This window comes from Methanobrevibacter sp. UBA188 (assembly GCF_905234905.1).
Lineage (GTDB): Archaea > Methanobacteriota > Methanobacteria > Methanobacteriales > Methanobacteriaceae > Methanocatella.
This window is the reverse complement of record NZ_CAJOJM010000010.1, coordinates 4,667-62,337: the sequence shown is the minus strand read 5'-3', so window position 1 is coordinate 62,337 and position 57,671 is coordinate 4,667. Positions and strand designations below refer to the sequence as shown.

Below are 57,671 nucleotides of genomic sequence, written 5' to 3'. Positions count from 1 at the left end.
GGTGTTGAAATGAATGATACGCCTGGAGGACTTACAGATGTTTTAAAAGTTATTAAAGACAATGACATTGATTTGGAATATCTTTATGCATTTTCTCATGAAGATGGTGAGAAAGCTATTTTATTGCTCCATGCAGAAGATATTGACAATTTAATTTCAATCTTAAATGACAATGATATTGTTGTTGTACCATCCGAAGAAGTTTATAATTTATAAAAAACTTCTTTAATTCCAACCACACCACACATTCTATTTTTAAAAAAAAATGAGTTAAATTCGAAAAAAGATAAAATAAGAAAAGGATGGTGTTATTTTTCAATAACAAATCCATGATTTTGAGCTTTAGTTACAAAAACAGTACCGTTTTCGCCAATGATTTCTTTGGTTTTTTCAACTATGTCTTCATTTGATTCATCGAAAACAGTATATAAAACCGGTCCAAATGAAGAGATACCTACACCATATGCGCCGGCTTCTTCAATGGCTTTCATTGTTGGTAAATATGAATCATCAAGTGAATGTTCAAGCTTATTAAAACCAACTTTTTGAAGTTCGCTTACAGCCCATCCAAAGTTTTTAATATCTTTTTCAAGCATAAATGGCACTAAATTCATTAAAATTAAATGAGATACTTTTTCCACTTCATCTCTTGGAATAGGACAGCAGTCCTGGAAAACATTTACCTCATCCTGACCGTTCATATGTTTTTCTATTTTAGGAATGGCTATTAGAATTTTCCATTCTTCCGGAAAGTCATACCTTGCAATTAATGTTGCAGGTTTTGCCTTTGAAGCACCTGAAGGTAAAAATCCAGGTTTTTCTTCAACGCTATGACCTCCATCTAAAATAAATCCACCCAAATCATGAGTATATGTTCCGATTCCAGAGGTTCCTCCTCTTCCAACAATACTGCTTAATTCTCTACTTTCCACTTCAATACCCATTGTTTCTGTTATTAAATGAGCAGTAGAAACAGCAATTTGAGTTCCACTTCCAAATCCAGAATGTGGAGGATATGTTTGATGAACAATAAAATTAAAACCGTCTTCAATATTGAAATGTTGTCTTGTTTTTTCAGCAGCTGTTGGAATTTTCTCACTGCATTCCAAAATCGCTTCATCATCATCAATATTGTCTGAAAATTCAAGAGTGACTAAATTATCATCTCTTTTTTGAATTTCTAATATAAATTGAGGCTCAGCCAATGCCAAACCAATTCCACCATCGATTCTCCTATATGACCCATTCAAATCAATGAGAGACATATGTATTCTTGAAGGTGCTTTAATAATCATTCCTATTCACTTCCATAAAAATATTAATTCCTTTTAAATATTTGTTATCGAAGTTTTATAAAGTTTTTCATTTATTTAGCAATATTTAATCTAAAAAATCAAATTGTCTATGGAACTGATTAATTTTAAAGCTAAATCATAGGTAACTTCCATCGGTTCATAAGAATAGCATTCATATACAATAGTTGGTATTCCCGCTTTGGAAGTTGGTTCTGTTATAAAAGGAGGGCTTGTCCTATGCTCTGGAGCATAATATTCAACCCCATCAATTTCCCCAATAAGTATATTCATATATTCGGATGACTTTTCATCAAATCCCGGTGCAAAAATAAAATTAGTTATCTGATAATCGCCAGGGCCGTGACATCCCCTATTCGAGTGAACATCAATGAAAAGATCATATTTTTCATCAATTATTTTAGGCATTATAAATTCCTGAGCAATCAATTGGCCTTCCTTACGCCCTTCAGTTTCACTATCCAATTCATTGACATTGATATTGTAGATATAATAACAATATTTCAAGTCATCTTTAGCTGTTAGCTTGTCAAACAATGCCCTATGAGATTTACTTTCAAGAGGATGCATTCCAATCAGATAAGCAATTTTTACATTGGAATTTACATCACCAAAAGGACCATGAACATATGCACTTCCCAAATCATTTTCGCCAATTAGTTTAGAATCATATTTTGTAGAGTCAACTTTAGCGCTGTCAGTTGGACCGTCAGGATACCTCATCATAACACCAAAAAAAATAAGAAAGGACTAGATAAACTAGTCTTCAGAAGGTGATCTTTCACCTAATTCTTTGTTTAATTCATAGATTAATCTGTTATCGCCATCAGCTAATTTAGCTTTAGCGAGTAATTCCATTGCATTTTCTTCTTCTTCAACTTGCTCTTCGACAAACCATTGCAAGAAGTTGTTGGTAGCATGGTCTTTTTCTTCAATTGCTAAGTTAACTAAGTCATTAATAAGACCGGTTACCATTTTTTCATGTTCAAGTACATGTTCAAATGCAGCCAATGGAGAATCCCATTCTGTTTGAGGTCCATCGATTGCAGTTAAAGTTACAGAAGCTCCTCTTCTTATGATGTAATCATAAAATTTCATTCCATGTTCTAATTCTTCTTCTGCTTGTACTCTCATCCAGTTAGCAAATCCTGCTAAATCTTCATCTTCAAAGTAAGCTGCCATGGATAAATACAAATATCCTGAGTAAACTTCAGCATTTAATTGTCCATTTAAAGCTTTTTCCATTTTTTCAGATACCATTTAATATCACCAATATAATTATTAGTTTTTAATTAATATAAAACCTACTAAAATTATATAACTTAAAACTAAATTTAATTATATGATTGAAAAATCCCTTTATGAAAATTATCAAATCGCTTTTAGCGATAATCTTAAACCGGACTTCGAAGATTACCTGTTTGTTTTTAATGATAACAGAGAATTATTTTTAACTCCAAAAAAAGAATTGCCAAAAACGCTTGATGAATTTGACATTGAATTCTGTTTGTTTATTGGAAAATATAACTCCAAAAATTGTTTTGTAGTTAATGCAGATTTTAAAAATGGTTATGATTTAAGGGAAGTCTATGAATTCAATCCAGACCTATATCATATTGCGGGAAAAGCTGTACTGGTCAGAGATTGGTATATATCACACAGGTTTTGTGGAAGATGCGGAACCAAAACACAATTAGATGAAAAGGACATGATGTTAAAATGCCCAAGTTGTGGTCAAGTGCACTATCCTCGCATCGCTCCTGCAATTATTGTAGCCATCAGAAAGGATGATGAATTGCTGATGGCCAAACACAGCTACCATGACAATATCCGATATGCCTTGATAGCAGGCTTTGTAGAACCCGGCGAAAGCATTGAAGAAGCAGTTCACAGAGAAGTTCTAGAGGAAGTAGGCATCAAAATCAAAAACCTGAAGTATCAGCGCAGCCAATCATGGCCATTTCCAAATTCATTGATGCTAGCATTTACCGCAGAATACGAATCCGGAGACATCAAGGTAGACGGCGATGAAATACTTAAGGCCAACTGGTTTAAAAAAGATGAAATAATCAGATACAACTCAGACATCAGCATTTCAGACTGGTTGATTCAAGATTTCATAGACAAAAAATATTAAGTTAAATACTTGAATCCCCTTACCATCCTTTAATTGTATTCAATGCAATAATGCCCATCTTCAGCCTTCTCAAACCATCTTCCAATAATTCCTGAGGGCATGCTATATTCATCCTCAAGAAATTGTCACCATTCACACCAAAGTCTATTCCTGCAGATAAAAATAGCCCCTGGTTTGTTCTTAAAAATCCAGACAATACCTTAGAAGGAACATTCAATGCAGAACAATCCAGCCACAACAGGTATGTCGCATCACAGTCAACCAATTTGACAATCGGCAGTTCCTCTGCCAAATAATCCTTGACAATCTGTTTATTCTTATATAATTCCTCCCTTAGCTCTTCAAGCCAACCCTCAGAATTGCCATATGCTGAAATTACTGCAGTTGCTGCAAATACATTGCATGAATCAGAATTGTCAATATGCATTTGGGTTTTTATTTTTTCCAGAAGTTCAGAATTTGTTGTTTGAACAATGGAACTTTGAAAACCCGCAATATTAAATGATTTTGAAGGTGATAAACATCTTATAACATTATCAGATGATTTAAACGGATTGTATTTAACATGAGGATCTGTCAAATCACAATGAATTTCATCAGAAATTAAAACAACATCATGCTTTTTGCACAATTTTTCAATCTTATCCAATTCCTCAGATGACCATATCTTACCAATAGGATTATGAGGATTGCACAAAATCATTAATTTAACTTTGGATAATTTTTCATCCAAATCATCAAAATCGATTATGTATTCACCATTTTCATATATCAACTGATTTTCAAGAACCCTGCGATTATTATCTTCAATGACATAGAAAAATACATGGTAAACCGGGGTCTGAATTAAAATTTCATCACCAACATCAGTTAAGCACCTAATCATTGAAGATATGGAAGGCATTACTCCTATTGAGTAAAGCATGTCATTTTTTGACATTTTTAAATCATATCTTTTATCCCACCAATTAATATATGCCTCAAACAATTCATCCGGAACTATAGTGTAGCCATATATCGGATGGCTTGCCCTTTTTTGGATTGCATTTTGGATAGCTGGGGCTACTTTAAAGTCCATGTCAGCTACCCACATAGGCAAATCATCATCAAAATAATCCCATTTTAGGGAATTTGTGCCATGTCTGTCAATGATGCTTTTAAAATCATTTTCAGTATTTTTCATAATGAATTCTCTCTTCATCGAATTTATCCATGAATTTGTTTTCCCATCCTTCAGCAGGATATCCCAATGTTATTATACAATAAGGTTTGGTTTCGCTAATGTCATCAATTCCAATAATTTCACCAATTTTTGCCATCCTTTCTTCTTCAGGTGCAACTCCATTCCAAAGACCACCTAAACCCAAGTTAACTGCTTCAAGCAACATATTTTCAGCAGCAGCACCCATATCCTGTTGCCATACGGTTTTATAAAACGCCCTTTCAATATTTGCAACAAGAACAATAGCTACTGGCGCATTTGTTACGCGAGGTTTGATTTCACCTAACCTTGCCAAAGTCTCTTTGTCTTTAACAATGACAAATTCCCATGGTTCGGCACCCAATCTTGATCCTGGTGCCTGCATTCCAGCCTTGATGATTTTTAAAATATCTTCATCACTTACTTCCTTGTCCTGATATTCGCGAATGCTTCTTCTTGTATTAATGATTTCTTCAAATTCTACCATATAATCACTACATTAATTTAATTCATTTAAATATTAAAAAATTACGGTAAAAAAAAGAATTAAAAAAAAAGTGGAAAGATTAGAAATTTGAATTTTCAAATGACCTGAATCCAATATCATTTTCCCCACAATACTCTTTAACATGTTCTATTATCTCGGAAATATCCCCATCCGAACATTCATTTTTAAAATAGTACACAACTGGTTGAGCATTTGTATATACAGTTAAAACCAAATAATCTTTACCATAGACACTTACATCAAGAGTATTGTAAATCTGAATACTTTTTATAATTTCTGATTGGATTTTTCCAACTGATGCCTCATTTCCGAATGATTTGATTTCACTATTTTCATACATTTCCTGTAATTTAATAAGTTTATCCTCATCATTCAAAACATCATTTTCAGGTTCAATTTCACTTAATTTATCTTTGAAAAGTTTAGCATTGTGCAATTTTTCCTGAACTTCCAGTAATTCCTTTTCCAGTTCTTTTTCCTCTTCCAAAAGAGAATTTATGAATGCTTCACTGCTATTGTTGAAGTTTTCATACATTTCCAAAACATCTCTTGGAGACAATATTGAATTATTTTTAAAAAATTCTTTAGTATGAGGTTTTACACGAATACTTAAAGTTTTTAATTTTTCTTTTCTTGATTTTGATGAGTTTTCAAAGAATTCTTCAGCAAATTCATTTCCTCTTTTTTGAAAAGCTTTCATTCTTGAAGTGAATATTTTTTCAAATTCTTCACGGGACATATCTTCAGGGAAATTGAATTCGAATTCACCCGGAGTGTATGATCCACCGAATCTTTCATTTCCAAAGACAAATTTTTTTGAATACCACAAACACGTATACATAATCTATTTTTGTATACAATTAAATATTGTGATGACATACTATTTAAATGTATGCATTTTAAAAAAAAGTATACTTAGTATTAATCCAAATAATCAGCTATTTGTCGACCGGTTGGAGTCAATCGATAAACTCTATTTCTCTTGTCTTCTTCATTAAGACAAACAACAACACCCAACTCTTTTAATTCCTTAAGAATACCAGAAATATGGTTAATACGAATATTTGCATCTTTAGCAATTTGTGAAGGAATCTTATCCCCATCTTTTAATGACTTTACAGTTTTTAATCTATAGGAAGAAATATTAATCCGAGCCATTAATTTTAGCATTTCATCATCCATACCTCAACACCATTCCATAATAAAATAACTCAGAACTAATATAAACATTTAGCCACACATCTAAAACAAGATTAACTACACAATTCAACACCCATGTTAAAAGCTTTTTCCAAATCCAATAAAAATTGATTTTCTTTTAATTTCAGTTTATTTTTCAATTCTTCATTTTCTAATGATTGTTTATATTCCCAATTAGTAATAATTCTAGAAGAGGAAAACATTACTTTTCCGTTGAACATTTCAAGCAAACCTTCCGATTGCTTAAGATGAGGACGTACAGACTCTTCAAAATATTTCACCGAATATTCCATAGAATATATTAGGCCAACATTGATTTTGCCCTTAAATGTATTGCCTGTTTTAAATGAAACAATGCAATAAATCAATCTCTCGATTAAAGCCCTATAATGACTGGTTGGCTCTGTGAAAAATATTGGAGTTGCAATGATAAGACAATCAGAATCCAAAATTCTTTCAATCAATGGAGAAACCTCATCTTTCCAATAGCATTTGCCGACCTTATCCTCATTCTTACAAATTGAACAATTTCTGCACCCGCTCAAATCAAGTTTATATAAATCAACATATTCAACATCAGCACCAGCAGATTCAGCACCTTTCATTGCGGATTTAGCAAGCTGTGCATTAGAGTCTCTTCTTTTAGGCCCTGCGTTAATAACAATTGCTTTCATGCAATCACCCCTTACTCAAATTAGCAGCTATTTCAAAAGCCTTTTCCAAATCATTTGGAAACTGTAAAATAAGCTGTTTTTCTTTTGCTTCCTGTGAAAAACCTGCCATATTGTATTCCGAATATTTGTGAACCTGAAGAGTATCACATACAGGATATGATATGACTTCACCATTTAAAAATGAAAATAAAAATTCAGTGCTTGACAGACTATCCTTCATAGACTGTTCATAAAACTCCAACGGAGCGTTCATCGTGTAAAAAATCCCCACATTTACCTTTCCAGCATAATAGCTTGAACCGTCATCATATGACATTATACAAAATATCAATCTTTCAACCAACGCCCTGAATTCACTGGTAGGCTGGCCGAAATAGATTGGAGAACCAATAATCAATGCATCTGAATCAAATATCTTTTCGATCAAAGGTGTTAAGTCATCTTTCCAATAGCATTTGCCTTTAGTTTTATCTTTTCTTTTACATATAAGGCAGCTTCTGCAACCCTTAAACACCAAATCATATAAATTCACATATTCAACTTCAGAACCAACAGATTCAGCACCTTTACGTGCTGCATCCAAAACTTCAGCAGTATTCCACTTTTTTCTTGGACTTGCATTAATTATAACAGTTTTCAAAAAACCACCTATTTACTTAATTCAGCGCCAATTTTAAAAGCAGATTTCAAATCAACTGGGAATTGTTTTTCATGATTTAATTTTTTATCTTCCTCATCAAATGCAGACATTGCATATTTGGAATAATCTTTAACCTGCAATGTGTTAAATACCGGGTAAATTTTAACTTCCCCGTTTAACATTTTAAATACTTCTGATGAACTTTCGAGATATTGCTCCATCATAGTTTCATAATAATCTTCAGGAGCATTCATTGTGAAAAATAAACCTACATTAACCTTACCTTCATAATAAGAACCGAAACCATCATATGACAATATACAAAAGATTAATCTTTCCATCAAAGCACGATAATGACTTGTTGGCTCATTGAAATATATCGGAGACCCAATGAGTAATGTATCGGCATCTAAAATTTTTTCAATTAATGGAGATACTTCATCCTTCCAGTAACATTTACAACGGTCCTTACCTTCTCTTTTACAAACAAGGCAACTCATACATCCATGTAACTCCAATTTATATAAATCAATGTATTCAACTTCAGCACCAGCAGATTCAGCTCCTTTTGCAGCTTCCATCATTACCTGAGCAGTATTCCATTTTCTTCTTGGACTTGCATTAATAACTATAGTTTTCATTAAACCCCTCCATAACTAGTTAATAATTAATATATAGTTAATGTTTAAAAAAAGTATTTAAAGAAATATAAGATTATTCAAGAAAAAAAAAAATTAAAAGTAGTTAATAAAGGTGTGAATAACACCTTCTTCAAAAATTGGTTATCTTTTTGCTTCGATAACAGTTTTTCCATTCATGTAAGGGACTAACACTTCAGGAACTTTAACGCTACCGTCAGCCTGTTGATAGTTTTCCAAAATACAGCACATTGTTCTTTCTGTTGCAATAGCAGTACTGTTTAATGTGTGCAATGTTTGAGCATCACCTGAACCTGCTCTTCCGAAACGGGTTTTGGTTTTACGTGCCTGATAATCTTTACAGTTTGTACATGAAACCAATTCCCTGAATGCACCGGAACCTGGGAACCAAGCTTCCAAATCATATTTGATTGCCGCATTGTCATTTAATGCTGATGATACAATAGCTATAATCTGATATGGAAGACCTAATTTCTGATAAATTCTTTCTGTTACTTCCATCAAGTGATCATGCTGATTTCTTGAGTCTTCAGGTGTTGAATATATGAACTGTTCAATCTTTTCAAATTGATGGACTCTGAATATTCCTAAGGTATCCTTACCGTGTGAACCTGCCTCTTTTCTAAAACAGGTTGAAAGTGCACAATATCTTAATGGTAAATCTTCTGGAGAAATAATTTCATCCCTGTGAAGAGCAGCCAATGTCTGTTCTGCAGTTGCAATAAGATACATGTCCTCATTTTCCACTTTATATAATGTCTCTTCGAATTCGCCCAATTCAGAAGTTTCTGCTGCAACTTCACCTTTAACAAAGAATGGTGTTTGCATTGGAATATAACCTTCACTTTCAAGTTCTGATAAAGCAAATTGAATCAATGCCAAGTTTAAATGTAAGATATCTCTCTTCAAGTAGTAAAAACGAGCCCCTGCAATGCTTGCTGCAGTCTCAAGGTCTGCACCATCAATTTTATTAATCAAGTCCACATGATTTAACAGTTCAAAATCATGTTGCGGGATTTCACCAAATGTCCTAACCACCACATTATCGTCTTCAGTATCGGACACAGGCACATCTTCATCAATTATGTTTCCCACTTTATATCTATAATCATCTCTGAGTTTTAGGTATTCCGCATTTTTAGCAGTCAATTCTTTAATTTCTGCTGCTACCTCTTTAGACCTTTTGATTACCTCTTCTAAATTGCCTTCTTCCTTTGCTTTCTTGAATGATTTGGACAATTTATTTTTCTCAGACCTTAAAGAGTTAAGTTTCCTTTCACCTTCTCTCCACAATGTATCATATTCAATTACTTTTTCAACATTATCTGTGTCTCTAAATCTTTTCTTTTCAGAGTCTATAATGATTTCAGGATTTTCTCTGAATAATTTTATATCTAACAATATTTTGTCCCCTAAAATATTTAATCACTATAAATTATGATTTTTCTATTTTTTAAAGTTAATGTTTGAATTATATACTAAACAGTATTTTTTAAAGAAATTTAAAAAAAAGTAGTAAAAAATATGGCACCGCCCACCATATTCAATTAATTATTTTAGAGCAATGTTTCTCTAAATGTTTCTTTTACATCATTTTTAATTTTATCAGAATAAGTTTCACCATCAACACCAATCATTGCTATTTCATACAATACCTTGTTTAATGATTTTCCTTTTTCTGTTAAAATGTACTTTACGTTTTTCCTATCGCATTTATCAACAATACGATGGATTAAACCATTTTTCTCCATATCTTTTAAGCAGTTGCTTAAAACTTTATTTGAAAGATCTGGTTTATCTTCTTTAAATTCATGAAAACGGGATTTACCAAAGAATAAATCACGTATGATCTGAATTACCCATTTTTTATTTATTAATTTAACAACTAATTCTATAGGACATGATTTAATATGCTTTAAGGTTTCCATGAGCATTACCTCCTAAAAAATAGATAGGTTATTATGACTTGTTATTCATCATATATAAACTTTACGGTATTGAAGTGACCAAAAGGTTACAAAAAGCTTTTATATACTATAAGTCTAAGTTGGAAGTAGAAGTTGCACGAATGTAACTTCTAAACTTTTGGAGATGGCAAAAAATAATAGAATAAACGAATGGAATGAAAATGAAATGTTTTCCCTCATCAAAATAGCACAAGAAGTACTGAATGCTAGTTCAATTAAAACACAAATATAAAAACAAGTTGCTGTTCGATACAACAAAAATTACTGCAAGCCCACGCAGTAGCTATTCCAAACCAGATGTCGTATCGATACAGAAATAGTAAGATCAATCAAATCTTATTCAAATATTTGAAAACACCAGTATAAACAAGTTGTGATTTGATTAAATCAAGTGCCAAAGAATAGTTAATCCCCATTTGGATTTCATTGGATTTCCCAATAAGGAATTTTTTGAGGTGACATTATGTCTCCCCCATTTTCCGAACCTCATATCCCAAGTTCAAATTCCTCCAAAATAAGGGTAAAATCAAAAAATTCCGCTATCTCTTTTATAGCAATTTTTCCTCCCATTCTTTGACTTTAAAACCAACTAAAACAAAATCATCCCCAACAAGTATTGGTCTTTTTACAAGCATGCCGTCGGTTGCCAACAAATCAAATTGTTCCTCTTCAGACATGTCTGGAAGTTTATCTTTTAGTTTTAATTCCCTATATTTCATGCCACTAGTGTTGAAAAATCTTTTGAGTGGCAAATCTGATTTTTCCCACCATTCCTTGATTTCATCGGCTTGAGGATTATCATCAACGATATGCCTTGACTCGTATTCAATGGCATTTTCATCTAACCAGTTTTTAGCTTTTCTACATGTTGAACATTTCGGATAGTTTACGAATAACATAATAATAGATTTGATTTACAGTTTAAAAAAGGTATCATATATATCTTATATAATTTAAAAAAAATAATATAATATTAACACTGAAAATAAGGAAATCCAATTGTAAAAAAAAACATACATTTATAATAGATAACCAATTAACTTATAATGTAATGGAGGTAATATTATTAAAAAATTATTAATCACTATTTCAGTAATAATATTTATTTGCCTATCCACTTCATGTGTTTTTGCAAATGAAAATGTTACAGATAATGATTATGTTGGAACTTATAGTGAATTGAAACAGGAAATTTCAAGTTCAAATGACTATATAAACCTAACAAAAGATTATGTCTACAACGATTCAGAAGACAATTTAGAATTTTCCAAATCATACTATTGATAATGTTAACTCAACATTCGACATAAATACTGAGAATAATGAATTAGATTTAACTATTAAAAATGTTAACTTTAAAAATTTAATAATTACTGAAAAAAGCATTAAACATCCATACAACATTACATTAATTAACTGTAATTTAATTCCAAAAGAATATAATCATTTTATTATGGCAGAATGTTACTATTCAAATGTTACACGCTCTGGAAACATATCCCCATTTGTAAAAGAAGTTGCTGAATTAATTGTCGGGGAATCAACTGGAATCGATGCCATTAAAAAAATTGCAATATGGATTAGTAAAAATACAAAGCATGAAAAAAAAGCTGGTTTTTACCAAACCCCTGAAACAACACTATTGAGATTGACCGGGAATTGCTGCAGTTTAACTGATTTGTTTTTCCACATGTGCGATGCAATGAATCTTATGGAGGACCATACCTTTTATTATGTTCATGTTGGGACTTTAAAATTTAGGGAAAGACACTTCTTTGCAATTATAGATAATTTCCTTGTTGATGTCGGTTTGAAATATCCTTGGAAAAATGCGGCTTTTTATAATAGAACTATACTTAATATAACACCATATCCAATCTTACCAATTCCAAGAGAATATTAATCAAAGAAATCAAGTAATTGATACATATCATCAATTACTTCTAAAATATATTTATCACCATATTCTTTTTTACTGCCATAACCCCAGCTTACCAGTATACAATCTATTTTTGCATTTTTAGCTGTTTTGATGTCAGTTTTAGAATCACCAATATAAACCACCTCATCCAAACTAACACCTGCCTTTTTAATTATATTATTTACGCCATAGGGATTTGGTTTTGAAGGAAAATCAGGGTTGTGACCCTCAATTGAGACAAAATCAATTTCTTTAAAGAAGTTAGATACAAAATATTTTATTGAATCTGTTGTTCTATTCGAATTGATGGCCAATAGAATATTTCTTTCCTGCAGTTCTTTTAAAACTTCTAAAGAATTTGGAAATGGCAATGTATTATCCTTATTAGACTCATCATAAAGTTTTTGATAATCTTTTTTGATCAATTCAATGTTTTCTTTTGAATTTTTATCTTTCAAAATTAATGAAACAATTTCATCGATATTTCCACCCAATCTCTCAATATATTCCTCACGAGTTAATGTAGGAAAACCATTCATTGACAATGCCTTGTTAAAGCAAATAATAACATCATGAACCGAATCAAACAATGTTCCATCAAAGTCAAAAATAGCAAGTCTTTTCATGAATAAGACTTTGTAAATTCTATGTAAAATATCTTTCAGCATCTGAATAATTAATATCCCTCATCGCCAATGGACTTGGCATCATCATTTTCTTTTGAATCATAGAAAACTAACTTAAACAAGGATATTAATCCAATTAAAGCAGTTATTGTTTCTATAATAGTTGAAGAGAAATCCCAGATAGCTAAAAAATAAACTATATAAATTGCACTATTTACAATAAAGCCAATCTTGATTGTCTTAATATTTTTTAGATAATAGTTGCACAGAGTAATTTGAACAATGGCCAAAATAGGCAATATTCCAACAAAACCCATCGTATTTACCAAAAGTCCAATTACGATTGAAATAACAATGAAAAACATTGTCCATTTAAATGTTAATTTATCATTATAAACAATTGCATTTCTGGATGCGGCAATTGCCATAGTTACAACTCCCGTCCATGAGAAAAAAAATATTGATGAAATCATTAAAATAAAAGCATTCAGAAATTGGTATTTGTATGCTTTCTTTTCATCATTAACCCACATGCTCAATATGATGAAAATGCCTGCAATTAATGAGATTGCATTACCTATGACAATATTGATTGGCAGATCCATACTAATGTTTTTGTCAAAATCGTTACATATATTTTAACTTAATTTTTTCGCAACGATGCAAAGAAAAATGGAAAAACAGTCAGTGTTGTAAAAATCAATGCTTCGAAATTAGAAAAAATGAAACTGCAAACATTTCACTTTTCATCAATCCAATCATATTCTATTTCAACAATGCTTAATTTAATCATTGCAACTATCGCCAAGCTATTAATATGATAGCAACAAGAGGATTTGAAAATGAATTCCAAAATCCCAGATAAAATAAAACGAACACTGGAAGGACAATAAATGAAAATAGGATTACAAACGTTTTCAATAAACTAGGCCCTTCAATTTTGAAAACATATGTGAATATTATTAAAAAAATAGATATTAACAAAATGGAAACAATAACATTATTATCTAAGTTTGTAAACATCCTTAAAGCAAAAATCATCAAAAATAATGCAATAGCTGCAATCAAACGCAATGGAAATTTTCCCATAACAATCACCGATATGCTGTAATATTTTCTATTTTTAGCAATTCAATTTTTTTGTCCAAACCTGCAGCATAACCGGTTAATTTTCCATCACTGCCAAGCACTCGGTGGCATGGAATCAAAATGGATATTGGGTTGTGGCCTACTGCACCGCCGACAGCTTGAGCAGACATGTTAGGTGAAATTTTGGATGCTATTTCACCATAAGTCAATGTTTCACCATATGGAATTTCAGATAGGATTTTCCAAACCTTTTGCCTGAATTTGCTGCCTTCAGGTTTCAACTGGAAATTAATTTGTGGATTTTTACCATTAAAATAATCTTCAAACCATTGTTTTGCCTTTTTAAAAATAGACAAGTCATCATCATGAATTGTTTTGCCAATGACTGTTGATTTGAAATGTTTTTGACCGTAAAACCAAACCCCACAAATAGCTTCACCATCACTTACAATCAGCATTTCTCCAAGGGGTGATTCATAATCAGTTGAATAATACATTTTTACAAATATGATTTAAAGAATTCTTCGAATTCAGTATCTTCCATTGGTTCCGGAGTTGAAGTCTTTTCATTACCCATAATACTTGAAGCAAGGTCTCTGTATTCTTGTGTTTCATCACTTTCAGGATATTTTTCTACAACGGTTTTTGCATCTAATTCAGCATCTTGAATTAAATTACTTCTATGAATAGTACCAATAACATGTGTTCCAATTCTTTTGGCAAAGTCGTTGACAATTTGCTCTTCATTATCAACATTACGACAGTTACAAACAATACCACTTAAATTACCTTTGAGCTTTTTAACACCTTTCACAATATTATTTGCCGCATATAATGCCATATATTCACCAGAAGTGACAATCAATACTTCATCAGCATATTTTTCACGTAAAGGCACGGAAAAACCACCACAAACAACATCACCTAAAACATCATACACAACAACATCCAAATCCTCATCAAAAATCCCCAGCTGTTCCAGACGTTTCATAGCCACAATTACACCACGTCCTGCACAGCCAACACCAGGTTCAGGACCTCCACTTTCAACACATTGTATGTTTTTAAAACCGGTAAACACCAAATCTTCTTTTTCAGGTTTTCGATTATCCTTTAATGTGTTGACTACAGTAGGGATTCTTTTACCGTATAATGTGCGTGTAGTATCAGCCTTTGGATCGCAACCAATTACAAGGCAATTCAAATCATCGTTTGCCCATACAGCCGATAAATTAGCTACTGTAGTACTTTTTCCTATTCCGCCCTTTCCATAAATAGCTATTTTCTTAACCATCAACATTCCTCTCAACTAATTTATAAACAAAATCATTTTCACGCACTTTTGTTGGAATTGCAATTGCAACATTAACTCCCTTTTTGACATTATCCACAGATTTACCTTCTATTTGCATAGAGTCTATTGTATGAGTAACAGAGCCTGTGGTCTGACCCTGAATAATTATCTTATCTCCAATCTTCAAATCATCCCAAATCCTAATTTCAGCTGCCTTAACCTTATTGTAATAGTTAACAACCTGACCAATGTCCTTTTTAATGTATTTTGATTGATTGTCTTCACTTGTCTTGAAAGGAGTTGAAAAATAAAAGTTGGTATCGAATCCACGATTAAATACGCTTGTCAGCTCATCCATCCATTCCTCATTTACATCATAATTTAAAGGATCATTTTCATAACTGTCAATAGCTTCACGATAGATTCCAGTAACCATCGCCCCATAATCTGGACTTCTGGCCCTTCCTTCAATTTTAAATGATGCAACACCACTTTTCATTAACTCAGGAATGTATTCAATCATGCACATATCCTTTGGTGAAAAAAAGTTTGTCCTATAACTACCATCATCACTGCCAGTAACAACAAATCGTTCATCTTCAACATCCGAGAAGTTAATAACATTATCTTCTCCCTCTTCATATGTCAATGTCCAATTTTTACGGCAGGGCTGCAGACAGTCCCCACAATTTGCACTGCGACCATATAATCCATAGCTTAAAAAACACCTTCCTGAAATCGCCATGCATATTGCTCCATGAATAAAAATTTCAGTTTCTATTGGAGATTTTTTGCTGATTTCGGCAATTTCGTCCAAAGACAATTCCCGTGAAAGAATTGCCCTTTTGGCACCTAATTTTTTCAGTGTTTTTAAAGTAAATGAATTGGTAACATTTTCCTGAACACTGATGTGAGCTTCAAGTCCGTGAGATACAGTATCCTCAATTAGTCCAATGTCAGATAAAATAAGTCCATCTATTTCAGATGAAGAAATAGCCTCCAAATTATCATTTAATTCGTGAGCCAAACGTTCATTTAAAATAACATTTGTACATAAATAAGTTTTAGCCCCATATTCACTGGCAATTTTAGAAACATCTTTTAAATCATCTATTGAAAAGTTTTTTGCATTGGCCCTCATATTATAATCGTCAAGACCAAAGTAAACTGCATCCGCCCCATTTTCCAAAACGGCACGTAATGATATAAAATTTCCAGCCGGAGCTAATAATTCAACCATGATATCTAAGGTTTATAATAAGTTTCAGCTTCAAGACCTTCAGGAAGTTCTGTAGGATATTCTTCGTTAAGACAACCCAAACATAAATTCTCCTTAGGCATTCCAATAGCTTCTACCAAAGCAGGTAAAGTAATATAACCTAAAGAATCAATATTTAATTGCTCTTGAATTTCATCGACACTATAATTGGCGGCAATTAATTCTTTTTTAGTAGCCATTGCGACACCATAGAAACATGGAGCAACAACCGGAGGACAACCTACAAGGAAATGAATTTCAGCAGGTTCCGCTTCTTTTACTAAGTCGAGCAATTGTTTGGAAGTAGTTCCCCTAACAATACTGTCATCAATTAAAATAATCTTTTTACCTTTAATTGCATCTTTAATAGGATTTAGTTTTAGTCTAACAGCCAATTCCCTTTCTTCTTGAGTCGGCATGATAAAAGTTCTTCCAACATACCTATTTTTAATTAATCCTTCACCATAAGGAATTCCGGAAGCTCTGGAATATCCGATAGCTGCAGGGATTGATGAATCAGGCACTGGAATTACAACATCCGCATCAATAGGATACAATTCATATAACTGACGACCGATATTCATCCGGGTCTGATAAACATTAATGCCATCAATAGTACTATCAGGTCTTGCAAAATAAACGTATTCAAACATACAATGTGAAAGCTTACATCTACCGGCACTTTCTAGCATGTGAGATTCAATTTCATCATTTTCAAAGTAAACAACTTCACCAGGCTTGATGTCCCTAACATATTTAGCATTTATTACATCAAAAGCAACGGTTTCGGAAGCAAGAATAAAGTCATCACCTTTTTTAGCAACAGCAAGAGGTTTTATTCCCATAGGATCACGTACACCATATAAATCACCATTAACCAATATTGTTAATGCATAAGATCCTACTAATTTATCACAAACGGATTCAATGGAATCCAAAATATCTTTATTGTTGTCATAATGCTCCTTTTTAAGCATATAACAAATTACTTCAGAATCAGTATCGGATTTAAATTCATAGCCTTCACCTATAAGCTCATCTCTTAAATCATCGGAATTGACAATATCCCCATTATGAGCCATAGCTATAAATCCATCATCAAAATCAGTTACAAAAGGCTGTGAATTTTCGAGTTTTGACTGTCCTGTAGTTGAATATCTTACATGACCGATTGCCATGTTTCCGGACAAATTCTGGATTTCATAGTCTTTAAAAACATCTGTAATTAAACCCATTCCACAGTAATAATTCAAACCTTTTTCAGGGTTAAAAGTAGCTATACCTGCAGATTCCTGACCCCTATGTTGTAAAGCATATAAACAATAATAAACAAAGGATGCAACGTCTTTAGAATCATCTTTGGAATAAATCCCAACAATACCACATTTATCTTCAATCTCACCTTGCATATGCAAACTCCCATAAATAGTATAATTATAATTTTCTTTTAACTAGTATAAAATAATATTTATTTTTTAAAAATTAGTCCCAGAAATTTTCAAAATTATCTGGAATGTCATAATCATCACGAACTTCTGGAGGTTTTGGTTCATCAATACCTTTCAGATTTTGCTTTAAATCTTCCTTGTTTTCTTCAACAAATATCAGTGCAGTCCTAATTATTTTCAACCAGTCAATTGCTTCCTGTTTTGATTGAGAAGCTATATAACCTTGACCAACAATAATATTGTCCGGTTTGAATTTATTTGTTGCAATAACAACCTGTTGTTCTGAAGTTAACTCCTGCCTAAAGGTTTCTTGCCACAATTCATTCAAATCAAAAATTTCTAAAATTTCACGGGAATAAATGTCTTCATAGCGTAACTTAAATGATTCGAATTCAGATTTGATTTCCTTTATATCTTCAAGCAATTCCTTGTTTTCACGGGAAAATACTTCATTTTCTTTTAAAACCTGATTATAATCATCCAGTAAATTATTATAATTATGAGTTACTTTCATCAGTTTATTTTCCAGCGTGTGGATATTAATTAAATTTAAAGAATAAGATAAGGTAGATTTTATTATTGAATTTAAGATTTCCTTTTGAGCCAAATTAAAGTCTATGGATTCATCTTCAATAATTATATTATTATAATCAAACAATCCAACATTGTTAAAATCAGTTTTTAATTCATTAAAAAGAATATTATAAGTTTCATCACGACCATAACTACCAATAAGTATAATGTCAGCACCTTTAGCTACCTTTTTAACAATACTTACTTCAGTAGTTGGAATAATAGATGAAACAATAATATTATAATCTCTTTCAAGTTGAATATTACTGACAGCCTTTGAAACCATTTGAGCAATATCCAATCCTTGAACGATTATACGAACATCAATTTTTGACTCATTAGTCTCATTTTCCATGGAAATTACCTAAACTCCATTTATTTTTTCATGCCATTTCCATGCTGAAGAAACAATTTCTTCAAGATCATATTTAGGTTTCCAACCCAATTTCTCATTGATTTTGGAAGCATCAGCAATTAATATTGCAGGGTCACCTTCACGACGTTCATCAATTTTTACTTCAAAATCTTGTTTTGTAACTTTTTTACACATATCAATTACTTCGCGAACGGAATATCCTTCACCATTTCCTAAATTGAAGATATTTGATTCATTTTCATTGCATAAATATTCATATGCTTTGATATGTGCATCAGCAAGGTCATTAACATGAATATAATCACGAATACAAGTTCCATCAGGAGTATCATAATCATCCCCAAATATGTAAATGCATTCTCTTTTGCCTATTGCTGCATCCAATACCAAGGGAATCAAGTGAGTTTCAGGGTCATGCAATTCCCCAATCTCACAATCAAAGTCACAACCTGCTGCATTAAAGTACCTTAAAGATACATAATTGAAATCACCTTTTTCAGCTTCTCTTTGTAAAGCTTTTTCAGTGATGAATTTGGAGTGTCCATAAGGATTGATTGGTTTTAATTCAGTATCTTCAGTAATAGGAATCTTTTCAGGATTTCCATATACTGCAGCGGTTGATGAAAGGATGAATTTATCAACACCGAATTCTCTCATGATTTTTAAAAGATTTAAAGTGTTTTTATAATTATTTTTAAGGTATTTCTGTGGCATTTGAACAGATTCAGCTACTGATGAAAAAGCTGCAAAGTGAATAACGCCGTCAATGTCATATTTTTCAAAAACTTCTCTTAAATCACTGCTTCCAAAGTCATAATTTTCAAAGTTTCCCCATTTAACGAAGTTTTCATAACCTTTACAGAGATTGTCTACAACAACAGTTTCATAACCTGCATTATGAAGTGCTTTATTTGTATGGGCACCTATATAACCAGCGCCTCCAGTAATTAAAATCAATTAGAACACCTAAACGAATTTACCTAATTTGAGTAATGCTTTTGGAGATACTTTGATTAATTTTTTAACTATTTCAGTTGTTGAAATCTTTTCAAAGCTTTCACCTTGGAAAGCATGAGCAATACTGTCAAGTTCTTCATCAGATAATGTAAGCAAGTATTCCTGTACTTTTTTGTATCTTTTGATTTCGTGGTCTAATTCTTCATGAGCCATTTTATCATATTGTTTCAAGAATTTTTTGGAACAATCTTCTTTAATAGCCAAGGCAGCTACCTGACCAGCGCACATACCACCAGTCATACCGGAAATAATTCCTCCACCAGTCAATGGATTTACTTGACCTGCTGCATCTCCAACAACCATTATATTATCATCATAAAGTTTTTTAGTCATTCCACCTACAGGGTCTCCACCTACGTTCATTTCAACAGCTTGAGCATTTTTCAAATATGGTGACTTAGCTACAAAGTCATCCAAGTATTCTTTAGCGGTTTTTTCAGCTTTGTGAGGTAAAATTGCTAAACCGACATTTGCAATGTCATCCCCTTTTGGGAAAATCCATACATAACCACCAGGTGCGCATGATCCTAGGTAAAATTCAATTACACCCGGCTTTTCAAATTCAACATTACACATTTCATATTGAATACCGGATTCCATTTCTTTTGCTTTTGCTGCTGGTCTTAAGCCTGCCCATCTTGCAACGTGACCTTCAGGACCATCAGCAGCGATTAATATTTTACATTTGTAGTCAATTTTTTCGCCCATGCATTCAGTTTCAACAATGTAACCGTTATTTATCTTTTCAATACCGGTGACTAAAGTTTTAATTTTGATTTCAGCACCTGCTCTTGCAGCATCCATTGCCATATGTTTATCAAAGACTTTTCTTTCTAAGATGTAACCTGCTTCAGGCAATGATACTTCATCTTTAGTTAACCATACGTCAGTTCCGTCAGGTGTTTGAATTCTTACACCTTCAATTTCTTTAGTTACCCAACGAGGTGAAGGTTCAATTCCCAATTTTTCTAATCCTTGAATTGAAACACCTTCAGCACATCTTTTTGGTGAACCAATTTCTGACTTTTTATCCATTAAAATAACTTTTGCGCCACCTAAAGCAGCGTGTTTTGCTGCGCTAGAACCTGCAGGTCCTGAACCTACTACAATAACATCAGTTTCAATCATAATAATCAGTCCTCTTTTTCTAATGCATCAATTGGACATGCTTTAATGCAAGTATCACAATCTTTACAGTCATCATCATTAAATACTAAAGCATACTCTCTAACTTGAATTAAATTTCTTGGACAAACTCCAGCACATTCTCCGCAGAATGAGCACCAATCTTTAACAATCATAAATATCTCCTTAAATTAAATAGTTTATGTTATGAATACTAAGTTTTTTATACTATTTAAAAGTTTAGTAAAAGATAACCATTTAATCAATGAAAAAAAGAAAAGAAATTAATTATTTAACAAGCAATACCGGCACTTCAGAATTTCTCAACAGCCTTTCTGAAACTGAACCAATTTGTGTGTCTGAAACATCATTTTCATCAAATGATACAAACCTGTTATTATTGGATCCGTGAGCATGTATGACAATTAAATCTGCACGGGTTTGATCTGCTATAAATTTCATGTCTCTAAGAGGGTCAGCAGTAAGCAAATGTTCTACAACTTCGACACCAACTTCATTAGCTTTTTTAGTGACTTTTGCTAAAAGTGCATCACCTGAATCCTCTTCAGAATCATAACTGTTAAATGAAAATTCTTCCAGCACATGAACAGCAGCGATTTTAGAAGAAAATTTCTGAGCAATTTCAATTGCAACATCAGCCGCCTTGAAACTATACTCAGACCCATCAATAGGAACCATTATCACATCAAACATCTAATTATCCCCTGTCAAATAGTCTGCATGACAGAAATCAATGAAATTGTTTACAATTTGATTAATATCTTCGTTATCATCAATAAGTTTTCCATCATCCATGAATATTGCACGGTTACTTAATTCTTTAATAAAGTCAGTATTATGTGATACCATAATTACAGTGATACCATAGGTTTTTGAAATCTTTTTAAGTGAATTAGTTACAGTTCTCAATGTAACAGGGTCCAAATCTCCAAATGGTTCATCTAAAAGCAGGAATTTTGGTCTTGAAACCAAAATCAATGCAAGCATGACACGTACCTTTTGACCACCAGACAATTCATAAGATTTTCTATTTAAAATTTCCAAATCCAAATCAAGACTTTCAAAGATATCTGCAACAGCCTCTTTGGTAGCAGTCTCAGGGAATTTAGGGAATAAATCATTTAAGATTTCAGCATCTAAACCAACTTGTCGTAAACGTTCTTTTGCTTCAATTTCAGGTAAATCTGTTAATAAATAGAATGAATCCAATAACTCTTCACTAAGACCAATTTTTTCAGCCCTTTTACGTGCATCTTTTACAATATCCTGATTTTTATATCCCAAACGCACAGCCAACTGGTCAAGTACAGTAGCATAATGATTTAATGCAAATTCCTGGTGCATGAAACCCAATTTGGACCTTATTTTCATACGACCCATTCCCGGAATGTCAATGTCCTCCCATTCACCATCGACATCGTATAAAACTTCTCCCTTGTCAGGGTCGTCAAGTCCACCAAGCATTCTTAAGAGTACAGTTTTACCTGCACCACTAGGTCCTATCAAGCTTAATATGTTTTCTTTTTGTACTTTAAAATTAATATCTTCAATTTGTAAAACTTCTCCGCCGGTTAACAGGTAGAATCTTTTGAAAACATCATTGACATGGATAACATCTTCATCAGTTGAAATATTTTCAATATCTGCAATAGGTTCCATACCTTCCATAAATTTGTCACAGATTTCATCAGGAGAACCTTCATCAGCTATTTCACCATCTTCAAGTAAAATAACCCTGTCAGCCAAATACTTCTGAACATCAGGCAAATGAGAAACTAAAATAACAGTAATGTTTAATTCTTTGTTGATTTTTTTAACTGCATCCAATATCTCTTGTTTTGTTTTGGGGCATGCCATTGTTGCAGGTTCATCAAGAAGCAGAGCTTTCGGTTGTTTTGCAAGTTGTCTTGCTATGATAAGCCTTTGTTTTTCACCACCACTTAAAACAGATGCATAATGGTCGGCTTTGTGAGTTAAAGAAACAAGTTCCAGTATTTCATCAGCTTCCTGGCCAAATTCACTTTCTGCAACTTCAAAATTTGCATCACCTTCATCAAAGTACCTGCGTGCATATAACTTTCTTAAAACATTTTCACGTACGGTATCCGGCCATAAACCAAATGATCTTTGAAGATGAATAGCAGTGACTTTTTTAAGATTATTATAATAAAATTGGGATGCTCCAGCTTCAACACTAGTATCATCAACAGTGATTTTTCCAGCATCAATATGTTCAACACCTCTTAAAGCTCTCAAAAGTGTTGTTTTACCAGAACCACTTTTCCCCATGATTCCAAGTATTTCACCTTCTTCAACTTCGAAGCTAACATCCTTTAAAGCTTTAACTTTTGTACCGTCATCAAGTTCATAATCCTTACTTACATTTTCAACTTTTATCATTCTTTATGCCCCTTTTTTAACATACAAATTTTTATCCGTATAAGTATTTATATTTTAATTATTAAAGATTTAAAACAAGTGATTTAAATGGTTAGTGAAAATAAAATTCAAGAATATATGGACAGTTTAGAGCAAGAAAAAATAATGATTGAAACTCATTTTGCAAATATTGAAAGAATATTACAAGATAACCCAAAATTAGACCAAGAAAAAGCATTTGGACTACTATCTAACTTTAACACATTAAATATTCAATACGACCAATTATGCAATGACCTTACAAAATTTATCAGAATCTTCAAAGATAAAGAAGAACAGGAAATTCGCCTTTACAAAACTGATGAACTAATTGAACTGCTTGAAGCAAAAATAAATGAATTATAATTTTTTTAATAATTATAATTTATTTCAATACTTCCAGTAGCATTTGTAGTTGAATTTTGAGCTACAACATTACCATTTTTCAAAAGTTGAATAGTAAGATTGCCTTCACCAGCATCTTCTTTTTGAGCCATAATATGTACCCTTTCCCAAGATGCGCAATCCAAAAGAACTCTTTTTTGACCAGTACCTGCTTCATCCACAAGGTAATTTGGATCACCCACTTTTGAAAACCAGCTGCCATCATATTTTATGACTGCTGTATAAGGATAAGAATCAGAATGATTTAGACTTCCATTGTCCGTAATGACATTTAAAGCTTCTTCAGAAGATGGTTGGGAATTATTATAAACAAAAGAGAATAATAACAAAGCAATTACAACAATACCCAAAACAATAACAATTTTTTTAGCAATACCCATATTCCAACTGCTTGTTCTTTTATTATTATTTAATCTATTACCTTTATGATCAGTTAGAAGATAGGCACAGTTATCACAATAAGTAGCTGTGGCGGAATTTTCATAGCCACACCGGGGACATTTAACCATATTTATTAAACCTTTTACAATTATTATAAAAACATTATTAAAATACTTATATTTAAAGTTAATGGAAAATAGGCTAAATTTTGAAAAAAAAGTTAATTGATTAGTGATAAAAATTATAGACATTTTCAGCCGTTTTCTGATTCATGCCCTTTATTTTAGCTAAATCATCTATTGAAGCATTTTTGATATTTTCCAATGTTCCAAATTCTTTCAAAAGAGCAACCTTACGTTTTTTACCAACACCTGCAATATCGTCAAGAGAAGAGGCTTGAATATTCTTGCTGCGCAACTTTCTATGGTATGTTATTGCAAATCTGTGAGATTCATCACGCACTTGCTGAAGCAAATGCAATGCTTTATTATTTTTTGGAATAATAATTGGTCTTTTGGTATTTGGAACATATATCTCTTCAAATTCCTTAGCAAGACCAATGATAGGAATATGAGCAAGGTCCAATTTATCCAAAACACCACATGCCATACCAAGTTGTCCTTTACCTCCATCGATTACTATTAAGTCCGGTTCGGGATCCCTATCAACCATTTTTAATCTACGAGTCAATAGTTCTTCCATCATAGCAAAATCGTTAGGTCCGGGAGTTTCCATTTTGAAATGTTTGTACATTTTTTTATTAGGCTTTCCATCTTTAAATGATACTTTTGAACCTACGGCAAACTTACCGGAAATGTTACTGATATCATATCCTTCAATCACACGAGGCAAATTTTCAAGTTTAAGGTATTTTTTAAGTTCTATTAGTGCATTTTCCATCTTTTTCTTTTGATGCTGGATAATTTCGGCATTTTTACGAGCCATTTTTACCAAACGTAATTTAACTCCCTTCTGAGGAACCTTAATATGAACTTTATTTCCTCTCAAATCACTTAACCAATCTTCAAGCAATTCCTTTTCATCTATGTCTTCATCCAAAAGAATCTGTTTTGGAATATGCCTGTTATATCCATAATATTGCTGAATAAATGCAAACAATACTTCAGATGATGAATCATATTGTGAACCACTCATTAAAAAGTCATCACGCCCTACAATCTTACCGTTTCTTATAGGCATTATGATAACAACAACTTCATTTTTACTTGGTGCAATAGCTATTACATCCTGGTCCAAATCATCATCCACCAAGTCAACAAATTGCTTTTCCATTATCTCTTCGATTGATGCAATTTGGTCTCTTATTACTGCTGCCTTTTCATATTCTTCATTTTTTGCAGCTTCAGCCATTTCTTCTTTGAGATTCTTAACAATAGTTGAATATTTTCCTTGGAAAAACAAATCAATCTTGTTAATAATTTCAGAATATTCCTTTTCTGAAATCTTACCATCACATGGCGCATAACATAAATCAATTTGAGCATTAAGACATGGCCCATCCATATTGCGGCAAGTTCTTATTTTGAATAATGACTTTAAGAATTTTACAGTTTGCTTAACCGAACCAACATCAGTGAACGGTCCAAAATAAATTCCATCCTTTGTAACATTTCTAGTAATGACCAATCGAGGAAAGCTCTCGGAAGTAATCTTTACATAGGGATATCTTTTATCATCCTTCAGTTGAACATTATATCTGGGACGATGCTTTTTAATTAAAGTAGCCTCTAAAATTAACGCTTCTTTTTCAGAATTAGTAACAATATACTCCAAACTGTCAAAATGACTCATTAATATTTGAGTTTTCGGCCTATCTAGCTTTTCACGAAAATAAGACTTTACACGTTTGACTAAATTTTTTGCCTTACCTATATAAATTATGGTATCCGTATCATCACGCATTATATAGACACCAGGCTTATTAGGCAAGTTATCAGGAGATTTGAGTTTTGTAGACATTTAAAAACCCCCTAATTAAGTTCAACAACATCATTGGTAATTTTAACTTTATTGTTTGCAATCATCAAATCCAAAACACCATTAATCCTGTCAGCTGTCTTTTTGGAAGTTGATTTAAATCCGAAATTGCGTGAAGTTTCCTTAGCAATTTGTTTTGTGGTCATATTCTGTTTGTGAAGCAAGACTAATTCAATGTTTTTAGAGATTTCCTCATCAGAAATTAAATCAATATTAGGTTTATTTCGTCTTCTAATAACAACATTGTTGTTTGAAGCATCATATAAAAAGTCACCAATCTTGATTATATCACCTGAATTTTCTGATTCTCTTATAGCTGAATTTACAGTCTTTTTCAAAGTGGAACCTGCTCTTTTAATATTGCAGCTGTCTTTAACTCTCTTTATAACTTCACTAACATGAATTGGTCCTTCAACATCTACAATGGCATTGATGGATTTGGCAACTTCAGAGGATGGTTTTTTGTATAGCTCATCCGAGGAATGAATACCAATGTCTGTAACTTCAACATAATCAAAGATACTGTCTTCCAGTTTTCTTTTTCCAGGAAGTTTCTTATCATCGAAAGATTTTAGGGTATTGTTATTTTTATATCTTTCCTTTTCAATTTCCTTATAATCTTCATTTGCAGATTGAATGATATCCTCAAGAGTTTGGTCTTTTATCTCCTCCTGAACATACTTATTGTTAACATTGACAATAACATCATCAGTCAAATCTTCTTCAATAGATTCTGCCATAAGCTCTCTTTCGATTCTTTTTTCCTCTTTTTCAGCAAATGTCAATTCCTCTTCACGATCAATAATCAATTGGGAATCATCATCGCTCGGCATATTTAGGTAATCTTCAGGATTATATTCCTCAGTCCTATCTACTACAGAAACATAATCAACTTTGGTAGGATTTTCTATTTCCTTTAATGATTTGTTGATATATTGCATGTCTTTTTTAAATCCTCGAATTGAATCCCTAACTGACCTAGGTTTTTCATCATCATAATACAAATTATTTTTTCTGAGTTTGCTTTTTACATCATTAGACCCCTGATAGAAAGTAACGCCATCTTCATTTATAGATTCATCACTAGATTTATTGGAATTTACTTCATCATCATTACCTACAGACCAATCATCACGATTATCAGAATTTATTCCAACATCATCATTACCTACAGACCAATCATCACGATTATCAGAATTTATTTTACTGTTTTCATTTTCTATAATATCCGTATCATCATTTTCAATGGTTTCAGTGAATTTTTCATTAGATGAATCATTACTGCTGAATACTTCTTCCATAAATTCATCCATTGCCCTGTCAACAATGTTAGTCGCTTCATCATGAATATCATTTCTCATATCAGGCAAATCATCATTGAAAATATTTAATTCTTCATCTTCAAAGTTTGTTTTTGGAGTTGGCCTTTTTAAATCACTATAATCTTCAATACTCTCTGTTTCATCATCATTTATTGATACATCATTATTTAAATCTGGAAGCACATCATTAAAGATATTGAGATCTTCGCCATCAGTTACAATTTCAGCTTCAACAACAAATTCATCTTCAGGAGCAGGCTTATGTGATGATTCAATATCTTCATCAATTACTTCACCGCGAAGGGTTTCAATTTCTTCAGGCTCCAATTGAGACTCTGCATTATTAATAACATCAGCTATGAATGAATCCAATTTATGCCTCATTTTTGATTTAGTATCATTTTGTCTTTCTTCAATATTCGATTGTGAATCTTCTTCAACAATATTTTCTTTATCATCAGATTCTTCGATTGGCTCATCAGTACTGTGGTCGACAAAAATATAGTCATCATCAGAACCCAAATCAACCTTATCATCATTTTCTGTAGGATTATCAAAATTATTTTCTTCTATGACTTCATCATCTGCAATGTTTTCAACTTTAACATCATCAACACCAGAATAATCGCCTACATCTGAATCAAATTTAATATCATCAACACCAGGGTGATCTTCTACATTTGAGTCAAATTTAATATCATCAACATCAGAATTAATCGGCTCTTGTTTGAAATCGAAAGAGCCATCATCTTTTTTGACATTTTCTGATGTCATTTCTTCATTGATAGAATCTTTTTTAACTGTGTCATGACTGTGGTCTACAATAATAGAATCATCATTTAAATTATCTGCATCATCTTGAATATCTTCATGTGTATCAAAGATTATAGGTTCTTCTTCATCTTCTAAAAAGCGTTCATCATCATGACTGTGGTCCACATAGATATAGTCATCATCAGAGCCTAAATCAACCTTATCATCAGATGATTTATCTTCTTTAAGAGAATCCTCAAATTCTTTTTCTAAATCTGAATTTTTACCTAAATCCTTAGTAAACCTAAGTCCTGAAAATAATGGATTTTTATCCATCTTTTCTTCAGAATCATCATGTTTGAAAAATGACTTGATTTTATCACGTATAGGGTTTGAAGATTTATTTTCAGATTCATCATCGGAATAATCTTTTTCATCTTCCCAAACCTCTGCATTATCTTCAGGAGAGATTCCATCATCTTCTTCCCAAACCTCAGCATCATCATTTTGAGAGGTATCTTCATCTTTTGACTCCCATACTTCATCATCATCAGAGGATTTATCTTCATTTTCTGCCAATTCTACTTTTGCATCATCTGCTTTTTCCTCATCAGCAGATTCAGGAATATCAGCAACGAATTCAGAGTCATTTTCTACATAAACATCATTCAAGTCATCATCACTTTTTGATTTATCTTGAGTAACATTAACTTCGGAAGAATCAACAATTTCATTTTCAACAAACTCAGAATCATCCTTAACATCAACAGAATCATCAACAACCTCTTCCACAGCAACAAACTCAGAATCATCCTTAACATCAACAGAATCATCAACAACCTCTTCCGCAGCAACAAACTCAGAAACGGTTTCAACATCATCTAATTTTTCATTTTTTGTAGATTTTTCATGATTGTCATCTTCGAAGAATTCTGATGGATTGATTTCACTTACATCTATAGGTTTTTCTAAAACATCACCATCATCAACTTTTTCAACTTCAACAAAATCACTTGGACCAATATCTTCCGGATTAATTTCATCATCAGATTCGGCTTCTTCCTGAGCTCTTTTTTCAGCTTCTTCTTTTTCACGAGCTAATCTTAATTCTTCAGCTCTTTTTTCAGCTTCAATTCTACGTTTTTCAGCTAATTTTTTAGCCTCTTCAGTTCTTCGTTTTTCTTCTTCACGAGATTGCTTTATGGATTTTTCAACAAAATCCAATAATTTTTTACGACCCAAATCCCTGTTTCTATACCAGTCAGTAGACCATAAATGGTACAATTTCCAGCCAAGTCCAGTCAATACCTGTTCACGCAACCTGTCTCTGTCACGAGCTACTTTACTTGATGAATACATTTTTCCATCAGTTGTGATTCCCAAAATATATTTTCCTGGATTTTCATCATCGACAATAGCCAAATCAACTCTAAATCCTGCACAACCGATTTGTCTATCAACAATGTAACCGTTTTCTTCCAAATAGTTGGCAATTGCATCTTCAAACGGTTCTTTAGTATGCATTTCAGGTCCTTGGGTTCCTAAAGTCAAGTTTTCAGCATATTCTAAAAATTCTTTAAGGGATTTTACACCATATGGAGGATTGGCTGTTAATTTCATATCATATGCCTTGAAGTTAGAGAAAACAACACATTTTTCTCTTGCACGAGTAATTAATACGTTTAGCCTTCTTTCCCCACCGTCTTGGTTTAACGGACCGAAGTTAAGAGACATTTTTCTGTCATTGTCATAACCATAACCTACACTGATTAGAATAACATCCCTTTCATCCCCTTGAATTGTTTCAAGGTTTTTAACAAAGAAATGTTCATCCTTATTATCAGAAAACAAAGCTTCAAATTCAGGCCTTTCCTTACGTCTAACCTCCAATTCTTCAAGAATGGCATTTTTTTGAGCAACAGAAAATGTTCCAACACCCAAACTTTTAGTATCCCCATATTTTTCGAAATGGTTGAAAATTTCTTCAACTACATCCTTTGCCTCAAGAGGGTTTGCGGAGGATGAACCTCTATCATATGCAGTATTTGGATTGTAATGGAACTTCAAACCTAATTCAGGGTCTGAATGTGAAGGAGAAGGATATACCAATAGGTCATCATCATAAAATTCCCTGTTTGAAACGGAAATTAATGATTCATGACGTGACCTGTAGTGCCATTTAAGCATCTTTACAGGGAATGAAAGTTTACATAAATGCAAAATACTTTCCATATCCAGAGAAGTTGCTTCCTCTTCATCACTATCTGCATCAGACATTTGATCGAAAAATGAAGTTGGAGGCAATTGTTGAGTATCTCCCATAACTACAGCAGTTTTACCCCTCATAAATGCACCCAATGCATCTTCCGGTTTTACCTGACTTGCTTCATCAAAAATAACAACATCAAATTGTAATTCCTCATTTGTAGGATCCAAATATTGTGCAATTGATAATGGAGACATCATAAAACAAGGCTTGATTTGTTTTATCATCCCTCCAGCTTTTTCCAAGAGTTTACGAACTGGCATGTGTCCGCTTTTTCTTGTAAATTCTCCTGCAAGTATTTTTGCCTGAGGATTTTCTGTTCCGCCAAATATCTTCGGAATGTTGCTGTTTAATTTATGGAAAATTCTTTTTCTGTTTAGAACCAATATCTTTTTATCCAAATCCTTAAATTCACGGATTCTATTTTCATGCAATTCTCCAATAAATGTAGCTAATTCCTGATTTTCAACAAATAATATATTTAAAAGTGAATCTGCAAAATTTCCATCAACCAAAGCTTCAATATCATCTTTTTTAATGTTTCTTTTTTCAATGGAATCAACAAACATGGAAGCGTTAGAATTTTTTAAGGAATTTTTTGTATTTAAGTATTGAGACCATAAATGAAGACTTGACAATTGGCCTCTCCATTTGTACAATTGCTCCTGCCATGCTTCAAAACTCACATCACCGGTTTCCCTTTTGAATATTAATTTACTTCTTGGATTCAATTTATCTTTAAGTTTCGAAAGTACACGTACGAATTCCTCACCTGAATCTATATATTCTGCAAGATCCCTTTCAGGTTTAATATCAAATAAATCCTTACTCATCAAATCAATGGTATTTTCGGAAAATGTTCCATCACGCACGAGTGCAGTGAATTCATTCATCCATCTGGCAATTTCTTTTAAATCATTTGGATTTGCATTTAAATGCCAATATGCACCATAATATTTTTCACCCAATGCCCTATTAGCTTCCAAATTGTTTCTTATTTTTATAACTGCTTTTGCTTCCTGCAAATCTCTTATAATCTCATCAACACTTCCAGGAACAGGAACTGCATAATATCTCTCAACAAGTTCTATGTGCTGCTTGTTATTGAAGAATCTGAATTTTTTAGTTGAAATATTTCTTAACTCATATATTAACCTGTCAATATCCACCTGGAAAATACTTTGATTGAATTTAGTTAAAATTCCAGAATATCTTTGATATCTTTCAAGCTCCTGTATTAGTTTAAATGCATCATCATTGTTATTATTCCATGCCCCTGATTTTAATATACTTCCATCGATTAATTCAGCATTCTGAGATTTGATAACTTCAAAAGCTGAAAGTGAATTTTGAAACTCATTCAATGTATCCGGCTTTTTGATTCCATAAATGTCATAGACTCTTCCCCTTTCAACCAGGAAATTATCCAATGCATGCAAAGTATCATTGATTAACATCTCGATTTCTCTTAAATCAGCTGGAAGCAAACTTTTCGGTGAACATTTGCTCCAAGGGTTTTCCTTAGAGATTGTCTGATACAACTCAGCAAGGTTTTCCAAAGACACTTTCATGTCATCCAATTCTTTAAGAGTTATTGTTTCAGGATTTTGGAATCTAACCAATGGCATTAAAGCATTTTTTCTTGAAAAATGATCATCTGCTGATTCCTTCATTCCATATAATTGGAAAGGAGATAGATTAACAGCAAATGCCGGCTTATGAATAATTTGAGAATAATCATCAAGTTGACGGCGCAATGTCTCCAATTTACGAATGGTCTGGTCAATGTTTAATGGATCCTGAGCCCTCACATTGGTTGCCTTTTGCAAGTCTTTCAGGAATTTTTTACGTCTGGTTTTATGGGAATGGAGCTCCAATACAAATTTGCCCAAACCTACACCAGTCAATCTGTCCTTTACAACATCAAGTGCAGCCATCTTTTCTGAAACAAATAAAACAGATTTGCCTTCAGCCAATAATTCCGCTATCAAATTTACAATTGTTTGTGACTTACCGGTTCCCGGCGGACCCTCTACAACGAGATTACGCCCTGCCTTTACATCCTGAATGGCGGCAATCTGTGATGAATCGGCATCAAGCACCTGGTACATGTCCCGATATTCGAGTTGTGAGTCGATATCTTCTTCCTTAAATGCTTCCTGGTCATTTTTTGCAGGATTGAAAATAGCCTGAATCAATTCGTTTTTAGTTAAATCAACATTATCTTCCCATGCTTCAGGGTTTAAGTCATTATACATTACAAACTTTGTAAAACTAAAGAATCCTAAGGCCACATTATTGTTTACTTCCCATCCATCCATTCTTGATACTGCCCTTCTGACACTTGCAATATAATGGTCTATCACTTCACCATATCTTTTGAATTCAAAATCTGGAAGTTCAATTCCTGCCTCCAACAATTTGGCTTTAAGAGAAATGTTTGTTTGAATATCTTCCCCAGTCCATTCAAGGTTAAATGATTCACCAACCTTTTTTCTTTCCATTGCAACTGGAATTAACACCAATGGAGCATTATTTTTTTGTCTTGGTTTGGATTTGTCTTTCCATTGCAAAAATCCAATTGCCAAATATAAAATGTTATAACCTTGCTCCTGAAGCATTGTTTTTGCTTGATTGTTAATGTAATATAATCTTTTTTGAAGCTCTTTTGGAGTTAAATCAGTAGCTAATTTCTTGTCTCCTTCTGAAAACTTTGAAAAATCGAATGGAATATGATCCCATACAGAAGACTTATCCTCCTTTTTATCCTTCTTATTGGCTACAAAATACATCTTATTATCTTGGAGAACCAATGTTTGAAAAAGGTTTACAGGAGACTGATTTACGATAGTAATGGTTTTAGCTCTTGTTTTAAAATTAAGAAGTTGATTTCTTAAAGTTAAATCCAATAGCTCCTTACGTAGATTTTTAAATTCCTTTTCAATTATATTACTTGACTTATTTAACATGATGACCCTTGTAGTGTTTAAAAAATTTAGAAATACATTATATAAATATAATAATATTAATTTATAAAGTTTTCTAAATAAAGTAATTTTAATTAAAAAGTTGCAAAATTCAAAAATGAATAAATAACAATATTGAAATCATCAAATTAGACTACCAATCTAATCGTTGCTAAAATAAGGTCCTGAATTTTTTATTTTCTCACCTGCAATCTTAGATGCAAAGTTTCCAGCGCTTTCAGTTGATTTAGACAATAATTTCTGAGAAATATATGCCGCCATATAAGTGTCCCCACAACCTGTTGTATCCACAACATCAACACATTTCACAGCATCAATTTTAATTTCCCCATCACCAATAATCCTAGACCCATTGGAACCGTTGGTTATGACCATCTCACATACATCAAACTCACACCCAACAATGCTTGCTTCACCTTCATCCATGAATATTACATGAACCCCTGATAAAATGCTACTCAAATCATCAAAGTTATCTAATTTTATAGCGTAATTTTCATTATCTTCCATGCCAGGGACTCTTAAAAAACCTTGTACCGAGATGAATATCGGAACGTTGAAACTTTTCAAATATTCCATAGTTTCAGCAGGAAAATCCTGACGATTTAATGGATTTATGACAAAAGCATCAATTTTTTCCGGCAAAATCCCCTCTAAATCAGATGGTAAAATTGAAATATCTGCAAAATTGCTTAATTGCTTACGAATATCCAAATTATCCTCAAAAGGATAGTAATTAATAAAAAAATGAGTATTGTCTTTTTTAATTACCTTAACTTTACTCAAATCAGGAAAATCACTGACAAGATTTTCATCATCACAATTTACAATCGCCAAATAATCTTTGTAAAACTGCTCAAAAACGAAACTTTGAAAATAGGTCGCTCCACCTACCTTATGAGACTTCTCATTTCCGATAACAACCAGATCCCTTGTCACAGGCCCGATAACAACCAAAGTCATAACAATCATCCATTTGCTAATTAAAAAAAGATCTCTGAATTAATCAAATTCTATAGTAATGTCAACAACATGATATCTGTTTGAAATATTATAAATCTCTTTTTTAATTTCCTCAACATTTTCTCCAAAATCAACATTGACCTTTAGAGTCATAACAGAATCAATTCCGTCAAGTGACCAAATGTGAAAATCATCAATATGATTTACGCCCTCAATTGCCAAAATTTGTGATTTGAACTCATCAACATCGAAATTATCAGGAGTCTTTTGAAGCAGGACTTCCAGGGATTTATAAAGATTCCTTCCCAAATTGAATATCAACCAGATAGCAATACCTATTGAAACAAAAGGATCAAGATATGGTGCACCATCCCAGAATATCAATATAACGCTTAAAATCAAAATGGCAATCCATTCAAATATGTCTCCCAACTGATGGAACAAAATTGCCTTTTCATTGAATGTCTCCCCATCGTGCAAACGGTAAACTGAAAGTGATTTGAAGATTATTCCAACAATTGCAACAATCAGCATCCCTTCAGCATCAACACCCTCCGGCGAAAACAGTCTTGGAATTGCTTCCGACAAAATTACAAAAGCCATTACAATCACAAAAACGGAAATTATGACTGCGCCAAGAATTGAAAATCTTTGATAACCATAGGAATAGTTATCTGTTGAATCCCTTTGGGCAACATGCTCCAATACCCAAGCCAATGCAATTGAAATGGTATCCGACATGTCATGAATAAAATCAGCAAGAATCGCCATACTGTTGGTAGCAAACGCCCCAACAAGGACAATAATATTGAATGCGAGATTCATGAAAAAAACAAATGCTAAATTATCACCAGCTTTTTTGTGATGATGATGCTTATCAATTCTCATAATAATAATATTTAACAATGATATAATAAAAAAGTTATTAAATCTTAAAAATAAAAAATTTAAAGTACAATTAAGTTATCTTTAAATAACTTAAAAATAAATAAATATAATAGTGATTTAAAATGGCGACTATAGGAACAACTATATTTTCTCATATTTTACCAGTAATTTTAGGATTTTTAGCATTAATAATGATTATTTCTGGTTCACTTGAAGAAAGCAAAACTAAATTAGGTTTAGGAATAACATTATTCGTTATAGCTTGCTTACTGCCATATGTGATTTTAAGAATGTTAATCTAGAATTCCTACTTCGCCGGAATGTAGGCTAGTTCCAATTAATATTTTTTTTATACCCTGAGAATCTAGTTCACCAATAGATTCTTTATTCAAACCACCTGCAATAATTAACTTTTCTTTCATATCTTCAAATTCATCTAAAAGTTTTTGATTATATCCTTTTTCTGTACCGACACCAGTAATATCCAAAAGAATGATTTCATTGGGATCCAATTTCTTTAAAATTTTCTTAAACTCAGATAAATTTAAATCTAAATTTTTAGAGTATAATTCATTGTTTTTTACATCAATACTTACAACAATTCTTTCTTTAGGATATTTTTCAAATATTTTTTCCATCTCTTCAATGCTTTCTATAGTTTCTGTTGGGACAATAATTTTATAAGCATAATCGAGGAAAAAATCAAAGGATTCGCAGTTTTTTACACCACCATCAAACATTACAGGCAAAATTGTATTAACCAACTTAATTTCGGAAATGTTGTGACCGCTTGATTCAATCAAATCCAAATCAGCAATGTACATCTCATCGGCACCGTTTAATTTTAATCCCTGAGCAATTTCAACGGGATTGGAAGATGGTGCAAAAACAGTTCTTAATGGTTGGTAAGTATCTCTCATGCCAGATTTGCCACTTACAGCCTGGTGTTGTTTTAAATCAATTACAGGTATTTTTTTAATCATAATTATAATTATATAAAACAAGTATTTAAAAAAATCGTAAGGAGGTGGAAAGAGCTAAAATGTTTTTTAGCCCCTTCCGAGTATACTAAAAATAATGATCAATTTTCGATTAATAACAAATATGTTATGAACCTCTATTTAATAAGTTAATTTACATAGTATATAAATGTTACTAAAGTTTAAAAAAATTAAAGTAAACTTGAATATATGAATTGTAGAAAAATTATAAAAATTTTAAAAAATTTTTAATTGATTTATTAAAAAATAAACATATTATAAAAAATTAAAAATAAAGATAAACTCCACCTTTTTAAAAATCCATAATCCCGTGAAAAATAATAAAATTTGCTTGATAAAGTCAAATTGAAAAAAATAAAGTAGGCAGTTTGAAGTAACTAAAAGAGGGAATTTGAAAGATAGTATTACGTGTTTGTCCATATATTGCTAAGCTATTGCAATTACTTCAAACTTATTTAATAGTTGAACTTTATAATATAAATACTTTTTTATAAAAAAGTATTACTTAAATTACTAAAAAACATAAAAAAAGTATTACACAAATATTTAAAAAAAATAATTAAACTCTGAAATTGTCATCGATATAAGAATCAAACTTCAAATAAGCTTCATCAATGGCTTTAGTGATTTGATCTTGATTAATTTCTGAAAGCTCATCAAAAATTACTCCAACATCAACATCAACGTCCAATTGTTCATTTTCATAACTAAGAACAATATCCAAATCTAAATCTTCCAATTCCTTAGTGGAAATTACTTTTGAAACTTCCTGTTCTAAAATTTCGCCAAAATCATCTGAAATTTTAGACAAATCTTCCTGAGTTAATACTTTTAACTTTGACATAAAAATCGATGAAAAAAAGAAATTAAGAAAATAAGCCTATTGGCCCATTCCTTGCATAGCAGTTTGAATAGTAGCTTGCATCTCTTCAAGTTTTTTCATGACTCTTTCTTCTTGGCGAGCCATAGTTTGTTTTCTTAATTGAAGAGTTTCTAATTTTTCTTCCATTTCAGATAAAGCATCACTGTATTCCACTTTAATAAGTAAAGTACCTGCTTGTTTAAATACTTCAGTATTTTCATCGGTTTTTTTGAGTTCTTCTAAAGCTTTTTCAGTTTCTTGAATTTGAACTTCAACATTTTGAACTTGCATATTTACTGCTTGAGCTTGTTGTTGTAATTGTTGAAACTGATTTAATTGATTTTGAATATTTTCTGGAATCTCCATTATATCACCTATTTAATTATATATGAACATTAATTTGTTAAGTTATTTATCTCTAATGCTAATTTAATCCACTTAATCGCCGAGTTAATGGAAGCTCTAAAAGAGGTGGAATCCTCTGCATCAATATTGATTAATATTTTAGAATCTTCCAATTCTATAGACATTGATGATCTAAAATCCGGAGCCGTATCGAATTCCAATATAATAGAATCATAAATTATTTTAGCCTGAGCGCTACTTTCAAATTCGATAACTATATCACTTTTGACAGATTCAAGAGGACCTTCACTCATGTGTACCCTCTAAGATTTTCTTTACATTAATCTGAAAATTGGTTTTATCGCCGAATTTATTGATAAAATTAATTTTAGCTACCAAATCATCATCACTAGAAATTAATATATAATTATCCTCTGCTTTATCAGCCAGCTCAATGTCCAAAATTTCACTTAAGACATCGAGTTTTTTAACATGAGACACTATTTTTAATTTGGATGGAGCAATATTTAACTTTTCAAATTCAAGAGAAGCTCCAATGAGAATTACAAGTAAAACTTCACCTTTGTTAGAATAAAAAGTAATTTTACTTGGATTTCCTTTAAGTTCATTAACAACTGCTAAGTTAAATTCATCTAACTCCAAAGCCTTCAAAAGAAGTTCACGCATATTCATTTTACCCCTGTTAACAGAAGTTGAACCTGTTGAATGGGCTAAATTTTTACAGAACTTCCTGGTTTTTTGAGAAGGTTTCCTAGAAGTTGAAATTAACATACAAAATCAAAAATAGTAAAAAAATATATTAAAAGCAGATAAATTATCTAGCTTTTATAACTCTAGTTGTTTCTGGAACATTTTTAAATAAAATCCTATATCTACATTTAGGACATTTATTTTCCATGTAGCTTTTATGGTCTACTTCTGCTCCACAACGTGGACATCTATACAAAGTCTATTCCTCCACACGAATATCTCTGATACTACGTGCTGCAGATTTTGCCATAGGAGTTTCAGGAACGTAAGCTCCTCCAGTGAATACTGCACCACATTTTCTGCATTTCCAAATTCCAGCAGCTTGTCTTTTTACATAAGGTCTATCACATTTAGGACAAACATGATTTTTTTTCATGTTTTCTTCAATGATTTTTACAGATCTTTTTGCTTTTCTTCCGTATCTTGCACCAAATCTTCCTGTGATACCAACTTTTTTAGTTCTTGCCATTTATATTCTCTCCGTAATCAATAAAATTTAATTAAAATGTAAATTATTTTAATTTACATAGATTATCTAAAATAATCATAAAATTATCTAATATGATAATATAGCATTTACTAATATTTAAATGTTTTCTTAAAACTAGTTAATTTAATAGAAAACACAAGGTTCTCTTTGAAATATAAATAATTTTGATGAGAAAATACTTCTTCCTACAAATCAAATTTTTCACTGGATTCTCATCAAAACAAAAATTAAAAAATATCCAACTATTCAAGAGTTGGATAATTAGGACTTTCGTTAGTAATCAACAAGTCATGAGGGTGGGATTCTTTAATACCGCTACTTGTAATTCTAACAAATCTTGCATTTTCTTTCATTGCAGCTATATCTTTCGCACCACAATAACCCATAGATGATTTTAAACCACCTACTAACTGGAATAATATTTCTGCAATTGTTCCTCTATATGGTACAGCACCTTCAATTCCTTCAGGAACATACTTAGTATGGTTCATTTTACTTTTATTACTTTGGAAGTATCTGTCTGATCCTCCATCATACTCACTGGTCATTGCACCCATAGAACCCATTCCACGGTATTTTTTGTATTGTTTACCGTTCATTACTACAATATCACCAGGAGCTTCCAAGGATGCTGCAAGCAAGTTTCCAAGCATTACCGCATCTGCACCTGCACCAATAGCTTTAGCAACATCTCCAGAGTATCTGATACCACCATCAGCAATGACAGGAACTCCAGAATCAGCGGCAGCATCAGCAACATCAGAAATAGCAGTAAGTTGAGGTACACCAACACCAGCTACGATACGAGTAGTACACATTGAACCCGGACCAATACCTACTTTAAGTGCATCTACACCCATAGAAATTAAATCTTCAGCAGCTTCAGCTGTAGCAATATTACCTACACATAATTCAGCATCAATATTATCTTTGATTGTTTCAGTGAATTTGACCACATTCATGTTATGAGCATGAGCACAGTCAATGGAAATGATATCTGCACCGGCTTGGTCAAGAGCCATTGCCCTTTCCAAATCAAACGGTCCACATGCAGCAGCAACCAAAAAGTTTCCATTATCGTCACGTGCAGCATTCGGATATTGATTTTGGTTTAAGATATCCTTAATGGTAATAATTCCAACTAATTTACCATCATTAACGACAGGAAGTCTTTCAACCTTATTTTCATATGCAACATTTAACGCTTCTTCGGTAGAAACTCCTTCATCAACAGTGACAACATCCGATGTCATTATATCCTTAATTGCTGTGGATGGTTCTGATTTTAAAACTGGTCTGATATCTCTTTTTGAGATAATACCCATGATTTTATCACCATCAACAACAGGCAAACCACTGATAAGTTCATCATGCATTAAAGATTGAGCTTCAGCAACAGTGGAATCTGGAGGAATAGTAATAACATCACGAATAGTTAAATCTTCAGCATTTTTTACTTTCTTTACTTCTTCAACTTGTCTTTCTTGTGAGATATTCCTATGAATTACTCCTACACCACCTTGTTGAGCCATAGCGATTGCAAGGTCTGCTTCGGTTACAGTATCCATAGCTGCACTAAGTACTGGAATATTTAATTTAATTCCCTTACCTAATTCTATGGTAGTGTCAATATCTTTAGGCTCCACATAACTTGCATTAGGAGATAAGAGAAAATCATCAAAAGTATAAGACATTCTTGCTTCTTGAACTTTTTTTGAAAACGACATAATTTACACCTGATTAGAATGAATCCAATAATTCTTTAAGCTCAGCTACTGCAGTATGGTGTATTTTACCAGTATTTCTGTCACCACCCACACATGCAGCTCCTCTGATACCGACAACATCACAGCCAATATCATTTAATGGTTTTAATTGGTCTTTTTTAACGGATCCTGCAAGCGCAGTCAATAAACCATAACCATGAGCCTCTTCTACAAATTCTTTTAATTGATCAATATCTAAATAATCGAATAATGTATGACCGTCTTTAACAGCAGTATCTAGCATTGCAAGGTCACATCCAGCATCTTTAGCAACTTTTGGAATTTCCATAGGACCTACTGCACCTACACGATGAGCATCAGCATATCCTGCTGCAACAATAATAGTATCTTCACTTACATCTTTAACAGTTTTGACAACATTTTCCATGACTTCAACCGCTTCATCATGGTCTTTTGTTCCATATAATCCAACTTTAATATAATCAGCTCCAGAAACATGAGCACCCATTGCCGCAAGGGAAACTGTACCTGGTTTGTAAGGCACATCACCTAAAGTAGCACTAACAAGTTTATCTTTAGGAGTTAATTCCCTGATTTCCTTAATAACCCAAGGGAAATTAGCACCTAAAGAACCTTCCTTAGGATTTTTTACATCAACAATGTCTGCCCCGCCTTCAATAGATTCAAGAGCCTCTTCACGATTTATAGGACTTATTAATAGAAGCATAAATTTCCTCCAATAAAATATAATATTATAATATATTAATATTACTTTCTTATTACTTATAATACTATTGTTTTTTTAAAAAAAAGTAGTTAATATGGAGAATCATTATTAGAAATATTCTCTTTTATTTTGCCGTGAGCCTTCGGATAGAATCCTACTTCAGCAGATAATTTTCTCATATTTTCAATTATTTCATTTGTCGGAATAGCTACTGGGCAGTTTAAAGTACATAATCCACATAAAGTACACATATAAAGGCCAGAATCATAGCAAGTCTCTTCATCTTCAATAAACTTGGACATTGCCACTCCACGACCGCCCAAATAATTATTGAAACCAAATTCATTTCCAACGGCATTATATACAGGACAGTGAACTACACAATTTCCACATCCTATGCAATAAAGACATTCATCAGTAGCTTCACTTCTTCCGTTGTCCAAAAGAATGACAACTACTTTTTCAGCACCATACATGTTCTTTAAGAGTTTCTTTTCAATGTCGGCTGTTTTTGATGGCCCTGATATTACATTCATATATGATGTTACAAAATTGCCTGTTGCAAAAATTGTTTCTAGTTTTACAATTGATATTGCGTCTTCAAGACAAGGTACAATCTTATCAATTCCAGCTACAATTATATGCAAATCTTTTAGTGAAACTATTGAAATATTGCCTTCATTATGCACCATTACAAGAGAACCTTCTTCAGCAGCTATTGCATTGGCTCCACTTATACCTACATTGGCATTTTCAAGACGTTTCAACACATCATGCCTGACAATTTCCATGATTTCCCTAGCTTCAGGGTCAACATTAACATCCAATGAATCGTTAACTATATCCGCAATCTTGGAAATATTTAAATGAGAAGCAGGACCTGTTGGATGAACAGGTTTATTATCAGTCTTTTTAAGTTGTAGTATCCTATCACCCAAATCAGTTTCGACAACATCAATGTTACTTCCTTTAAGATGTGCTTTAAGATTGATTTCACCTAATGTATTTGATTTGGCTTTAGCAATTGTACTGCAGTCATATTCTACAAGCAATTCATCAATAATATCCAATGCATCCTTTGATGAATCTGCAATTTTAAAATCAATATCGTTGCGTTTAAATGATTCCAATGTCTGATTGAATAATTCTTTATTGTTTTCAATGGAGAACTTTTTAATTTCCTGAACTCTCTTAATTAATTTTTTAGTGGATGGTGAGTCTTTAATAGTACCTGATCTTTTTTTAACTGTACTGAAAGATTTTCTCATTGTTTCAAGTTCACTGCTCTCCATTTACATCACCATATTTTACTAAAAATTCAGTTAAATCCAAAACTTCAATATCATCATTTTCAAGATTGAGTTTGCAAAAAGGGCATGGAGTAACCAATGTTTCACAACCTGTTTCCTTTGCTTGACCTATCCTTGAGGATGCCATCTCATCAGCAATTTCAGGATATGCTGATTTTACACCTCCTCCAGCACCACAACACAGACTGTTTTCACGGATATTTTCCATTTCAATCAGGTTTGCAACAGATTCTATTACTTTCCTAGGCTCATCGAAAACATTGCAATGGCGACCCAAATGACAGGAATCATGATAAGTAACATTCAGATTATTTTTAGAAAAATTAAGTTTGCCTTCTTTAATCAGTTTATATAAAAGCTGTGAAATATGAACTACATCCAAACCTTCATAATCATCTTTTAAAGTTTTATAACAACCTGCACAGGAAGTGATAATGCTTTCTCCCTCTAAAATTTTAGCATTCTTTTTGATTTGCTCTTGCGCTTCATCGACAAAACCAGTTCTAAGTAAAACAGATCCACAACATTTTTCATCATCCAATGTGTGAAAATCGACACCCGCAACTTCAAGAAGTCTTTCAGTGGCTTTTGCAATACCAGTTTGTTTTTCCCTTGCAGTGCATCCTCTAAAATATAACATGACTTATTCCTCTTCATCATCAAGAGTAACTTCATTTTGTATTGCAACCTGTTTTACAACAGTATTCAAATCATTCTGCAATTTATCAACAATAAAGTAAAGTCTTAAAATAGTATAGAACAATACTATGAATACTAAAATGATAATAAAATCTAAACCACGAGTTATACCCACTAATTTAGCGAATTGATTACTTAAATTTGGGAAAAGTGAAAATATTGCTACAATAATCCAGAAAAGAGCCCACAATACAGTTGTAACTGCAGAATGTTTTCCCCTTAAATATCTGAGTGTAAACCAAACTATCGCTATAATGGAAATTATTGGAAATATTAAAGAATATAAAAACATATTATCACCTTAAAATTGATGTTTAATCATCTGAAGCAATATTTTTATTGCAGCAGTAGTATTTGTTCCTTTTGCCTGAGTTTCAGGAGTATATATTGTTTCGATTGGAACTTCTGCAAATGGAATATCATTGTCATTGATTTCACGTATGAATTCTGAAGATATGAGATATCCAGTAGCGTTAATGGTAATTTTATCCAATGCATCTCTGGTAATTGCCCTGAAACCTGTTTGGGAATCGCTTACATCCACTCTATAAAAAATCTTTGTTAAAAAATTCATGATTGCATTGGCATAATTTCTGCTTCTAGGCATATCCTCCAGTGGCCTTACACCAATAACAGCCTGAGCTTCACCTGTAACCAATGGTTTTATTACCTTATCCAAATCATCGGCCGAGTGCTGACCGTCCGAATCCATACTGACAACATATTTTGGATTGAAATTCAAAACGGCATCAAAGCCTGTTTGTGTAGCAACACCCACACCACGATTAATCATCAAAGAAAAGACATGGATTTGATTCGGATATTTTCTTTTAGATTCAAGAATAACATCCAAAGTATTGTCTGTTGAACCGTCATTGACAATGACCATATTATATCCTTTCTCTGCAATAGATTCCAATACAGGTTGGATTCTTGTTGCCTCATTATATGCCGGAAGAACCACATATGTTGCATTCTTATCTTCGGCAGTTATCTCATATTCCATTTTACACCTTTAATTATAATGGTCCTGCATCCTCTTTTCCTTCACGCATTCCCATTCCAGCTTCTTTTCTCATTGCTTTTCTGTGATACATCATTTTAATTAGGTTTTGAGCATGTTCACGTGCCCTGTTTTCAGCAAGCTTTGCAAGTTCAACAGGATCTTCCTCTTCATCCTCATGGACAAATACTTCCAAAATATGAGTGTTTGTCATGAGCTGTGCATTGATAAGGCCTGTTGATGCCTCATGAGCACACATCTTATCTTTTTCCATAGGTCCAGGCATTCCAAGTGCCATTACAATATCACAATTTTCTTCTTCAATGAGAATTTTAGCTGTTACAGGCAAGTCTTTAACACCAGGAACAGTTTCACGAATTATTTTTAAATCATAAGCATTATTTTTAAGCTCATCAATAGCTGCTGAAGCCATATCAAAGCGTGCAAATGTAGTGTCACAAATTCCAATTCTCATATAAATTCACCTTATGAAAAAATATGTCTTTAATAATATAAATGTTTAGTTAATAATTAAAAAGTATTATGAATTAATACTGTAAGTAATACTTTGGGCAGTATAATTATGAAAAAAATCTGATTTAAAAAAAAATTAGTTTTTGTTTAACAATTCTAAAAACTTATCCTTAGCTTCATCAATTGTTAACGGATAGTCCCCATTCATGTCATATCCTTCCTTTTCAAGGTCTTGGAATAATTCAGTGACAATAGGAACTTTCAAATTAGCTTGTTCTAATATTTCAGGTTGCGCAAATATTTCTCTAGGAGTGCCTTCAGCAATCAATAATCCATCAACCAAAACGAATACTCTCTTAGCATAGTTTGGAACTAAATCCACTTCGTGAGTTGAAATAATAATTGTAATTCCCTCATCATTTAAATTTCTCAATAATTTTTGAAGATTAACTACTCCTTGAGGATCCAAACCTGCAGTAGGTTCATCCAAAACCATAACTTCAGGTTTCATTGCAAGAATTCCTGCAATAGCAACTCTTTTCTTTTGACCTCCACTTAAATGATGCGGAGCTGTTTTTTCAAAGCCACTCATTCCAACACGAGCAAGTGCTTCTTCAACTCTGTCTTGAACCTCTTCCATAGGCAAACCTAAATTAAGAGGTCCGAAAGCCACATCCTCCTCTACTGTTGGAGCAAAAATTTGGTCATCAGGGTTTTGGAACACAATACCAACTTTTTGTCTGAATTTGAGTAAAGACTTTTTATCATATTTCAATTCTTCTCCGTCAATGAAAACTTGACCTTCATCAGGTTCATAAATCCCATTTAAATGTAAAAACAAAGTTGACTTACCTGCACCGTTTTTACCTAAGAGAGCAACCATTTCTCCCCTTTCAACCTTTAAACTAACTCCTTTAAGAGCCTGATAATCAGCATTATAAGCATATTTAATATTTTTTACTTCTAACATATTATTCCTCCTTTTTTGGTGGTACATAAACAGGAAGTTCACCTGTATATCCTCTAGAATCGAGAGAATGTTGTAATGTTTCGCTTTTATCAAGGGATCTCAAAAATATTGTACTTGCAAGAGCACCCAAAGACTTGAATGAAGTCCAATAGGAATGATATCCCAACCTAGAGTTTTGGGCTTTCTGCATGGTATCGATTTCATTCAGGAATATGAAAATGACATTATACATCAAAAGTGCAATTTCAATCATGATTTTAGGGACTTTCAAAGTCCTGAGACAATTTAAAATCTTTGCTATAGGTGTTGTAAGTGCTAAAAAACCTAAAATTGGTAAACAACCCACTACACGCATAAATGTATAAACCGCATAATGAAAAGAATCATCAGTGACCACTATGCCAAATATTCCTGTTTCATATATTACCTCGCCCTTTCCAAAGAATAACAGTAAAAAGATACATGTTATAACAAGAAATGCCATTGGAATTGACAGGAATTTTAAATAGGATTTGTAGTTGATTTTTGCAATGGCTAAAATGACAATAGACATTACAACAAATATGAATACATCAAAATATAGATTATCAAGCGCTAATGTAACAATTAACAATATGATTGTTAAAAACAATTTAAAGTAAGGATTAAATTCTGTTAATTCATTGTGATGTGCAATATAATCCATATCAAATTTCATAAAATCACTTTAAAAAAAAAGAAAAAATAAAAGAAGAATAAAATTATTCTTCTTTACCTTGTCCTCTCCAATAACCAAATGCATATCCAATAATGATTGCACCTATAGCTGCTTGAAGAGCGAATAATAAACTTTCTATTTCACCACTAGGTGGTTCCCATATAGATGAAAACCAAGGTTTGAAACCTGTTTCTTCGATAGCTTCACCTGCTGCATCGTCTGCACCACCAAAGTATCCGTCATCTTCTCCATGACCATTAAACATTATTAATGGTGCAATGAATAATATGATACAGACAACAGCCAATATAATTAATGTTGATGTTTTCATTTATATCACCTTATGCTTCATTAGGAGCTAAAGCACCTAATTTATCTAATAATTTTGGTTTGTAAGCTTTTAATCTGTCCCAGATAATTACAGTTAATAGACCTTCACCAATAGCTAATGGTACTTGAGTTACTGCGAAAATAACTAAGAATTTTGTTAATGCTGATCCGAAACTTGGAGCAGGGAAAGCAATAGCTAATTGGAATGAAGTAGCTACATAAGTCAATAAGTCACCTAAGAATGCTGCAAAGAAGATTGCAACAGTTGATGAAATATTAGCTTTTGTTAAACCTTTATATATTAACCATGCTGCTAATGGTCCAACAATACCCATAGAGAATATGTTTGCACCTAAAGTAGTTAATCCACCGTGAGCAAGTAATAATGCTTGGAATAAAAGTACAATAGTTGCAAGTACTGCGGTTACAGCAGGACCGAATAATGCTGCACCTAATCCGTTACCACAAGGGTGAGAACAACTTCCAGTAACAGAAGGTAATTTCAAAGATGATAAGACGAACATGAATGCACCACTTACTGCGAGTAAAGCTTTGGATTCAGGGGTTTCATCTACGATTTTCTTAATTTGATATAAACCAAATGCTACAACGATGAATGATATGACGAACCATATAATACACCAGTTCAATGGTAAATATCCTTCCATAATATGCATAAATAATTTCCTCCAAATAACCTATCAATATTAATTGATATATAACTCAATAAAAATTTAAAATATAATTAAAATTTATTAAAGTTTTATTGATAATGATATTATATACCTTATTATATATAAATATTATTAGTAATACATTAAACAAAATTTAGGATAACCTAATTATTTTAATATGAAAATACCAAAAGATGATAACATGAACATAAAAAACAACTTAATTTTAGCCCTAGATGTGATGAGTGAAAGTGAATCTATTGAAATTTGCGATTCAATTAAAGAATACATCGATACAATTAAAATCGGATATCCGCTGGCACTGGCCGAAGGCCTTGAAATAATAAACAAACTGAAAGATAAATTTGGATTTAAAGTAATCTGTGACTTTAAAGTGGCAGATATTGATGCAACAAACGAAAAAATCTGCGACGAAACATTCAAAGCGGGAGCAGATGCAATCATATGCCATGGCTTTGTCGGATCTGACAGCGTACAGGCATGCCTCGACATGGCAAATAAACATGGAAAAGAATTGTTCCTACTGACAGAAATGTCACATCCTGGAGCTAAAATGTTTCTGCAAAAAAATGCCGATGCAATAGCTCAGATGGGCGTTGATATGGGAATCACAAACTATGTTGCACCAGCAACCAGGCTTGACAGATTGTCAGATATTCGAGACATTGTTGGAAAAGACTCATTTATCATCTCCCCAGGTGTGGGAAAGCAGGGAGGAGATGGTAAAAAAACATTAAAATATTCAAATGCAATTATTGTTGGAAGAAGTATTTACGAATCAGATAATCCAAAAGAAGCATGTGCGAAATTAATCGAATCATTGAATTGAAACTAAACTATTTTAATCAAAAGAAATAAAAATAATATTGTTCTTATTATCTTTGAACAAATTTATTTAAATGGAGGAAAAAATCATGGCAAACGAAGTAACAAAATTAATTATGGAAACAATTTTAGGATTGATTACAACCGCATTCGCATTTGTTGCAGGTTTAGCATGGAATGGTGCTATTCAAAAATTAATCGAACAATTTATAGGTACTGGAGATGCTCTTCCAAGTTTATTCATATATGCTATAGTTGTAACCATTATTGCTGTTATTGTTACTGTATTACTCGCAAGAGTAGCAGGTAAAATGGGTATTGAACTCGGAGACGACTAAATTTAAAGGAATTTCAAATTCCTTTTTACTTCTTTTTTTAATTCAAATTTTCATCAAATATAAAAAATCAAAAAAATCCAAATATTAAATACACCACAACCGCAAGAAATAATAATACAACTTTTTATCACATAGCGATGTTCAAAAATAAATTCAAGACATTATTTTCTGTAATATTGCCTAAAACCCATAAAATAATAATACTAAAATAATCTAACTCATTTAATCATTGCTGATTTTATCCAATGCAGCAGCATAAATCAATGGGAAAATAACGGTAACATCTCCAACGACACTTGCAAGACTGGATCCACATCTAGCCTTCGCCCAGGATTTTGCCTCTTCAAGTGGAGCACCACCTAAACTACCTGCCTCAGGCCGGTCCATTGTAATTTGAATAGCAGCATCAAGACCGCCTTTAATTACATTTGATGCTAAAGTGTAATGCTTAGTAAGGCCTCCTCCCAAAAGGATTGCACCTACTTTTTTAGAATCAAAAACAATATCTGACAATAAAGGCATGTCCCCTGCAGCACTTATCGTAAAATCATGGTCTTGTGAAAAAATCCATAATTGAAGACCCATCATTGAATCAATAAGCCCCGGTGCGAAAATCGGAACATCATTTCTTGCAGCAGTTGCAACGAAGGAGTTTTCATCCTCAACCTGCAAACCTATTTCATAGAGCAATTCCTGAATTGAAACAACTTTCTTTTTTGAAGCAATTTTTTCAAATATTTTAGTGATTTCCTCTTCAAAAATTGTAAAATCATCAGATCCAACATTAATGTCTGCAATACGACCTATACCCTCTTCATTTAGCTCTTCATCATCTTTTCCTTCATGTCGATAATGAGATCCTCCAAAAGCCTCAACAAGATCATGAGTAATATTTGCACCACTTGCTACAATCAAGTCAACATGGCCTTCTTTAATCATCTTTGTGACAATATTTCTCATGCCTCCAGGTATTAAAGGACCACCCAAACTTAAAAATACACTCATATCCTCATCTAAAATCATATCTGACAAGATATTACAAGCACGTGCTACTTTACCCGCACCCAAAACACCGGATTCATCAAACTGATTTAATAAATCCAATACTTTCATATCCTGATTGACAGTAATTTGATTTACCTTCATTAAATCACTGAAAAATTAATTGGTTACAATTGGAAATTGTTCCAAATTAGTAATAATATTAATTAAATCGGTTCTTGTAACAATTCCAAGTAAATTATTATCATTATCTGCAATAATCAATCTGGAAATAGATTTTTTAAGCATAACTTCAATTGCGTTAGCAATTTTTAAATCTTCATTAACAATTACCACATTTGTAGACATTAACTCGCCGACACTTTTGTTTTCATTATCATCAGCTATTGCCTGAACAAGATCAGTTAATGTAAATACTCCAACAACTTTACCATCTTTTATAACAGGTGCTCCATCAATTTCATTATCGACTAGCTTTTTAGCAGCTTCTTTAACAGAGCAATCAATTTTAAATGATTTTACATCCCTGCTTGCAATATCTCCGACTGTTTGTTTTGGAATACTTCTGATTGTAGTGGTATCAACCAATAAGATATTGTCCATATCGTCCCTTCCTACAATTTCACCAATAACTCCTAAATTATTTACGGGTGTTGGGCCAATACTGATGATATCTCCAAGATTTAAATCTTTAATGCTTCCTAAAATTTTAATTGCCGCTTCACATTCACTAGGTTGAGGAACACTAGTGAATTCTATTTTAGCAACAGAAACATCTTCCACCCTTTTTCCATTTTTATAAATCGGTACCTTTGAATCCTTATCAGAAACTGAAATGTTTAAAGAGTGATAAGCTTCAATTGTTGGTTTGTATCCTCCTCTAGGACCCGGTACACCTTTAACTAAACCTAAACTTCTTAAGGATTGCATTTGGTTACGAATTGTTCCAGGATTTCTGCCCATGACCTCTGCAATATCCTCACCCTTGACTGATTTACCATTGGAAGACTGGTATAAGTTAATTAGGGTTTGTAAAATTTCTTTTTGTACAGATGTTAACATATTTATCCCCATAATAAATAATTTAATTATTATTAAATATGTTTGAAATACTTTATAAATGTTAATGATTATTAATGATAGTTGAAATTGGAAAACAGTAATATTAAAAAATATTTAAAAAAAAATAAAGAAAATAAATGATTATTCAACTAATTGTTTCAAATCATTTCTGATAATGGAAGTTGCATCAAATCCTTTAATAGCATCAATCATTTCAGGGAATTTGGCTTTAGGAATTAACACGTTAATCTGTGAAAAGTCAGAACCTGGAGTAAGTGTAGGTTCATCAGCACATAACTTGTTTTCAACCAGATAATTGGAAACTTCCTCAATTTTTGAGTTTGCAATATTGAATTTAACATCAAAATATTTTTTAGCTGTTATGGCACCCAATAACTGCTCATAAATCATTTGCGCTTTTTTGAGCTTTTCACCAGTACATTTTTCACTGGCGTAAAGACCTGCAGAAGAATGCAATATGGTTTCAATCTCTTTTAAACCTGCTTTTCTTAAGCTGCTTCCTGTTTGAGTATTATCAACAATAAAATCAGCACCTTTAGCTATGTAAACTTCAGTAGCCCCGTCAGAGTTAATGACCTGAACCATTTCATTATCACCGTCAGTCAATCCCCTAACTTGTACAAAAGGTACTGAATCACCATACATTTCCTGATATACCTCATTTTCCATGATGAATTTTCTGGTCAAATTAGGATATTCAGTGAAACATAATATTGGGGTTTTTCTATCCTTATTTGCTCTGAAAAAGTCTGAAAGATTATCATATGGAGATTCCTTAGGAACTGCAACTATCAATCGGGTTTTACCATAGTCCAAATCCCCAAGTTTTACAGTATTTGTTGGTCTTAAAACTGATTCTTCCTTAATCCAATCTTCACCAACAATTGCAATATCAACCATTCCTCTGTTCAACTCAACAGGAGTGGATTGCGGACGGGTTAAAAATGCTACAATATCATCATCATTTAAGATTTCAATTTCATAAGATTCATCACCAGGTTCATATCCTTTGACTTCATAACCTGCATCAACAAATAATTGGTGAGTATTTCCTCTTTTCACATTGTTTAAACTTCCCTTTGGAAGTCCTAAAATTATTTTATCATTCATAGTAATACCTAAACATATTATTATCATTCAAAATATTTAAAGTTTTAATGATGGATTGTCTGTCAAAAGTTCAGTTGGACAAATTTTCAATGGGTCAAAGATTTCGTTTTAAGTGACTTGTAATATGTATAATTAAAAAGTAATTTATATAATGAATTTTCATATATTTATATTATTAGTGCACTCACCATCAATTTCATAAGTGGTGATTAAATGGACTAATAAAAGTAACTTGACTACAAGGACATTTGCTTTCAGTATAGTTCAGTTGGACTTTTTGATATGCATTGTCCTCAAAGCAGTCAAATTATATTAAAGGAGATACATTATGAAAAAGATATTCGCAATATTGATTGTTTTGGCAACACTCGGTCTTGTAATGGGTGGAGTTTCTGCTGCAGTGGAACTTGTGGATCATGACTATGACGGCGTTGAAAGTTCCTAAAAACGCAACATTCAAAAAAACCGATTCATCAGGTGGACTTTTAGATGATGCAGTATCATATTCTGACTCTGCAAACGATATGAACGTCACATATCTAATGAGTTCTGATGTGGATGACTCATTAGTCAATAAAACCCTTAAAGATTTGAAAGCTAAAGGTGCTAATGTGACCAAAACTGGTGATATGTATAAAATCGGTGCAAATGGATTGAATGGAGCTATAAAAATCAAAGACGTTGAAATGGTTATGGTTCTAAGTACTCATTATGATATGGATACACTTGTAAGTATGGTTGAGTCACTGAGCTAATAAATCGTTTAATGCAACTTTTTTTGAATTTTTTGGTCGCACCGTGGTGTGGCCTACACCATTTTTTGATATAACAGTGCCCCTCCAAAATTAAATTTTTTGAGTGATTTGTTGATTTTTTATATAAAAAAATAATTTTGGTGGACTCACTTTAAAAAAAGAAAATAATCAGTTGTGATAGGGTTCACAACTTTGTCTATCCAATGCATGTTTGTGTACATGCATATGCTTTATTCCTTTTTCAGTTTTGATTTCATCAATTATTTCAACACATTCATGAGAATGGGAGTGCTCACCGTCATCATGGAAGTGATAATGTGAGTGTTCAGTACTTTTTGTGTCGATTTTTTTGATTGAATCATCGAATTTCCGGTCATATAATAATGCTGCATTAAGAACTACAAGACATGACCCTGCATTGTGAACAATAGCACCAGTTACAGGATTCAAGAGTCCCAATACAGAACATACAATAGCCACTGCATTAATTGTCATTGAAATTGCAATGTTTGCTTTGATTGTAAATAATGTTGAATTGGAAAGTTTTTTAAGATAGGGAATCTTACCGATATCATCACCCAAAAGTGCAATGTCTGCCGCTTCTATTGCTACATCACTTCCAACAGAACCCATTGCAACACTTACATCAGCTGTTTTGAGTGCAGGTGCATCATTTACACCATCCCCAATCATACATACCTGTTTGCCTTCGCTTTTGAATTTTTCAATCCATGAAAGTTTTTCTTCTGGCAACAGATTTCCATAGACTTTACCAATTCCAACTTGTGATGCAAAGTAATTAGCAGTTTCTGTGTTATCTCCAGTAAGCAATACTGTTTCAGTTCCAAGATCGTGTAAACTATCAATCATTTTTTTGGAATCTTCACGTATTACATCAGATAAACCAATCAAACCAACAACTTCACTATCCAATGCAACAATAATTGAAGCTTTACCTTCATTTTTTAATTTATTTAGCTGTGTATCAATATTTATATCAATATTGTTTTCAGATAGAAATTTGGAGTTTCCTGCATATACATGGCCATAAGAATTTTTACATGTAACTCCTTTTCCAGGATACATTTTAAAGTCTTGTGGCTCTTCAATGTCGATTTCAGCTTCTTTTGCATTATTTACAATAGCTTTAGCCAATGGATGTTCACTTAATTTCTCACATGAAGCAGTGAGTTTAAGCAAATCCAAATCAGTCAAATCTTCCTTTATAGAGATAACATCAGAAACTTCTAAATTACCGTAAGTTAAAGTTCCGGTTTTATCGAATACCAACGTATTTAAACCACCCAGTGTCTCCAGTGCCTCACCGGATTTAATTAAAACACCATATTTTGTTGCCTGACCAATTGCAGCCATGATTGCTGTCGGAGTTGCTAAAATTAATGCACATGGACAGAATACTACCAAAACAGTTACTCCCCTTTCAATATTGCCTGTTACAAGCCATGCAACAATAGCAATTATCAAAGCAACAGGAACTAGCCATGTAGCCCATTTATCTGCAATTCTTTGTGTTGGAGCCTGTTTTTCATCAGCCGCTTTTACAAGGTCAATCAATTTCTGAAGTGATGAATTCTCACCCAAACTGGTTGCCTTTATATCAATCGCACCATACATATTCATGGTTCCACAGAATACCTCATCACCAACTTCCTTATCTATAGGTAATGACTCACCAGTCATGATTGACTGGTCTAGTGATGAAGTTCCGCTTATTATTTCACCATCGACCGGAACGCTTTCACCCGGAAGAATTCTTAAGGTATCACCGATTTTTATATCATCAACAGGAACTACCTCTTCAACACCATCAACAATTCTTCTTCCGGTTTGCGGAGTTAAATTGATTAAATTTCTTAAACCTTTTTTAGCTCTTTCGACAGTCCAATCTTCTAAAAGAGCACCCAATGCCATAATCCATGCAACTTCACCTGCAGCAAATATCTCCCCAATCATAAGGGATGCCACCATAGCTATTGCAATCAATAGTGCAGATGAAATCCATTTTTCACGAATTAATCTGGTCATTGCCAGCAATAACATCGGAATACCACTTATTATTACTGTTCCCCATGCAGGGTTTAAATAAATAGGAGTTTCAACTCCAAAAATCATAAAAATAACTGCAATCAATAAAAATATGCCGGAAATAATAGTCATTTTTAGTCCGAATAGGAAGTCAGTTATTTCATCAATCATTCAAAAACACCTCAAAGTATTACTTTTTTTTAATTTATTTAAATACCTAGTATTACTCAAAAATTTTTCAATGGAAATTTCAAAATCTTGAAACCAATTAAAAAATTAAATTCAGTAAGTACCAAACAGCCCAAAAGTATTACTTTTTTTGAGTTCATTTAAATACTCAGTATTACTATGATACATATTTGTAAAATATAGTATATAAAGTATTACTTTTTTTGGATTTATTTAAATACTCAGTATTACTTAAAAAATTAGTCAGAAGTATTCTTGTAATTACAGATAATTCATTAGCATATTGACTTTTTAGTCACAGAGCATTTTATAGTTAGATTGTTGAAAAATTAATCATTTACAATAGACAATACTTTTTTAGCATAGACTCTGTCCTTTTCCTTTTCATTTTCAGACAATTCAAAATAGTTTACCTGCAAATTATCCCAACGAGCCAACTTGTCTTTAATTCTAGAAACAGTCAACTTTTCATCATCAGTCAAATCGTCTTCAAACCTATCCAAAATAGTGATTAATGAAAATATCTCTTTGGATACTGAGCCAGACCATTCGCACCATTGCTGATGTTCCAAATCGGATAATTTTTCTAAAATATCTCTATCCATAATTATCCTCAAGGTTTCATCGCCAAATCCATGATGCTAAATGGTTCGCCTTCTTTTCTTGGAGCAGGCGCACCCATTCCAAAGGCTGATTTGGCAAATTCTTTATTCATTCTTTTTGAAACTTCTCCGAATATCATTTTATATGCAGTACATTGAGGATCAACTGCCTGAGGTGTTTGATATGCAACAATAGCATTATAAGGACATCCACCTTCACAATATTTAACATATCGACATTTTTTACAGTTTTCATCAACGTAATCTCTAAATTCCATTAGTTTTGCCCATGCATCAGATTCCTTTAAATCATCAAAACTAGGATTAACACCTACATTGCCTAGAACATACTCTGGCATTCCAACAAATCTGTAACATGGATAAATCGAACCGTCAGAGCCTACCGCCAATGTTGTACCTATACAATCTGCAAATGTGCAGAGAGTGCCTCTTCTTCTAAGTGAAGATTTGCAGATATGGTCAAGATCCATAACAGTGAACTTATCCAAATCATAAAGATACTTGTCCAACCAATCTACAAGCAGTTTACCATGTTCCTCCTGATCAAGAGCCCATGGATCAGCATTGTCACCCCTCAGTGACGGAAGGGCAGCATGTATTTTAAGGTTCATTTTTTCATTTTTAAAGAAATCATACAGTTCATCTGAGAAATCTTTAGAATAATCAGTTACTGTCAAAACAAAGTTAATGATTAACCCCTTGCTTTTTGCAAGTTCATATCGGGACATTGTTTTATCAAAATATCCATCTCCCCTTTGATAATCATTTATTTCTTTCGGTCCGTCAATACTTGTACTTACAACAACATTGTATTTAACAAATAAATCAATCAGTTCATCTGTTAAAAGCCAGATATTGCTTTGAAGGGAAAATCCTTCGAAGTTTGGCAATTGGGATAACTTTTCCAAAGAATACTCATAGAAGTCATAACCTGCAAGAAGAGGTTCACCGCCATGAAAAGTGAAATGAACTTTATCATCTCTAAAATCAGCTAACCACTCACATATCTGGTCGATAATTTCCAAATCCATCATTTCTTTTTTATTTTCAGAACCCCAACAATATTTACAATTTGATGGACAGTTAAGAGTAGGGATAATCATTACATGAAATGTCATTTTAACCATGTATCTTATTTAATTCATTTAACAGTTTTTTCTTTTCATCTTCTTCCATATCATCATTTACAAAGAAAATATAACCACATCCTTCACATTTTACAGTTTCCATTTCTGCATGTGCCCTGTGATTGTCTAATAATTTTCTGTGAGCAATTTTATCTTTTGAACCACATTTTGGACATGGTGCCAATAATTCTTCAAGTTTCATATTTTCACCTATAATCTAAAATTAGTTTTTAAATTATATTAATTTTTCACTATCCGAAAAGTTTAAATAATATGTAAAAATGACTGCAATTTTTCAAAATGACTTCAACAAGCTTTAAATAGCATATAAACAGATAGAATAAATTAAATTTAAAATTAAAGTGATTAAAATGCCTAATGATTTATATGACCAGTTCATGAAAGAAAAAAGCAATCCATTGTTTATCGAAGTAAGCAACATAGTAAGAGATAATGTATGGGCTGAAAGCATTGATTTTGTCATGTCACAAAACTGGTTAAAAACAGAAGACAAATTATTTATTGAATTATATTACATTTTAAGATATACCTAACGATTAATTAACTTAATGGCATATTTATAAATAGGAATGCCAACAGTTTTAACAATCGGAAGGATATATTTGATTCCCGGAAATTCAAATTCCTTTTTAACTTTTTCAAGCTCGGAAATGATGTCCAATTTTTGAGGGCATTTCCTCAGACATTTGCCGCAGCCATTGCATAAACCAGCATTGGCCGCTTTTCCCATGATTCCACCAACATACTGATAGTAATCTATCAATGAGGTGTTTATGAAACCTTTATGATCGAACAAGTATTTTTCATTGTATGTTTTTAAGCATTCCGGAATATTGACGCCCTGAGGACATGGCATGCAGTATCCACAAGTAGAACAGTTAATCTTTAAAGAATTTCTCATGACTCTTTTGACAAGTTCCACAGTTTCCATTTCCTCAAATGTCATGGACAGAGGTGTTGTGGAATTAGCAACAGCCAAATTATCTTCAATTTGTTCAATGGAATTCATTCCGGAAAATACGC

At 32.5% G+C, this 57,671-nt stretch carries 66 protein-coding genes (1 of these 66 cut by a window edge); 9 read left to right on the top strand and 57 right to left on the bottom strand.

Annotation, left to right across the window (positions count from 1 at the left end; genetic code table 11):
• On the top strand, positions 1–216 hold the 3' portion of the coding sequence (locus QZ143_RS03580) for an acetolactate synthase (RefSeq protein ID WP_292881281.1). 225 nt of this gene lie to the left of the window's left edge; only the last 216 of its 441 coding nucleotides appear in the window; its start codon lies beyond the left edge, outside the window; it ends in the stop codon at positions 214–216.
• A 92-nt stretch (positions 217–308) separates the two neighbouring features.
• Here QZ143_RS03580 and QZ143_RS03575 read toward each other — a convergent pair whose 3' ends face one another.
• The 3 genes from QZ143_RS03575 to QZ143_RS03565 form a co-directional block, all read right to left on the bottom strand.
• Positions 309–1,295 carry a beta-ribofuranosylaminobenzene 5'-phosphate synthase gene (locus QZ143_RS03575; protein ID WP_292881278.1) on the bottom strand — a complete coding sequence of 329 codons (987 nt, stop codon included), beginning with the start codon at positions 1,293–1,295 and terminating at the stop codon, positions 309–311.
• Positions 1,296–1,385: 90 nt separating this feature from the next.
• Positions 1,386–2,036 carry an adhesin gene (locus QZ143_RS03570; RefSeq protein ID WP_292881275.1) on the bottom strand — a complete coding sequence of 217 codons (651 nt, stop codon included), beginning with the start codon at positions 2,034–2,036 and terminating at the stop codon, positions 1,386–1,388.
• A 36-nt stretch (positions 2,037–2,072) separates the two neighbouring features.
• A complete protein-coding gene (locus QZ143_RS03565) occupies positions 2,073–2,573 on the bottom strand; it encodes a ferritin (RefSeq protein WP_292609859.1) in 501 nt (166 codons plus the stop codon).
• An 82-nt stretch (positions 2,574–2,655) separates the two neighbouring features.
• Between QZ143_RS03565 and nudC the strand changes: the two genes are divergently transcribed.
• Complete coding sequence (gene nudC, locus QZ143_RS03560; protein WP_292881272.1) at positions 2,656–3,450, top strand: NAD(+) diphosphatase; 795 nt, start codon at positions 2,656–2,658, stop codon at positions 3,448–3,450.
• A gap of 19 nt (positions 3,451–3,469) precedes the next feature.
• Here nudC and QZ143_RS03555 read toward each other — a convergent pair whose 3' ends face one another.
• The 10 genes from QZ143_RS03555 to QZ143_RS03510 form a co-directional block, all read right to left on the bottom strand.
• Positions 3,470–4,633 carry a MalY/PatB family protein gene (locus QZ143_RS03555; RefSeq protein ID WP_292881269.1) on the bottom strand — a complete coding sequence of 388 codons (1,164 nt, stop codon included), beginning with the start codon at positions 4,631–4,633 and terminating at the stop codon, positions 3,470–3,472.
• Positions 4,620–5,138 (bottom strand): nitroreductase family protein, encoded by a 519-nt coding sequence (locus QZ143_RS03550; protein ID WP_292881265.1) that lies wholly within the window; start codon positions 5,136–5,138, stop codon positions 4,620–4,622. Before QZ143_RS03550 ends, QZ143_RS03555 begins: the two co-directional genes overlap by 14 nt.
• A 79-nt stretch (positions 5,139–5,217) precedes the next feature.
• Positions 5,218–6,000 carry a hypothetical protein gene (locus QZ143_RS03545; RefSeq protein ID WP_292881262.1) on the bottom strand — a complete coding sequence of 261 codons (783 nt, stop codon included), beginning with the start codon at positions 5,998–6,000 and terminating at the stop codon, positions 5,218–5,220.
• 80 nt (positions 6,001–6,080) lie between these two features.
• A complete protein-coding gene (locus QZ143_RS03540) occupies positions 6,081–6,341 on the bottom strand; it encodes a winged helix-turn-helix domain-containing protein (protein ID WP_292881259.1) in 261 nt (86 codons plus the stop codon).
• Positions 6,342–6,412: 71 nt separating this feature from the next.
• Positions 6,413–7,033 (bottom strand): flavodoxin family protein, encoded by a 621-nt coding sequence (locus tag QZ143_RS03535; RefSeq protein WP_292881255.1) that lies wholly within the window; start codon positions 7,031–7,033, stop codon positions 6,413–6,415.
• Between the two features lie 4 nt (positions 7,034–7,037).
• The gene (locus QZ143_RS03530; protein WP_292881252.1) at positions 7,038–7,673 is read right to left on the bottom strand and encodes a flavodoxin family protein; all 636 of its coding nucleotides are present in this window, start codon (positions 7,671–7,673) and stop codon (positions 7,038–7,040) included.
• Positions 7,674–7,681: 8 nt separating this feature from the next.
• A complete protein-coding gene (locus tag QZ143_RS03525) occupies positions 7,682–8,314 on the bottom strand; it encodes a flavodoxin family protein (protein ID WP_292881249.1) in 633 nt (210 codons plus the stop codon).
• Between the two features lie 141 nt (positions 8,315–8,455).
• Complete coding sequence (gene serS / locus QZ143_RS03520) at positions 8,456–9,733, bottom strand: serine--tRNA ligase (protein ID WP_292609494.1); 1,278 nt, start codon at positions 9,731–9,733, stop codon at positions 8,456–8,458.
• A gap of 155 nt (positions 9,734–9,888) precedes the next feature.
• Positions 9,889–10,260: a helix-turn-helix domain-containing protein gene (locus QZ143_RS03515; RefSeq protein WP_292609492.1), complete on the bottom strand. Its 372-nt coding sequence runs from the start codon at positions 10,258–10,260 to the stop codon at positions 9,889–9,891.
• Positions 10,261–10,847: 587 nt separating this feature from the next.
• Positions 10,848–11,198 (bottom strand): arsenate reductase family protein, encoded by a 351-nt coding sequence (locus QZ143_RS03510; protein ID WP_292881246.1) that lies wholly within the window; start codon positions 11,196–11,198, stop codon positions 10,848–10,850.
• Positions 11,199–11,752: 554 nt separating this feature from the next.
• Between QZ143_RS03510 and QZ143_RS03505 the strand changes: the two genes are divergently transcribed.
• Positions 11,753–12,202, top strand: a complete 450-nt coding sequence (locus tag QZ143_RS03505) for a hypothetical protein (RefSeq protein WP_292881244.1) — start codon at positions 11,753–11,755, stop codon at positions 12,200–12,202.
• On the opposite strand, the gene QZ143_RS03500 is transcribed toward QZ143_RS03505, so the two are convergent.
• The 13 genes from QZ143_RS03500 to QZ143_RS03440 form a co-directional block, all read right to left on the bottom strand.
• Positions 12,199–12,846: an HAD family hydrolase gene (locus tag QZ143_RS03500; RefSeq protein WP_292881242.1), complete on the bottom strand. Its 648-nt coding sequence runs from the start codon at positions 12,844–12,846 to the stop codon at positions 12,199–12,201. The genes QZ143_RS03505 and QZ143_RS03500 overlap by 4 nt on opposite strands.
• A 50-nt stretch (positions 12,847–12,896) precedes the next feature.
• Positions 12,897–13,451 (bottom strand): YgjV family protein, encoded by a 555-nt coding sequence (locus tag QZ143_RS03495; RefSeq protein WP_292881239.1) that lies wholly within the window; start codon positions 13,449–13,451, stop codon positions 12,897–12,899.
• Positions 13,452–13,644: 193 nt separating this feature from the next.
• Positions 13,645–13,935, bottom strand: coding sequence for a hypothetical protein (locus QZ143_RS03490; RefSeq protein ID WP_292881237.1), 291 nt, complete (start codon positions 13,933–13,935; stop codon positions 13,645–13,647).
• 5 nt (positions 13,936–13,940) lie between these two features.
• Complete coding sequence (locus tag QZ143_RS03485) at positions 13,941–14,432, bottom strand: methylated-DNA--[protein]-cysteine S-methyltransferase (RefSeq protein ID WP_292881234.1); 492 nt, start codon at positions 14,430–14,432, stop codon at positions 13,941–13,943.
• 2 nt (positions 14,433–14,434) lie between these two features.
• Complete coding sequence (gene cfbC / locus QZ143_RS03480) at positions 14,435–15,229, bottom strand: Ni-sirohydrochlorin a,c-diamide reductive cyclase ATP-dependent reductase subunit (RefSeq protein ID WP_292881231.1); 795 nt, start codon at positions 15,227–15,229, stop codon at positions 14,435–14,437.
• Positions 15,222–16,469: a U32 family peptidase gene (locus QZ143_RS03475; RefSeq protein ID WP_292609476.1), complete on the bottom strand. Its 1,248-nt coding sequence runs from the start codon at positions 16,467–16,469 to the stop codon at positions 15,222–15,224. Before QZ143_RS03475 ends, cfbC begins: the two co-directional genes overlap by 8 nt.
• Positions 16,470–16,474: 5 nt before the next feature.
• Positions 16,475–17,896 carry an amidophosphoribosyltransferase gene (gene purF / locus QZ143_RS03470; protein WP_292609474.1) on the bottom strand — a complete coding sequence of 474 codons (1,422 nt, stop codon included), beginning with the start codon at positions 17,894–17,896 and terminating at the stop codon, positions 16,475–16,477.
• A 73-nt stretch (positions 17,897–17,969) separates the two neighbouring features.
• Positions 17,970–18,863 (bottom strand): hypothetical protein, encoded by an 894-nt coding sequence (locus QZ143_RS03465; protein WP_292609472.1) that lies wholly within the window; start codon positions 18,861–18,863, stop codon positions 17,970–17,972.
• A gap of 9 nt (positions 18,864–18,872) precedes the next feature.
• Positions 18,873–19,841: a UDP-glucose 4-epimerase GalE gene (gene galE / locus QZ143_RS03460; protein ID WP_292609470.1), complete on the bottom strand. Its 969-nt coding sequence runs from the start codon at positions 19,839–19,841 to the stop codon at positions 18,873–18,875.
• A 9-nt stretch (positions 19,842–19,850) separates the two neighbouring features.
• Positions 19,851–21,029 (bottom strand): NAD(P)/FAD-dependent oxidoreductase, encoded by a 1,179-nt coding sequence (locus tag QZ143_RS03455; RefSeq protein ID WP_292881228.1) that lies wholly within the window; start codon positions 21,027–21,029, stop codon positions 19,851–19,853.
• A 5-nt stretch (positions 21,030–21,034) separates the two neighbouring features.
• Positions 21,035–21,202, bottom strand: a complete 168-nt coding sequence (locus tag QZ143_RS03450) for a 4Fe-4S binding protein (protein ID WP_292609466.1) — start codon at positions 21,200–21,202, stop codon at positions 21,035–21,037.
• Between the two features lie 112 nt (positions 21,203–21,314).
• Entirely contained in the window at positions 21,315–21,740 is a 426-nt protein-coding gene (locus QZ143_RS03445; protein WP_292609464.1) for a universal stress protein, read from the bottom strand.
• A complete protein-coding gene (locus QZ143_RS03440) occupies positions 21,741–23,447 on the bottom strand; it encodes an ATP-binding cassette domain-containing protein (RefSeq protein ID WP_292881225.1) in 1,707 nt (568 codons plus the stop codon).
• 87 nt (positions 23,448–23,534) lie between these two features.
• On the opposite strand from QZ143_RS03440, the gene QZ143_RS03435 reads away from it, so the two are divergent.
• The gene (locus tag QZ143_RS03435) at positions 23,535–23,831 is read left to right on the top strand and encodes a hypothetical protein (RefSeq protein ID WP_292609460.1); all 297 of its coding nucleotides are present in this window, start codon (positions 23,535–23,537) and stop codon (positions 23,829–23,831) included.
• A gap of 5 nt (positions 23,832–23,836) precedes the next feature.
• Here QZ143_RS03435 and QZ143_RS03430 read toward each other — a convergent pair whose 3' ends face one another.
• The 5 genes from QZ143_RS03430 to QZ143_RS03410 all read right to left on the bottom strand — a co-directional run bounded on the left by QZ143_RS03430 (position 23,837) and on the right by QZ143_RS03410 (position 35,428).
• Positions 23,837–24,379, bottom strand: coding sequence for a zinc ribbon domain-containing protein (locus tag QZ143_RS03430; RefSeq protein ID WP_292881222.1), 543 nt, complete (start codon positions 24,377–24,379; stop codon positions 23,837–23,839).
• Positions 24,380–24,479: 100 nt separating this feature from the next.
• Complete coding sequence (gene uvrC / locus QZ143_RS03425) at positions 24,480–26,231, bottom strand: excinuclease ABC subunit UvrC (protein WP_292881219.1); 1,752 nt, start codon at positions 26,229–26,231, stop codon at positions 24,480–24,482.
• An 11-nt stretch (positions 26,232–26,242) separates the two neighbouring features.
• Positions 26,243–33,559, bottom strand: a complete 7,317-nt coding sequence (locus QZ143_RS03420) for a DUF3320 domain-containing protein (protein ID WP_292881217.1) — start codon at positions 33,557–33,559, stop codon at positions 26,243–26,245.
• 159 nt (positions 33,560–33,718) lie between these two features.
• Entirely contained in the window at positions 33,719–34,540 is an 822-nt protein-coding gene (locus QZ143_RS03415; protein ID WP_292881215.1) for a PfkB family carbohydrate kinase, read from the bottom strand.
• Positions 34,541–34,579: 39 nt separating this feature from the next.
• The gene (locus tag QZ143_RS03410) at positions 34,580–35,428 is read right to left on the bottom strand and encodes a cation diffusion facilitator family transporter (protein ID WP_292881212.1); all 849 of its coding nucleotides are present in this window, start codon (positions 35,426–35,428) and stop codon (positions 34,580–34,582) included.
• Between the two features lie 122 nt (positions 35,429–35,550).
• On the opposite strand from QZ143_RS03410, the gene QZ143_RS03405 reads away from it, so the two are divergent.
• On the top strand, positions 35,551–35,730 hold the full coding sequence (locus QZ143_RS03405; RefSeq protein WP_292608943.1) for a hypothetical protein: 180 nt from the start codon (positions 35,551–35,553) through the stop codon (positions 35,728–35,730).
• Here QZ143_RS03405 and QZ143_RS03400 read toward each other — a convergent pair.
• The 18 genes from QZ143_RS03400 to cbiM all read right to left on the bottom strand — a co-directional run bounded on the left by QZ143_RS03400 (position 35,722) and on the right by cbiM (position 47,511).
• Positions 35,722–36,411 carry a HisA/HisF family protein gene (locus QZ143_RS03400; protein ID WP_292608946.1) on the bottom strand — a complete coding sequence of 230 codons (690 nt, stop codon included), beginning with the start codon at positions 36,409–36,411 and terminating at the stop codon, positions 35,722–35,724. The genes QZ143_RS03405 and QZ143_RS03400 overlap by 9 nt on opposite strands.
• Positions 36,412–36,988: 577 nt before the next feature.
• Entirely contained in the window at positions 36,989–37,273 is a 285-nt protein-coding gene (locus tag QZ143_RS03395) for a DUF3194 domain-containing protein (RefSeq protein ID WP_292608949.1), read from the bottom strand.
• Between the two features lie 36 nt (positions 37,274–37,309).
• Positions 37,310–37,657, bottom strand: a complete 348-nt coding sequence (locus QZ143_RS03390; RefSeq protein WP_292608952.1) for a prefoldin subunit beta — start codon at positions 37,655–37,657, stop codon at positions 37,310–37,312.
• Between the two features lie 29 nt (positions 37,658–37,686).
• Positions 37,687–37,950, bottom strand: a complete 264-nt coding sequence (locus QZ143_RS03385) for a KEOPS complex subunit Pcc1 (protein WP_292608956.1) — start codon at positions 37,948–37,950, stop codon at positions 37,687–37,689.
• A complete protein-coding gene (locus tag QZ143_RS03380; protein ID WP_292608959.1) occupies positions 37,943–38,428 on the bottom strand; it encodes a ribonucleotide-diphosphate reductase subunit beta in 486 nt (161 codons plus the stop codon). Before QZ143_RS03380 ends, QZ143_RS03385 begins: the two co-directional genes overlap by 8 nt.
• A gap of 43 nt (positions 38,429–38,471) precedes the next feature.
• Positions 38,472–38,603 carry a DNA-directed RNA polymerase subunit P gene (locus QZ143_RS03375; protein WP_292608962.1) on the bottom strand — a complete coding sequence of 44 codons (132 nt, stop codon included), beginning with the start codon at positions 38,601–38,603 and terminating at the stop codon, positions 38,472–38,474.
• A gap of 3 nt (positions 38,604–38,606) precedes the next feature.
• Entirely contained in the window at positions 38,607–38,876 is a 270-nt protein-coding gene (gene rpl37A / locus QZ143_RS03370) for a 50S ribosomal protein L37Ae (RefSeq protein WP_292608966.1), read from the bottom strand.
• A gap of 263 nt (positions 38,877–39,139) precedes the next feature.
• Positions 39,140–40,624, bottom strand: coding sequence for an IMP dehydrogenase (gene guaB, locus QZ143_RS03365; RefSeq protein ID WP_292881207.1), 1,485 nt, complete (start codon positions 40,622–40,624; stop codon positions 39,140–39,142).
• A 13-nt stretch (positions 40,625–40,637) separates the two neighbouring features.
• Positions 40,638–41,351: a (5-formylfuran-3-yl)methyl phosphate synthase gene (locus QZ143_RS03360; protein WP_292608972.1), complete on the bottom strand. Its 714-nt coding sequence runs from the start codon at positions 41,349–41,351 to the stop codon at positions 40,638–40,640.
• Positions 41,352–41,440: 89 nt separating this feature from the next.
• The gene (locus tag QZ143_RS03355; protein ID WP_292881204.1) at positions 41,441–42,643 is read right to left on the bottom strand and encodes an LUD domain-containing protein; all 1,203 of its coding nucleotides are present in this window, start codon (positions 42,641–42,643) and stop codon (positions 41,441–41,443) included.
• Positions 42,630–43,301 (bottom strand): (Fe-S)-binding protein, encoded by a 672-nt coding sequence (locus QZ143_RS03350; protein ID WP_292881201.1) that lies wholly within the window; start codon positions 43,299–43,301, stop codon positions 42,630–42,632. The genes QZ143_RS03355 and QZ143_RS03350 overlap by 14 nt, the downstream gene beginning before the upstream one ends.
• Before the next feature lie 3 nt (positions 43,302–43,304).
• Positions 43,305–43,652, bottom strand: a complete 348-nt coding sequence (locus QZ143_RS03345) for a DUF2304 family protein (RefSeq protein WP_292608981.1) — start codon at positions 43,650–43,652, stop codon at positions 43,305–43,307.
• A gap of 9 nt (positions 43,653–43,661) precedes the next feature.
• Positions 43,662–44,366, bottom strand: a complete 705-nt coding sequence (locus QZ143_RS03340; RefSeq protein WP_292881198.1) for a glycosyltransferase family 2 protein — start codon at positions 44,364–44,366, stop codon at positions 43,662–43,664.
• A gap of 13 nt (positions 44,367–44,379) precedes the next feature.
• The gene (gene ribC, locus QZ143_RS03335) at positions 44,380–44,838 is read right to left on the bottom strand and encodes a riboflavin synthase (RefSeq protein WP_292608987.1); all 459 of its coding nucleotides are present in this window, start codon (positions 44,836–44,838) and stop codon (positions 44,380–44,382) included.
• Between the two features lie 135 nt (positions 44,839–44,973).
• Positions 44,974–45,807, bottom strand: a complete 834-nt coding sequence (locus QZ143_RS03330) for an ATP-binding cassette domain-containing protein (protein ID WP_292609333.1) — start codon at positions 45,805–45,807, stop codon at positions 44,974–44,976.
• 1 nt (position 45,808) lies between these two features.
• Positions 45,809–46,504 carry a cobalt ECF transporter T component CbiQ gene (gene cbiQ, locus QZ143_RS03325; protein WP_292609335.1) on the bottom strand — a complete coding sequence of 232 codons (696 nt, stop codon included), beginning with the start codon at positions 46,502–46,504 and terminating at the stop codon, positions 45,809–45,811.
• A gap of 43 nt (positions 46,505–46,547) precedes the next feature.
• On the bottom strand, positions 46,548–46,835 hold the full coding sequence (locus QZ143_RS03320) for an energy-coupling factor ABC transporter substrate-binding protein (RefSeq protein ID WP_292609337.1): 288 nt from the start codon (positions 46,833–46,835) through the stop codon (positions 46,548–46,550).
• Between the two features lie 10 nt (positions 46,836–46,845).
• Complete coding sequence (gene cbiM, locus QZ143_RS03315) at positions 46,846–47,511, bottom strand: cobalt ECF transporter S component CbiM (RefSeq protein WP_292609339.1); 666 nt, start codon at positions 47,509–47,511, stop codon at positions 46,846–46,848.
• 199 nt (positions 47,512–47,710) lie between these two features.
• Here cbiM and pyrF point away from each other — a divergent pair, with 199 nt between their 5' ends.
• Complete coding sequence (gene pyrF, locus QZ143_RS03310) at positions 47,711–48,358, top strand: orotidine-5'-phosphate decarboxylase (protein WP_292609372.1); 648 nt, start codon at positions 47,711–47,713, stop codon at positions 48,356–48,358.
• Between the two features lie 85 nt (positions 48,359–48,443).
• The gene (locus QZ143_RS03305; protein WP_292609341.1) at positions 48,444–48,692 is read left to right on the top strand and encodes a DUF5654 family protein; all 249 of its coding nucleotides are present in this window, start codon (positions 48,444–48,446) and stop codon (positions 48,690–48,692) included.
• A gap of 222 nt (positions 48,693–48,914) precedes the next feature.
• Here QZ143_RS03305 and QZ143_RS03300 read toward each other — a convergent pair whose 3' ends face one another.
• From QZ143_RS03300 to QZ143_RS03290, 3 genes are all read right to left on the bottom strand, one after another.
• Entirely contained in the window at positions 48,915–49,838 is a 924-nt protein-coding gene (locus QZ143_RS03300) for a deoxyhypusine synthase (RefSeq protein ID WP_292881195.1), read from the bottom strand.
• Between the two features lie 15 nt (positions 49,839–49,853).
• Complete coding sequence (locus QZ143_RS03295) at positions 49,854–50,756, bottom strand: CBS domain-containing protein (RefSeq protein ID WP_292609345.1); 903 nt, start codon at positions 50,754–50,756, stop codon at positions 49,854–49,856.
• A 141-nt stretch (positions 50,757–50,897) separates the two neighbouring features.
• Complete coding sequence (locus QZ143_RS03290) at positions 50,898–51,887, bottom strand: ATP phosphoribosyltransferase (protein WP_292609347.1); 990 nt, start codon at positions 51,885–51,887, stop codon at positions 50,898–50,900.
• A 422-nt stretch (positions 51,888–52,309) separates the two neighbouring features.
• On the opposite strand from QZ143_RS03290, the gene QZ143_RS03285 reads away from it, so the two are divergent.
• The gene (locus QZ143_RS03285; protein ID WP_292881192.1) at positions 52,310–52,642 is read left to right on the top strand and encodes a hypothetical protein; all 333 of its coding nucleotides are present in this window, start codon (positions 52,310–52,312) and stop codon (positions 52,640–52,642) included.
• Between the two features lie 168 nt (positions 52,643–52,810).
• On the opposite strand, the gene QZ143_RS03280 is transcribed toward QZ143_RS03285, so the two are convergent.
• The 4 genes from QZ143_RS03280 to QZ143_RS03265 form a co-directional block, all read right to left on the bottom strand.
• Complete coding sequence (locus QZ143_RS03280) at positions 52,811–54,859, bottom strand: cation-translocating P-type ATPase (RefSeq protein WP_292881190.1); 2,049 nt, start codon at positions 54,857–54,859, stop codon at positions 52,811–52,813.
• A 347-nt stretch (positions 54,860–55,206) separates the two neighbouring features.
• A complete protein-coding gene (locus tag QZ143_RS03275; RefSeq protein ID WP_292881187.1) occupies positions 55,207–55,482 on the bottom strand; it encodes a hypothetical protein in 276 nt (91 codons plus the stop codon).
• 8 nt (positions 55,483–55,490) lie between these two features.
• On the bottom strand, positions 55,491–56,618 hold the full coding sequence (locus QZ143_RS03270) for a TIGR04083 family peptide-modifying radical SAM enzyme (protein WP_292881184.1): 1,128 nt from the start codon (positions 56,616–56,618) through the stop codon (positions 55,491–55,493).
• Position 56,619: 1 nt separating this feature from the next.
• Entirely contained in the window at positions 56,620–56,829 is a 210-nt protein-coding gene (locus QZ143_RS03265) for a TIGR04165 family Cys-rich peptide (protein WP_292881181.1), read from the bottom strand.
• A 169-nt stretch (positions 56,830–56,998) separates the two neighbouring features.
• Here QZ143_RS03265 and QZ143_RS03260 point away from each other — a divergent pair, with 169 nt between their 5' ends.
• On the top strand, positions 56,999–57,181 hold the full coding sequence (locus QZ143_RS03260) for a hypothetical protein (RefSeq protein WP_292881177.1): 183 nt from the start codon (positions 56,999–57,001) through the stop codon (positions 57,179–57,181).
• Here the strand turns inward: QZ143_RS03260 and QZ143_RS03255 are convergent.
• Positions 57,178–57,671, bottom strand: a 494-nt coding sequence (locus tag QZ143_RS03255) for a 4Fe-4S dicluster domain-containing protein (RefSeq protein WP_292881174.1), incomplete at its 5' end; no start/stop codon positions are given. The genes QZ143_RS03260 and QZ143_RS03255 overlap by 4 nt on opposite strands.

Bases quoted from the DNA above. Each gene is read 5' to 3' on its own strand.
- QZ143_RS03340 (WP_292881198.1), bottom strand. From the start codon at position 44,366: ATGGAATATGAGATAACTGCCGAAGATAAGAATGCAACATATGTGGTT.
- QZ143_RS03475 (WP_292609476.1), bottom strand. From the start codon at position 16,469: ATGGTTGAATTATTAGCTCCGGCTGGAAATTTTATATCATTACGTGCC.
- QZ143_RS03320 (WP_292609337.1), bottom strand. From the start codon at position 46,835: ATGAAAACATCAACATTAATTATATTGGCTGTTGTCTGTATCATATTA.
- QZ143_RS03450 (WP_292609466.1), bottom strand. From the start codon at position 21,202: ATGATTGTTAAAGATTGGTGCTCATTCTGCGGAGAATGTGCTGGAGTT.
- QZ143_RS03445 (WP_292609464.1), bottom strand. From the start codon at position 21,740: ATGTTTGATGTGATAATGGTTCCTATTGATGGGTCTGAGTATAGTTTC.
- QZ143_RS03405 (WP_292608943.1), top strand. From the start codon at position 35,551: ATGGCGACTATAGGAACAACTATATTTTCTCATATTTTACCAGTAATT.
- QZ143_RS03400 (WP_292608946.1), bottom strand. From the start codon at position 36,411: ATGATTAAAAAAATACCTGTAATTGATTTAAAACAACACCAGGCTGTA.
- QZ143_RS03510 (WP_292881246.1), bottom strand. From the start codon at position 11,198: ATGTTATTCGTAAACTATCCGAAATGTTCAACATGTAGAAAAGCTAAA.
- QZ143_RS03355 (WP_292881204.1), bottom strand. From the start codon at position 42,643: ATGGAGAGCAGTGAACTTGAAACAATGAGAAAATCTTTCAGTACAGTT.
- QZ143_RS03290 (WP_292609347.1), bottom strand. From the start codon at position 51,887: ATGAATGATAAAATAATTTTAGGACTTCCAAAGGGAAGTTTAAACAAT.
- QZ143_RS03390 (WP_292608952.1), bottom strand. From the start codon at position 37,657: ATGGAGATTCCAGAAAATATTCAAAATCAATTAAATCAGTTTCAACAA.
- cbiM (WP_292609339.1), bottom strand. From the start codon at position 47,511: ATGCATATTATGGAAGGATATTTACCATTGAACTGGTGTATTATATGG.
- uvrC (WP_292881219.1), bottom strand. From the start codon at position 26,231: ATGTCTACAAAACTCAAATCTCCTGATAACTTGCCTAATAAGCCTGGT.
- QZ143_RS03485 (WP_292881234.1), bottom strand. From the start codon at position 14,432: ATGTATTATTCAACTGATTATGAATCACCCCTTGGAGAAATGCTGATT.
- QZ143_RS03570 (WP_292881275.1), bottom strand. From the start codon at position 2,036: ATGAGGTATCCTGACGGTCCAACTGACAGCGCTAAAGTTGACTCTACA.
- QZ143_RS03265 (WP_292881181.1), bottom strand. From the start codon at position 56,829: ATGAAACTTGAAGAATTATTGGCACCATGTCCAAAATGTGGTTCAAAA.
- QZ143_RS03275 (WP_292881187.1), bottom strand. From the start codon at position 55,482: ATGGATAGAGATATTTTAGAAAAATTATCCGATTTGGAACATCAGCAA.
- QZ143_RS03410 (WP_292881212.1), bottom strand. From the start codon at position 35,428: ATGAGAATTGATAAGCATCATCATCACAAAAAAGCTGGTGATAATTTA.
- QZ143_RS03345 (WP_292608981.1), bottom strand. From the start codon at position 43,652: ATGTTTTTATATTCTTTAATATTTCCAATAATTTCCATTATAGCGATA.
- QZ143_RS03385 (WP_292608956.1), bottom strand. From the start codon at position 37,950: ATGAGTGAAGGTCCTCTTGAATCTGTCAAAAGTGATATAGTTATCGAA.
- QZ143_RS03535 (WP_292881255.1), bottom strand. From the start codon at position 7,033: ATGAAAGCAATTGTTATTAACGCAGGGCCTAAAAGAAGAGACTCTAAT.
- QZ143_RS03565 (WP_292609859.1), bottom strand. From the start codon at position 2,573: ATGGTATCTGAAAAAATGGAAAAAGCTTTAAATGGACAATTAAATGCT.
- cfbC (WP_292881231.1), bottom strand. From the start codon at position 15,229: ATGGTTAAGAAAATAGCTATTTATGGAAAGGGCGGAATAGGAAAAAGT.
- QZ143_RS03380 (WP_292608959.1), bottom strand. From the start codon at position 38,428: ATGTTAATTTCAACTTCTAGGAAACCTTCTCAAAAAACCAGGAAGTTC.
- QZ143_RS03280 (WP_292881190.1), bottom strand. From the start codon at position 54,859: ATGATTGATGAAATAACTGACTTCCTATTCGGACTAAAAATGACTATT.
- QZ143_RS03540 (WP_292881259.1), bottom strand. From the start codon at position 6,341: ATGGATGATGAAATGCTAAAATTAATGGCTCGGATTAATATTTCTTCC.
- QZ143_RS03435 (WP_292609460.1), top strand. From the start codon at position 23,535: ATGGTTAGTGAAAATAAAATTCAAGAATATATGGACAGTTTAGAGCAA.
- QZ143_RS03270 (WP_292881184.1), bottom strand. From the start codon at position 56,618: ATGACATTTCATGTAATGATTATCCCTACTCTTAACTGTCCATCAAAT.
- nudC (WP_292881272.1), top strand. From the start codon at position 2,656: ATGATTGAAAAATCCCTTTATGAAAATTATCAAATCGCTTTTAGCGAT.
- QZ143_RS03505 (WP_292881244.1), top strand. From the start codon at position 11,753: ATGGCAGAATGTTACTATTCAAATGTTACACGCTCTGGAAACATATCC.
- QZ143_RS03525 (WP_292881249.1), bottom strand. From the start codon at position 8,314: ATGAAAACTATAGTTATTAATGCAAGTCCAAGAAGAAAATGGAATACT.
- ribC (WP_292608987.1), bottom strand. From the start codon at position 44,838: ATGAGAATTGGAATTTGTGACACTACATTTGCACGCTTTGATATGGCT.
- guaB (WP_292881207.1), bottom strand. From the start codon at position 40,624: ATGTCGTTTTCAAAAAAAGTTCAAGAAGCAAGAATGTCTTATACTTTT.
- QZ143_RS03490 (WP_292881237.1), bottom strand. From the start codon at position 13,935: ATGGGAAAATTTCCATTGCGTTTGATTGCAGCTATTGCATTATTTTTG.
- QZ143_RS03330 (WP_292609333.1), bottom strand. From the start codon at position 45,807: ATGTTAGAAGTAAAAAATATTAAATATGCTTATAATGCTGATTATCAG.
- QZ143_RS03350 (WP_292881201.1), bottom strand. From the start codon at position 43,301: ATGTTATATTTTAGAGGATGCACTGCAAGGGAAAAACAAACTGGTATT.
- QZ143_RS03260 (WP_292881177.1), top strand. From the start codon at position 56,999: ATGCCTAATGATTTATATGACCAGTTCATGAAAGAAAAAAGCAATCCA.
- rpl37A (WP_292608966.1), bottom strand. From the start codon at position 38,876: ATGGCAAGAACTAAAAAAGTTGGTATCACAGGAAGATTTGGTGCAAGA.
- QZ143_RS03285 (WP_292881192.1), top strand. From the start codon at position 52,310: ATGACGGCGTTGAAAGTTCCTAAAAACGCAACATTCAAAAAAACCGAT.
- QZ143_RS03545 (WP_292881262.1), bottom strand. From the start codon at position 6,000: ATGTATACGTGTTTGTGGTATTCAAAAAAATTTGTCTTTGGAAATGAA.
- QZ143_RS03300 (WP_292881195.1), bottom strand. From the start codon at position 49,838: ATGAAGGTAAATCAAATTACTGTCAATCAGGATATGAAAGTATTGGAT.
- QZ143_RS03500 (WP_292881242.1), bottom strand. From the start codon at position 12,846: ATGAAAAGACTTGCTATTTTTGACTTTGATGGAACATTGTTTGATTCG.
- pyrF (WP_292609372.1), top strand. From the start codon at position 47,711: ATGAACATAAAAAACAACTTAATTTTAGCCCTAGATGTGATGAGTGAA.
- QZ143_RS03550 (WP_292881265.1), bottom strand. From the start codon at position 5,138: ATGGTAGAATTTGAAGAAATCATTAATACAAGAAGAAGCATTCGCGAA.
- QZ143_RS03515 (WP_292609492.1), bottom strand. From the start codon at position 10,260: ATGGAAACCTTAAAGCATATTAAATCATGTCCTATAGAATTAGTTGTT.
- QZ143_RS03575 (WP_292881278.1), bottom strand. From the start codon at position 1,295: ATGATTATTAAAGCACCTTCAAGAATACATATGTCTCTCATTGATTTG.
- cbiQ (WP_292609335.1), bottom strand. From the start codon at position 46,504: ATGAAATTTGATATGGATTATATTGCACATCACAATGAATTAACAGAA.
- purF (WP_292609474.1), bottom strand. From the start codon at position 17,896: ATGCAAGGTGAGATTGAAGATAAATGTGGTATTGTTGGGATTTATTCC.
- QZ143_RS03360 (WP_292608972.1), bottom strand. From the start codon at position 41,351: ATGCTTCTATTAATAAGTCCTATAAATCGTGAAGAGGCTCTTGAATCT.
- QZ143_RS03440 (WP_292881225.1), bottom strand. From the start codon at position 23,447: ATGATAAAAGTTGAAAATGTAAGTAAGGATTATGAACTTGATGACGGT.
- QZ143_RS03415 (WP_292881215.1), bottom strand. From the start codon at position 34,540: ATGACTTTGGTTGTTATCGGGCCTGTGACAAGGGATCTGGTTGTTATC.
- QZ143_RS03430 (WP_292881222.1), bottom strand. From the start codon at position 24,379: ATGGTTAAATGTCCCCGGTGTGGCTATGAAAATTCCGCCACAGCTACT.
- QZ143_RS03395 (WP_292608949.1), bottom strand. From the start codon at position 37,273: ATGTCAAAGTTAAAAGTATTAACTCAGGAAGATTTGTCTAAAATTTCA.
- QZ143_RS03555 (WP_292881269.1), bottom strand. From the start codon at position 4,633: ATGAAAAATACTGAAAATGATTTTAAAAGCATCATTGACAGACATGGC.
- QZ143_RS03420 (WP_292881217.1), bottom strand. From the start codon at position 33,559: ATGTTAAATAAGTCAAGTAATATAATTGAAAAGGAATTTAAAAATCTA.
- QZ143_RS03465 (WP_292609472.1), bottom strand. From the start codon at position 18,863: ATGGAAAATGAGACTAATGAGTCAAAAATTGATGTTCGTATAATCGTT.
- QZ143_RS03295 (WP_292609345.1), bottom strand. From the start codon at position 50,756: ATGTTAACATCTGTACAAAAAGAAATTTTACAAACCCTAATTAACTTA.
- QZ143_RS03455 (WP_292881228.1), bottom strand. From the start codon at position 21,029: ATGATTGAAACTGATGTTATTGTAGTAGGTTCAGGACCTGCAGGTTCT.
- QZ143_RS03305 (WP_292609341.1), top strand. From the start codon at position 48,444: ATGGCAAACGAAGTAACAAAATTAATTATGGAAACAATTTTAGGATTG.
- QZ143_RS03495 (WP_292881239.1), bottom strand. From the start codon at position 13,451: ATGGATCTGCCAATCAATATTGTCATAGGTAATGCAATCTCATTAATT.